The organism is Halomonas sp. B23F22_10, assembly GCF_043496975.1.
GTDB classification, from domain to species: Bacteria; Pseudomonadota; Gammaproteobacteria; order Pseudomonadales; family Halomonadaceae; genus Halomonas; species Halomonas smyrnensis.
In genome coordinates this window covers 1-56,525 of the sequence record NZ_JBIEKF010000005.1, presented here as the reverse complement: position 1 = coordinate 56,525, position 56,525 = coordinate 1, and the positions used below count along the sequence as shown (strand labels likewise).

The 56,525-nt window shown below is 68.6% G+C and carries 48 protein-coding genes and 2 tRNA genes; 30 read left to right on the top strand and 20 right to left on the bottom strand.

Features of this window, described 5'->3' with window-relative positions:
* The first annotated feature begins 62 nt into the window (after nt 1–62).
* From dnaK to ACGTNF_RS12455, 3 genes are all read left to right on the top strand, one after another.
* A complete protein-coding gene (dnaK, locus tag ACGTNF_RS12465) occupies nt 63–1,991 on the top strand; it encodes a molecular chaperone DnaK (protein ID WP_394601978.1) in 1,929 nt (642 codons plus the stop codon).
* A 93-nt stretch (nt 1,992–2,084) separates the two neighbouring features.
* Nucleotides 2,085–3,227 (top strand): molecular chaperone DnaJ, encoded by a 1,143-nt coding sequence (dnaJ, locus tag ACGTNF_RS12460; RefSeq protein ID WP_394601977.1) that lies wholly within the window; start codon nt 2,085–2,087, stop codon nt 3,225–3,227.
* A 186-nt stretch (nt 3,228–3,413) separates the two neighbouring features.
* Complete coding sequence (locus tag ACGTNF_RS12455; protein ID WP_152479905.1) at nt 3,414–4,307, top strand: DMT family transporter; 894 nt, start codon at nt 3,414–3,416, stop codon at nt 4,305–4,307.
* Here ACGTNF_RS12455 and ACGTNF_RS12450 read toward each other — a convergent pair.
* Genes ACGTNF_RS12450 through ACGTNF_RS12440 form a run of 3 tightly spaced genes read right to left on the bottom strand, consistent with a single transcriptional unit; the run spans nt 4,285 to nt 7,245 of the window.
* The gene (locus ACGTNF_RS12450; RefSeq protein ID WP_394601976.1) at nt 4,285–5,034 is read right to left on the bottom strand and encodes an ABC transporter ATP-binding protein; all 750 of its coding nucleotides are present in this window, start codon (nt 5,032–5,034) and stop codon (nt 4,285–4,287) included. The genes ACGTNF_RS12455 and ACGTNF_RS12450 overlap by 23 nt on opposite strands.
* Entirely contained in the window at nt 5,028–6,116 is a 1,089-nt protein-coding gene (locus ACGTNF_RS12445; RefSeq protein ID WP_394601975.1) for a FecCD family ABC transporter permease, read from the bottom strand. The genes ACGTNF_RS12450 and ACGTNF_RS12445 overlap by 7 nt, the downstream gene beginning before the upstream one ends.
* A 1-nt stretch (nt 6,117) precedes the next feature.
* The gene (locus ACGTNF_RS12440; RefSeq protein ID WP_394601974.1) at nt 6,118–7,245 is read right to left on the bottom strand and encodes an ABC transporter substrate-binding protein; all 1,128 of its coding nucleotides are present in this window, start codon (nt 7,243–7,245) and stop codon (nt 6,118–6,120) included.
* 272 nt (nt 7,246–7,517) lie between these two features.
* Here ACGTNF_RS12440 and ACGTNF_RS12435 point away from each other — a divergent pair, with 272 nt between their 5' ends.
* The 6 genes from ACGTNF_RS12435 (at nt 7,518) to greA (ending at nt 14,792) form a co-directional block, all read left to right on the top strand.
* Nucleotides 7,518–7,799 carry a DUF2218 domain-containing protein gene (locus tag ACGTNF_RS12435; protein ID WP_394601973.1) on the top strand — a complete coding sequence of 94 codons (282 nt, stop codon included), beginning with the start codon at nt 7,518–7,520 and terminating at the stop codon, nt 7,797–7,799.
* Between the two features lie 38 nt (nt 7,800–7,837).
* On the top strand, nt 7,838–8,731 hold the full coding sequence (locus tag ACGTNF_RS12430) for a DMT family transporter (RefSeq protein WP_394601972.1): 894 nt from the start codon (nt 7,838–7,840) through the stop codon (nt 8,729–8,731).
* 71 nt (nt 8,732–8,802) lie between these two features.
* Nucleotides 8,803–9,609 carry a 4-hydroxy-tetrahydrodipicolinate reductase gene (gene dapB / locus ACGTNF_RS12425; protein WP_394601971.1) on the top strand — a complete coding sequence of 269 codons (807 nt, stop codon included), beginning with the start codon at nt 8,803–8,805 and terminating at the stop codon, nt 9,607–9,609.
* A gap of 285 nt (nt 9,610–9,894) precedes the next feature.
* On the top strand, nt 9,895–11,040 hold the full coding sequence (carA, locus tag ACGTNF_RS12420) for a glutamine-hydrolyzing carbamoyl-phosphate synthase small subunit (RefSeq protein WP_394601970.1): 1,146 nt from the start codon (nt 9,895–9,897) through the stop codon (nt 11,038–11,040).
* A gap of 48 nt (nt 11,041–11,088) precedes the next feature.
* Complete coding sequence (gene carB, locus ACGTNF_RS12415) at nt 11,089–14,319, top strand: carbamoyl-phosphate synthase large subunit (RefSeq protein WP_394601969.1); 3,231 nt, start codon at nt 11,089–11,091, stop codon at nt 14,317–14,319.
* Nucleotides 14,316–14,792: a transcription elongation factor GreA gene (gene greA, locus ACGTNF_RS12410; RefSeq protein ID WP_016853986.1), complete on the top strand. Its 477-nt coding sequence runs from the start codon at nt 14,316–14,318 to the stop codon at nt 14,790–14,792. The genes carB and greA overlap by 4 nt, the downstream gene beginning before the upstream one ends.
* A 215-nt stretch (nt 14,793–15,007) precedes the next feature.
* Here the strand turns inward: greA and yhbY are convergent, their stop codons facing one another.
* Complete coding sequence (gene yhbY, locus ACGTNF_RS12405; protein ID WP_394601968.1) at nt 15,008–15,334, bottom strand: ribosome assembly RNA-binding protein YhbY; 327 nt, start codon at nt 15,332–15,334, stop codon at nt 15,008–15,010.
* Between the two features lie 177 nt (nt 15,335–15,511).
* On the opposite strand from yhbY, the gene rlmE reads away from it, so the two are divergent.
* The 16 genes from rlmE (at nt 15,512) to ACGTNF_RS12325 (ending at nt 32,588) form a co-directional block, all read left to right on the top strand.
* Complete coding sequence (gene rlmE, locus ACGTNF_RS12400; protein WP_394601967.1) at nt 15,512–16,171, top strand: 23S rRNA (uridine(2552)-2'-O)-methyltransferase RlmE; 660 nt, start codon at nt 15,512–15,514, stop codon at nt 16,169–16,171.
* A 186-nt stretch (nt 16,172–16,357) separates the two neighbouring features.
* Nucleotides 16,358–18,325 carry an ATP-dependent zinc metalloprotease FtsH gene (gene ftsH / locus ACGTNF_RS12395; protein WP_394601966.1) on the top strand — a complete coding sequence of 656 codons (1,968 nt, stop codon included), beginning with the start codon at nt 16,358–16,360 and terminating at the stop codon, nt 18,323–18,325.
* A 97-nt stretch (nt 18,326–18,422) separates the two neighbouring features.
* Nucleotides 18,423–19,286 carry a dihydropteroate synthase gene (gene folP / locus ACGTNF_RS12390; protein WP_444875013.1) on the top strand — a complete coding sequence of 288 codons (864 nt, stop codon included), beginning with the start codon at nt 18,423–18,425 and terminating at the stop codon, nt 19,284–19,286.
* Complete coding sequence (gene glmM / locus ACGTNF_RS12385) at nt 19,279–20,628, top strand: phosphoglucosamine mutase (protein WP_394601965.1); 1,350 nt, start codon at nt 19,279–19,281, stop codon at nt 20,626–20,628. The genes folP and glmM overlap by 8 nt, the downstream gene beginning before the upstream one ends.
* 63 nt (nt 20,629–20,691) lie before the next feature.
* Complete coding sequence (gene tpiA, locus ACGTNF_RS12380) at nt 20,692–21,441, top strand: triose-phosphate isomerase (protein WP_394601964.1); 750 nt, start codon at nt 20,692–20,694, stop codon at nt 21,439–21,441.
* Between the two features lie 5 nt (nt 21,442–21,446).
* Nucleotides 21,447–21,815 (top strand): preprotein translocase subunit SecG, encoded by a 369-nt coding sequence (gene secG / locus ACGTNF_RS12375; protein WP_026068303.1) that lies wholly within the window; start codon nt 21,447–21,449, stop codon nt 21,813–21,815.
* Between the two features lie 24 nt (nt 21,816–21,839).
* Nucleotides 21,840–21,926 (top strand) — tRNA-Leu (locus ACGTNF_RS12370).
* Between the two features lie 123 nt (nt 21,927–22,049).
* A tRNA-Met gene (locus ACGTNF_RS12365) sits at nt 22,050–22,126 on the top strand.
* A 222-nt stretch (nt 22,127–22,348) separates the two neighbouring features.
* Entirely contained in the window at nt 22,349–22,810 is a 462-nt protein-coding gene (gene rimP, locus ACGTNF_RS12360) for a ribosome maturation factor RimP (protein WP_394601963.1), read from the top strand.
* Nucleotides 22,811–22,850: 40 nt separating this feature from the next.
* Nucleotides 22,851–24,344 (top strand): transcription termination factor NusA, encoded by a 1,494-nt coding sequence (nusA, locus tag ACGTNF_RS12355; RefSeq protein WP_016853977.1) that lies wholly within the window; start codon nt 22,851–22,853, stop codon nt 24,342–24,344.
* A gap of 27 nt (nt 24,345–24,371) precedes the next feature.
* Nucleotides 24,372–26,888 (top strand): translation initiation factor IF-2, encoded by a 2,517-nt coding sequence (gene infB, locus ACGTNF_RS12350; RefSeq protein ID WP_394601962.1) that lies wholly within the window; start codon nt 24,372–24,374, stop codon nt 26,886–26,888.
* A 16-nt stretch (nt 26,889–26,904) separates the two neighbouring features.
* Nucleotides 26,905–27,324, top strand: a complete 420-nt coding sequence (gene rbfA, locus ACGTNF_RS12345) for a 30S ribosome-binding factor RbfA (RefSeq protein ID WP_394601961.1) — start codon at nt 26,905–26,907, stop codon at nt 27,322–27,324.
* Nucleotides 27,324–28,250 (top strand): tRNA pseudouridine(55) synthase TruB, encoded by a 927-nt coding sequence (gene truB, locus ACGTNF_RS12340; RefSeq protein ID WP_394601960.1) that lies wholly within the window; start codon nt 27,324–27,326, stop codon nt 28,248–28,250. The genes rbfA and truB overlap by 1 nt, the downstream gene beginning before the upstream one ends.
* 91 nt (nt 28,251–28,341) lie before the next feature.
* Nucleotides 28,342–28,611 carry a 30S ribosomal protein S15 gene (rpsO, locus tag ACGTNF_RS12335; RefSeq protein WP_016853973.1) on the top strand — a complete coding sequence of 90 codons (270 nt, stop codon included), beginning with the start codon at nt 28,342–28,344 and terminating at the stop codon, nt 28,609–28,611.
* 539 nt (nt 28,612–29,150) lie between these two features.
* The gene (pnp, locus tag ACGTNF_RS12330; RefSeq protein ID WP_394601959.1) at nt 29,151–31,286 is read left to right on the top strand and encodes a polyribonucleotide nucleotidyltransferase; all 2,136 of its coding nucleotides are present in this window, start codon (nt 29,151–29,153) and stop codon (nt 31,284–31,286) included.
* Nucleotides 31,287–31,379: 93 nt separating this feature from the next.
* Nucleotides 31,380–32,588, top strand: coding sequence for an MFS transporter (locus ACGTNF_RS12325; RefSeq protein WP_394601958.1), 1,209 nt, complete (start codon nt 31,380–31,382; stop codon nt 32,586–32,588).
* 84 nt (nt 32,589–32,672) lie between these two features.
* On the opposite strand, the gene ACGTNF_RS12320 is transcribed toward ACGTNF_RS12325, so the two are convergent.
* The 10 genes from ACGTNF_RS12320 to dksA all read right to left on the bottom strand — a co-directional run bounded on the left by ACGTNF_RS12320 (nt 32,673) and on the right by dksA (nt 44,535).
* On the bottom strand, nt 32,673–33,848 hold the full coding sequence (locus ACGTNF_RS12320) for an acetyl-CoA C-acetyltransferase (RefSeq protein ID WP_152479886.1): 1,176 nt from the start codon (nt 33,846–33,848) through the stop codon (nt 32,673–32,675).
* A gap of 223 nt (nt 33,849–34,071) precedes the next feature.
* Entirely contained in the window at nt 34,072–34,920 is an 849-nt protein-coding gene (panC, locus tag ACGTNF_RS12315) for a pantoate--beta-alanine ligase (protein WP_394601957.1), read from the bottom strand.
* Nucleotides 34,920–35,711 (bottom strand): 3-methyl-2-oxobutanoate hydroxymethyltransferase, encoded by a 792-nt coding sequence (gene panB / locus ACGTNF_RS12310; protein ID WP_394601956.1) that lies wholly within the window; start codon nt 35,709–35,711, stop codon nt 34,920–34,922. Before panB ends, panC begins: the two co-directional genes overlap by 1 nt.
* 107 nt (nt 35,712–35,818) lie before the next feature.
* On the bottom strand, nt 35,819–36,322 hold the full coding sequence (gene folK / locus ACGTNF_RS12305) for a 2-amino-4-hydroxy-6-hydroxymethyldihydropteridine diphosphokinase (protein WP_394601955.1): 504 nt from the start codon (nt 36,320–36,322) through the stop codon (nt 35,819–35,821).
* Nucleotides 36,319–37,719 (bottom strand): polynucleotide adenylyltransferase PcnB, encoded by a 1,401-nt coding sequence (gene pcnB, locus ACGTNF_RS12300; protein WP_394601954.1) that lies wholly within the window; start codon nt 37,717–37,719, stop codon nt 36,319–36,321. The genes folK and pcnB overlap by 4 nt, the downstream gene beginning before the upstream one ends.
* Before the next feature lie 869 nt (nt 37,720–38,588).
* Nucleotides 38,589–39,992: a sigma-54-dependent transcriptional regulator gene (locus ACGTNF_RS12295; protein ID WP_394601953.1), complete on the bottom strand. Its 1,404-nt coding sequence runs from the start codon at nt 39,990–39,992 to the stop codon at nt 38,589–38,591.
* Entirely contained in the window at nt 39,970–42,924 is a 2,955-nt protein-coding gene (locus tag ACGTNF_RS12290; RefSeq protein WP_394601952.1) for an ATP-binding protein, read from the bottom strand. Before ACGTNF_RS12290 ends, ACGTNF_RS12295 begins: the two co-directional genes overlap by 23 nt.
* Complete coding sequence (locus ACGTNF_RS12285; RefSeq protein ID WP_016853963.1) at nt 42,921–43,115, bottom strand: hypothetical protein; 195 nt, start codon at nt 43,113–43,115, stop codon at nt 42,921–42,923. Before ACGTNF_RS12285 ends, ACGTNF_RS12290 begins: the two co-directional genes overlap by 4 nt.
* Before the next feature lie 9 nt (nt 43,116–43,124).
* Nucleotides 43,125–44,021: a tRNA glutamyl-Q(34) synthetase GluQRS gene (gene gluQRS / locus ACGTNF_RS12280; protein WP_394601951.1), complete on the bottom strand. Its 897-nt coding sequence runs from the start codon at nt 44,019–44,021 to the stop codon at nt 43,125–43,127.
* A 76-nt stretch (nt 44,022–44,097) separates the two neighbouring features.
* Nucleotides 44,098–44,535: an RNA polymerase-binding protein DksA gene (dksA, locus tag ACGTNF_RS12275; RefSeq protein ID WP_026068301.1), complete on the bottom strand. Its 438-nt coding sequence runs from the start codon at nt 44,533–44,535 to the stop codon at nt 44,098–44,100.
* Nucleotides 44,536–44,755: 220 nt separating this feature from the next.
* Between dksA and ACGTNF_RS12270 the strand changes: the two genes are divergently transcribed.
* Both ACGTNF_RS12270 and sfsA read left to right on the top strand, forming a co-directional pair.
* On the top strand, nt 44,756–45,925 hold the full coding sequence (locus ACGTNF_RS12270; protein WP_394601950.1) for an aminotransferase class I/II-fold pyridoxal phosphate-dependent enzyme: 1,170 nt from the start codon (nt 44,756–44,758) through the stop codon (nt 45,923–45,925).
* Nucleotides 45,925–46,683 carry a DNA/RNA nuclease SfsA gene (sfsA, locus tag ACGTNF_RS12265; RefSeq protein ID WP_394601949.1) on the top strand — a complete coding sequence of 253 codons (759 nt, stop codon included), beginning with the start codon at nt 45,925–45,927 and terminating at the stop codon, nt 46,681–46,683. Before ACGTNF_RS12270 ends, sfsA begins: the two co-directional genes overlap by 1 nt.
* A gap of 35 nt (nt 46,684–46,718) precedes the next feature.
* Here the strand turns inward: sfsA and metW are convergent, their stop codons facing one another.
* From metW to ACGTNF_RS12240, 5 genes are all read right to left on the bottom strand, one after another.
* Nucleotides 46,719–47,312: a methionine biosynthesis protein MetW gene (gene metW / locus ACGTNF_RS12260; RefSeq protein ID WP_152480262.1), complete on the bottom strand. Its 594-nt coding sequence runs from the start codon at nt 47,310–47,312 to the stop codon at nt 46,719–46,721.
* Nucleotides 47,312–48,469, bottom strand: a complete 1,158-nt coding sequence (gene metX, locus ACGTNF_RS12255; protein WP_394601948.1) for a homoserine O-succinyltransferase MetX — start codon at nt 48,467–48,469, stop codon at nt 47,312–47,314. The genes metW and metX overlap by 1 nt, the downstream gene beginning before the upstream one ends.
* A 284-nt stretch (nt 48,470–48,753) precedes the next feature.
* Nucleotides 48,754–49,347 carry a YggT family protein gene (locus ACGTNF_RS12250; protein ID WP_394601947.1) on the bottom strand — a complete coding sequence of 198 codons (594 nt, stop codon included), beginning with the start codon at nt 49,345–49,347 and terminating at the stop codon, nt 48,754–48,756.
* Nucleotides 49,348–49,393: 46 nt separating this feature from the next.
* Nucleotides 49,394–50,218, bottom strand: a complete 825-nt coding sequence (proC, locus tag ACGTNF_RS12245) for a pyrroline-5-carboxylate reductase (RefSeq protein ID WP_152479877.1) — start codon at nt 50,216–50,218, stop codon at nt 49,394–49,396.
* Between the two features lie 65 nt (nt 50,219–50,283).
* Nucleotides 50,284–50,991, bottom strand: a complete 708-nt coding sequence (locus ACGTNF_RS12240) for a YggS family pyridoxal phosphate-dependent enzyme (protein ID WP_394601946.1) — start codon at nt 50,989–50,991, stop codon at nt 50,284–50,286.
* 54 nt (nt 50,992–51,045) lie between these two features.
* Between ACGTNF_RS12240 and ACGTNF_RS12235 the strand changes: the two genes are divergently transcribed.
* Both ACGTNF_RS12235 and ACGTNF_RS12230 read left to right on the top strand, forming a co-directional pair.
* Nucleotides 51,046–52,080: a type IV pilus twitching motility protein PilT gene (locus ACGTNF_RS12235; RefSeq protein WP_394601945.1), complete on the top strand. Its 1,035-nt coding sequence runs from the start codon at nt 51,046–51,048 to the stop codon at nt 52,078–52,080.
* A 26-nt stretch (nt 52,081–52,106) separates the two neighbouring features.
* Nucleotides 52,107–53,249: a PilT/PilU family type 4a pilus ATPase gene (locus ACGTNF_RS12230; RefSeq protein ID WP_394601944.1), complete on the top strand. Its 1,143-nt coding sequence runs from the start codon at nt 52,107–52,109 to the stop codon at nt 53,247–53,249.
* A gap of 179 nt (nt 53,250–53,428) precedes the next feature.
* Here ACGTNF_RS12230 and ACGTNF_RS12225 read toward each other — a convergent pair whose 3' ends face one another.
* Complete coding sequence (locus ACGTNF_RS12225; RefSeq protein ID WP_394601943.1) at nt 53,429–54,559, bottom strand: anhydro-N-acetylmuramic acid kinase; 1,131 nt, start codon at nt 54,557–54,559, stop codon at nt 53,429–53,431.
* A 110-nt stretch (nt 54,560–54,669) separates the two neighbouring features.
* Here ACGTNF_RS12225 and tyrS point away from each other — a divergent pair, with 110 nt between their 5' ends.
* Nucleotides 54,670–55,869: a tyrosine--tRNA ligase gene (tyrS, locus tag ACGTNF_RS12220; protein ID WP_394601942.1), complete on the top strand. Its 1,200-nt coding sequence runs from the start codon at nt 54,670–54,672 to the stop codon at nt 55,867–55,869.
* Nucleotides 55,870–56,525 lie beyond the last annotated feature (656 nt).

The following is a 56,525-nucleotide window of genomic DNA, read 5'->3' as shown; positions in this document are numbered from 1 at the left end:
CATCCCGCGGTGAACGCCGCGAACGAACGAATCACGTAACACCTAATTTTCGAGGATTTCCTATGGGACGCATCATCGGTATTGACCTGGGGACCACCAACTCTTGCGTGGCCGTGCTCGACGGCGACAGCCCCAAGGTGATCGAGAACGCCGAAGGCGCACGCACGACTCCGTCCATCATCGCCTATACCGACGACGGCGAGACGCTGGTGGGTCAGGCGGCCAAGCGCCAGGCAGTGACCAACCCCGAGAACACCCTGTTCGCCATCAAGCGTCTGATCGGCCGTCGCTTCGCCGACGACGTGGTCCAGAAGGACATCAAGATGGTGCCCTACACCATCGCCGAGGCCGACAACGGCGATGCCTGGGTCGAGGTCAAGGGCAACAAGCTGGCACCGCCCCAGGTCAGCGCCGAAGTGCTGAAGAAGATGAAGAAGACCGCCGAAGACTACCTCGGCGAGTCCGTGACCGAAGCGGTGATCACCGTGCCGGCCTACTTCAACGACAGCCAGCGCCAGGCCACCAAGGACGCCGGCCGCATCGCCGGTCTCGAGGTCAAGCGCATCATCAACGAGCCGACCGCGGCCGCGCTGGCCTACGGCATGGACAAGTCCCGCGGCGACAAGACCATCGCGGTCTATGACCTGGGTGGCGGCACCTTCGATATCTCCATCATCGAAGTGGCCGACGTCGACGGCGAGACCCAGTTCGAGGTGCTGGCCACCAACGGCGACACCTTCCTCGGCGGCGAGGACTTCGACCTGGCGCTGATCAACTACCTGGTCGACCAGTTCAAGGCCGACAGCGGCATCGACCTGTCCGGCGACAACCTGGCCATGCAGCGCCTCAAGGAAGCCGCCGAGAAGGCCAAGATCGAGCTGTCCAGCGCGCAGCAGACCGAGGTCAACCTGCCGTACATCACCGCCGACAACACCGGTCCCAAGCACCTCAACGTGAAGGTGACCCGGGCCAAGCTGGAGTCGCTGGTGGAAGAGCTGGTGACCCGCTCCCTGGCACCCTGCAAGACCGCACTGGCCGACGCCGGCCTGTCCGCCTCCGAGATCGACGACGTCATCCTGGTCGGCGGCCAGACCCGCATGCCGATGGTCCAGTCCAAGGTTGCCGAGTTCTTCGGCAAGGACGCCCGCAAGGACGTCAATCCGGACGAGGCCGTGGCCGTGGGCGCCGCGATCCAGGGCGGCGTGCTGGGCGGTGACGTCAAGGACGTGCTGCTGCTCGACGTCACCCCGCTGACGCTCGGCATCGAGACCCTCGGCGGCGTGATGACCCCGCTGATCGAGAAGAACACCACCATCCCGACCAAGAAGACCCAGACCTTCTCGACCGCGGATGACAACCAGACGGCCGTGACCATCCACGTGCTGCAGGGTGAGCGCAAGCAGTCCAGCGGCAACAAGTCGCTCGGTCGCTTCGACCTGGCCGACATTCCGCCGGCCCCGCGCGGCGTGCCGCAGATCGAGGTCGCCTTCGACCTGGACGCCAACGGCATCCTCAACGTGTCCGCCAAGGACAAGGCCACCGGCAAGGAACAGTCGATCGTCATCAAGGCCTCCAGCGGCCTGTCCGATGACGAGATCGATCAGATGGTCCAGGACGCCGAGGCCCACGCCGACGAGGACAAGAAGTTCGAGGAGCTGGTGCAGCTGCGCAACCAGGCCGACGGCATGGTCCACGCCGCCCGGAAGACCCTCGAGGAAGCCGGTGACAAGGCCACCGACGAGGAGAAGCAGGCCATCGAGAGCGCCGCCTCCGAGCTCGAGGAAGCGGTCAAGGGCGACGACCAGGAAGACATCCAGGCCAAGCTCGACAAGCTGACCGAGGCCTCCGGCAACCTGGCCCAGAAGATGTACGCCGAGCAGGGCGAGGCCGCCCAGGGCGCCGACGCCGCCGGCGAGGCCGGTGCCAAGCAGGAAGACGACGTGGTCGACGCCGAGTACGAGGAAGTCAACGACGACCAGAAGAAGCAGTAACCACGACGCCTGACATCGGGTGACGCCAGCGCGGGGGCCAGACTCCCGCGTTGGTGTTTCCGCAACAGCGTCGCGACGGAGGCGGACAGACTCATGTCCAAGCGTGATTACTACGAGGTACTGGGCGTCGAGCGTGGGGCCGATCAGAAAGAGATCAAGAAGGCCTATCGACGCCTGGCCCAGAAATACCATCCGGATCGCAATCCGGACGACGACACCTCGGCGGAGAAATTCCGCGAGGTGTCCGAGGCCTATGAGGTCCTGACCGACAGCGAGAAGCGCGCGGCCTACGACCAGTTCGGCCATGCCGGCGTCGACGGCCAGGCCGGCGGTGGCGGCGGCTTCGGCGGCGCGGGAGCCGGCGGCTTCAGCGACATCTTCGGCGATGTGTTCGGCGACATCTTCGGCGGGGGCGGCGCACGGCGTCATCCCAATGCCCCGCAGCGCGGCAGCGACCTGCGCTACAACCTCGAGCTCGACCTCGAGGACGCGGTGTCCGGCACCAGCGTCGACATCCGCGTGCCGCGTCACGTCGAGTGCGAGCGCTGCGATGGCGACGGCGCCGAGCCGGGCTCCACCAAGGAGACCTGCCCGACCTGCAGCGGCATGGGCCAGGTGCGCATGCAGCAGGGCTTCTTCGCCGTGCAGCAGACCTGCCCGACCTGTCATGGCAGCGGCCAGCACATCAAGGTGCCGTGCCACGGCTGCAACGGCGAGGGTCGCGTGCGCGAGACCCGCACCCTGTCGGTGAAGATCCCGGCGGGCGTGGACACCGGCGATCGCATACGCTTGAACGGCGAAGGCGAGGCCGGCGTCAACGGCGGGCCGGCCGGCGACCTCTACGTGCAGGTGGCCATCAAGGAGCACCCGATCTTCGAGCGTGACGGTCGCCACCTGCAGTGCGAGGTGCCGATCAACTTCGTCGACGCCTCGCTGGGCGGCGAGCTCGAGGTGCCGACCCTGGACGGCCGGGTCAAGCTCAAGATTCCGCCCGAGACTCAGACCGGCAAGCTGTTCCGGCTCAAGGGCAAGGGCGTCAAGCCGGTCCGCGGCGGCCCCGCCGGCGATCTGCTGTGCAAGGTGGTCGTCGAGACCCCGGTCAAGCTCAGCGAAGAGCAGAAGGACCTGCTGCGCCAGTTCCAGGACAGCCTGGAAGGCAGCAACAGCCACCACTCGCCGAAGAAGACCAGCTTCTTCGACGGCGTGAAGAAGTTCTTCGAGGACATGAAGCCGTAAGGCGACGACCTCGGTGGCACGCTCGAGGCCCCGCGCTCCTCAGGGAGGCGGGGCCTCGTCGTGTTCGGGCCGGCGCCATGGGCATCGGATATGGGAATTGTTCCCATCTCCGGTGTACCATGGCCGCCTCTCTCGGGCGCGAGGCTCGTCGTGCCCGCTCGACACGAATGACGCTCAAGGACCCTCATGGACAACGTCACGGATCGGCCGCTGGCCGGCATCGTGCTTCGACTGATGTCGGGCATTCTCTTCACGGGCATGATGGTGTGCGTCAAGGCGGTGAGCGACGCGGTACCGCTGGGCCAGACCGTGTTCTTCCGCTCGGCCTTCGCGCTGCTGCCGATCGTGATCTTCATGACCTGGCGACGGGAGTTCCCCGGGGCGCTGGTGACGCGCCGGCCGCTGGGTCACCTGGTGCGCTCGGGGCTGGGCGCGGCGGCGATGTTCGCCTCCTTCGCCGCGGTGGCGCGGCTGCCGGTGGCCGAGGCGACGCTGCTGGCGCAGCTGTCGCCGGTGGCCATGGCGGTGGGCGGCGTGCTGCTGCTGGGCGAGCGCTTCACCCTCCACCGGGCGGCGGCCTTCGCCCTAGTGCTGGCGGGGGTGGCGGCGCTGGTGGTGCCCGACCTGGGCGAGTCCCGCGGGCAGGTGATGGGCTACGGCCTGGGCGTGCTGGCCGCGCTGCTGACGGCGGGGGCGCTGGTGACGGTGCGGCGCATCTCGCGCACCGAGACGGCGGCGTCCATTGCCTTCTATTTCGTGCTGGTCACGGCGCTGGCGGGGCTCGCCACCCTGCCGCTGGGCTGGGTGGCGGTGTCGGGGCAGACGCTGGCGCTGCTGGTGCTGGCGGGGCTGTTCGGCGGGGCCGCGCATATCTGCATGACCCTGGCGCTGCGCTATGCCGAGGTCTCGCGCCTGGCGCCGTTCGAGTACGTGGCGCTGATCTGGCCGGTGCTGGCCGACCTGGCGATCTTCGGGCTGGCGCCGTCGAGCGGTTTCCTGGTGGCCCTGCCGCTGGTGCTGGGCGGGGCGGCCCTGGCGGCGCTGGAAGGGCGTCGGCTCAGACGGCCTCTTCGACAATGAGCTGAGGCCGGCCCCTCGAGCAGCGCTCGATGCGCGCGGCCACCCGGTAGACGCGGTGCAGCAGCTCGGGGGTCACCACCTCCTCGGTGGGGCCGCAGGCGATCAGCTCGCCGTGCCTGAGCACCAGCGCCTGGTCGGTGAAGCGCAGCGCATGGCCCAGGTCGTGCAGGGCGGCGATCACCAGCATGCCGCGCTCCTTCGCCAGCCGGCGCAGGATCGACAGCAGCTGGATCTGGCGATGCAGGTCCAGCGCCGAGGTCGGTTCGTCGAGCAGCAGCACCTCCGGATTCTGCACCAGCGCCTGGGCCGCGCTCACCATCTGCCGCTGGCCGCCGCTCAGATCGCCGATGTCGCGCTCGCCGAGCGCGGCGATGCCGAGCGCCTCCAGCGCGCGGTCGACCTCGGCCAGATCCTCGCTCTGCACGTTCAGGCGCCGCCCCTGCATGCGCGCCAGCAGCACCGACTCGTAGACCGTCAGCACCGCGTTGGCGCCGGTGTCCTGGGGCATGTAGGCCACCGGGCGCTCGCTGGTGGCGCCCTCGAGGCGCACCGTGCCACCGCCGTCGAGCAGCCCGAAGATGCGCCGGAAGAGGGTCGACTTGCCCGCGGCGTTGGGGCCGAGCACGGCCACCACCTGGCCCCCCGCGAGGGGCGGGGTGGTGATCTCGGAGAGGATGCGGCGGCGGCCGTAGTGGGCCGACAGCCCGTCGAGGGTGAGCGTTACCATGAGGCCTTCTTGTTGCTGAGAACGAGGAACAGGAAGAAGGGGATGCCGACCAGCGAGGTGATGATGCCGATCGGGATGACGGTGCCCGGGATCAGCACCTTCGACAGCACCGAGCCGATGGACAGGATCAGCGCGCCGCACAGCGCCGCGCCGGGCAGGAAGAAGCGCTGATCCTCGCCCAGCAGCAGGCGGGCGATGTGGGGGCCGACCAGGCCGATGAAGCCGATGGTGCCGACGAAGGCCACGGCGATGGCGGCCAGCAGCGAGACCAGCACCAGCACCTCGAGACGCAGCGCGCGGGGCCTCACGCCCAGGCTCTCGGCCTTGGCGTCGCCCAGGCGCATGGCGGTCAGCGCCCAGCCGTGGCGCGCCAGCAGCGGCATGACCACGGCCAGCACGCCCAGCGCGATCCACAGCTTGGGCCAGGTGGCCTTGGTCAGGCTGCCCATGGTCCAGAACACCACCGCGGAGACGGCCTGCTGGCTGGCGAAGAACTGGATCAGCGCCATCAGGGCGTTGAAGATGAACACCATGGCGATGCCCAGCAGCACGATGGTCTCGATGGTCACGCCGCGCCGCATGCTCAGGGCATGGATCGCGAAGGCGGTCAGCATGGCCATGACGAAGGCGTTGATCGGCACCATGTAGTCGACCGCCGCGGGCACGAGCACCACGCCGAAGGCCAGCGCCAGGGCGGCGCCGAAGCTGGCGCCCGCCGAGATGCCGAGCGTGAAGGGGCTGGCCAGCGGGTTGCTGAGGATGGTCTGCATCTGGGCGCCGGCCACGGACAGGCTGGCGCCGACCGTCAGCGCCATCAGCGCCACCGGCATGCGGATCTCCCACAGGATGACGCGGGCCTGCTGGCTCACGTCATCCGGGGTGAGCAGCGCGGCGATGACCTCGCCGAGGCCGAAGCGGGCCGGGCCCAGCGCCAGGTCGACGCACAGGCTCGCAAACAGCGCCAGCGACAGGGCGGCGAGGATCAGCTGGCGGCGGACCACCAGGGCGCGGTAGGCGTCGCGCCCCGCCCCGGCGGTGGAGTCGGCCCGCGGAGCGGTAGAGGCGTTCGTGCCGGCTGGCATATCAGTCATCCTTCAGCGAGACCCAGTAGCCCGGGGCGTAGTCCACCGGCAGGAAGCGCTCGTGCAGCGTCTGCAGCGTCGCCTCGGGGTCGAGGTCTGCGAACAGTTCGGGGTGGAGCCACTTGGCCAGCCGCTGCACGGCGACGAAGTAGTAGGGGCTGTTGTAGAACTGGTGCCAGATGGCGTGGAAGTCGTCGTTGTCCACGGCCGCGATGCCGGTCATGGCGGTGCGTTCGGTCAGGCCCTCGAGCTTGGCCCGGGCGGCCGCCATGTCGGCGCCGGGGCCCACGCCCACCCAGGCGCCGCCGGGCACGTAGGCGTCCCAGTTGCCGCCGGTCACCACCACCTGCTGCGGGTCGGCGGCGAGGATCTGTTCCGGGTTCAGGGTGCCGAAGGTGTTGGGGATGATGCCGTCGGCGATGTTGCTGCCGCCGGCGAGCTCGACGTACTCGCCGAAGTTGCCCGGGCCGAAGCTCATGCAGCATTCCTCGGAGTAGCCGCCGGCGCGGTCGATCAGCACTCGCGGGCGCTCGGGGTCGGCGGCGGCGATGGTCTCGGTGACCCGCGCCATCTGCGCCTCGGAGAAGTCGATGAAGGCCTCGGCGGCGGCTTCCTCGCCGAGCAGCTCGCCCATCAGTCGCATGGAGGGCGTGGTGTGCGCGAGCGGGTCCTCGCGGAAGTCCACGTAGACGATCGGGATGCCCAGCTCGGCCAGCTTGTCGTCGTAGGCGGCGTCTTCGGTGGCGGCCTTGGCCTCGAGGTTCATCAGCACCACGTCCGGGGTGAGCGCGGCGGCCTGCTCGACGTCGAAGGTGCCGTCCTTGAAGCCGCCGAAGGTCGGGATGTCCTTCAGTGCCGGGAACCTCGCCGCGTAGCGGGCGTAGTTGTCCGGATCGGCCTGGGAGAAGTCCTCGCGCCAGCCCACCACGTGCTCGAACGGGTTCTCCGGTTGCAGTGCGCCCAGCAGGTAGATCTGGCGCCCCTCGCCGAGGATCACGCGATCCACGGGCGCATCGATGGTGACCTCGCGGCCGGCGACGTCGGTCACGGTGATCTCCTCGGCCAGGGCGGCCGTGGAGCCGAGGGCGAGGGCCGTGCCGGCGACGGCTTTCAACAGTGGGCTGGGCATGGGCGGTGTCGGGCTCGTGGTCATGGGGGTGAGGGCGAGGATGCTTCTCCGTCTCGCCGGCGTTTGCGACTCATTCCTGTTCGTGGGCGGCCAGTATGCCCGCATCCCCGGGCGCCGTCGAGGCAGGCGGAACGCGGCGTTCCGCCATGCGGGCGCCGGTCGGCGGGGGAGTCCCGCCTGGCCGAACGCGAGGTTGCCGATGCGGGGCTGGCGCCGGCGGGGGAGCTCGTCATAGGCTGGGGGTTCACCTTCCTGGAACGCGGAGAGCAGAGATGCCGATTTCACGTGCCGAGATCGTCACCGAGTCCGGTGACAAGCTGATCAACCGGCTGTGCAAGCACTGGGCCCACAAGCTGGAAGTGGAGCATGACGAGCACCAGGGCCGGGTGACCTTCGACGTGGGCAGCTGCCTGATGACCAGCGAGCCGGGCCGGCTGCACGTGGCCGTCGAGGCGCTGGACGAGGAGGGGCTGGATCGGCTCGAGGGCGTGGTGGCCAGCCATCTCGAGCGCATGGCCGGCAAGGAACCACTGGAGATCGTCTGGGTAAACTGAGCATCGCCGCCTCGCCGGCGCGGGGCGCCCATCTCGGCATGCTGGCCTGGGCGCTGCTGGTGGGGCTGTCCTTCCCGCTCGTGAAGCAGCTCGGCGAGCTGCCGCCGCTCTCGCTCACCGCGTTGCGCTTCGTCATCGCCTGCCTGGGGCTCTGGGCGCTGGTGCGCCGTGCTCCGCAGGCCTGGCCCGAGCGGCGCGCCTGGCCGTGGTTCGCCGCCATGGGGGCCTGCCTGGCGGGCTTCTTCGGCGCCATGTTCTGGGCCGCCCACCACGCCACGGCGCTCTCCATGTCGACGCTGCACGTCAGCGTGCCGCTGCTGGCCTACGGCATGGGGCTGGCGGCCGGCGTGGAGCGCCTGGCCTGGCGGCTGCCGGCGATCCTCGCGCTCGGCGCGCTCGGCGCCCTGGGGCTGGCCGCGGCGGAGGCCTGGCAGCGCGGCGGGGCGTGGCGCTTCGGCGTCGGCGAGGCGGTGTTCTTCCTCGGCTGCCTGTGCTCGGCGCTCTATCCGGTGCTGTCGCGCCGCGGGCTGGTGTCCGGGCGGCTGCCCGACTCGGCGGCGGTGCGCACCTTCTGGAGCCTGGCGCTGGGGGGCGTGCTGGTCGGGGCGCTGGGGGTCGCGCTGGAGCCGGTGGCCAGGCTCGCGACCATGAGCGGGCGCGATGCCCTGCTGATCGTCTATCTGGGGCTCGGCTCCAGCGCCCTGACCTTCTGGCTGATGCAGCGCGCCACGGCGGTGCTCGGTCCGGCCAGCATCACCGCCTACGGCTATCTGGTGCCCTTCGTCTCCATGCTGTGGCTGTTCGTCGAGACGCCGTCGCGCCTCGGTTGGGCGTGGCTGCCGGGCGGCGTCCTGGTGGTGCTGGCCATCGGGTTGCTGCTGATCCGGGGGGATGACGGCGACGCGTCCGGGGAGGGCGCACGGCGCGGCTGACGGCGCGGCGGCCCCGTGGCCTCTGATATACTCCGGCCATCTTTCGATCCGCCAACGTCAGGAGTCTCCGCATGACCCGTATCGCCATCGTCGGTGTCGCCGGCCGCATGGGCCGCACCCTGGTCAACGCCGTGCAGCAGGATGCCGAAGCCACCCTGGCCGGCGGCATCGTCGAGCCGGGCAGCTCGCTCGTCGGCGCCGATCTCGGCGAGCTGTCCGGCCAGGGCAAGCTGGGGGTCGCCGCGGTCGATTCGCTGGCGCGTATCGTCGACGACTTCGACGTGCTGATCGACTTCACCGCGCCGCAGGTGACGCTGTCGAACCTGGCCTTCTGCGCCGAGCACGGCAAGCGCATCGTGATCGGCACCACCGGCCTGTCCGACGACGAACTGGCCGAACTGGACGGCTACCGCGATCGGGTGCCGATGGTCTTCGCCCCCAACATGAGCGTCGGCGTGAACCTGACCCTCAAGCTGCTCGAGACCGCCGCCAGGGCGCTGGGCGACGAGGGCTACGACATCGAGGTGATCGAGTCCCACCACCGCCACAAGGTCGACGCGCCCTCCGGCACCGCGCTGAAGATGGGCGAGGTGATGGCCGACGCCCTGGCGCGACCGCTCAAGGAATACGGGGTGTTCGAGCGCGTCGGCCAGTGCGGGCCGCGCACCGTCAAGGAGATCGGCTTCGCCACCGTGCGTGCCGGCGACATCGTCGGCGAGCACACCGTGATGTTCGCCACCGAGGGCGAGCGCATCGAGATTACCCACAAGGCCAGTAGCCGCATGACCTTCGCCAAGGGCGCGGTGCGTGCGTCGCGCTGGGTGTCTGAGCGTCCGGCCGGCCGCTATGACATGCAGGACGTCATCGGCCTGAATTGAGCCATCGGTGTGCCGAGGGGGTAGTCGAACGAGCCTGGATGCTTTAAAATCCTCCAAATTTTGGCCGGGCGACGGCCCCTAGCCGCGCAAGCGCTTGTTGCGTCGGCCCAGCATTCCGAGCGAATGACAACAAGCGGGATGAAACCGGTCTTCCATGTCGGGTTTCGTCCCGCTTTTTTACGGGCCTAAGGGCGGTGGGGCGTTTTACCCGTCGGGTGCCTGCCGAGCCTATCCTTGACGAGCTGTCTCTTGAAGCTGTCTGTGAACCTATGGGAGGACGTTGCATTGAACAAACCCGCGATACTGGCCTTGGAAGATGGCAGTGTGTTTCATGGCACCGCCATCGGCGCCGATGGGCAAACCAGCGGTGAGGTGGTGTTCAATACGGCCATGACCGGCTATCAGGAAATTCTCACCGATCCCTCCTATACCCGTCAGATCGTCACCCTGACCTATCCCCATATCGGCAACACCGGGATCAACCCCGAAGACGTCGAATCCGGTGCCATCGCCGCCGCCGGCCTGGTGATCCGCGACCTGCCGCTGCTGGCCAGCAACTTCCGCTCCGAACAGTCGCTCTCCGACTACCTGGCCGGCCAGAACGTGCTGGGCATCGCCGATATCGACACTCGTCGCCTGACCCGCATCCTGCGCGACAAGGGCGCCCAGAACGGCGCCATCCTGGCCGGCGCCGACGCCGAGGGCGAGGACGCCGAGGCGCGCGCCCTGGCCGCAGCTAACGCCTTCCCGGGCCTCAAGGGCATGGACCTGGCCAAGGTGGTGTCCTGCCAGTCCGCCTACGAGTGGAGCGAGGGCGAGTGGGCCCTGGGCGCCGGCTACGCCGATGCCGCCGAGGGTGAGCGTCCCTTCCACGTGGTCGCTTACGACTACGGCGTGAAGCGCAACATCCTGCGCATGCTGGCCTCCCGCGGCTGCCGACTGACCGTGGTGCCGGCCCAGACCCCGGCCAGCGAGGTCATGGCGCTGAACCCGGACGGCGTGTTCCTCTCCAACGGCCCGGGCGACCCCGAGCCCTGCGAGTACGCCATCGCCGCCATCCGCGAGCTGCTCGAGACCGAGCTGCCGATCTTCGGCATCTGCCTCGGCCACCAGCTGCTGGCGCTGGCCAGCGGCGCGAAGTCCGAGAAGATGAAGTTCGGCCACCACGGTGCCAACCATCCGGTGCAGGACCTCGACACCGGCCACGTGATGATCACCAGCCAGAACCACGGCTTCGCCGCGGACGAGGCGTCCCTGCCCGAGACCCTGCGCGCGACCCATCGCTCGCTGTTTGACGGCACCCTGCAGGGCATCGAGCGCACCGACCGTCCGGCCTTCAGCTTCCAGGGCCACCCGGAGGCGAGCCCGGGGCCGCGCGATGTCGCGCCGCTGTTCGATCGCTTTATCGAGATGATGAAGGCCAAGCGCTAACCGTCCGATCGTCGCCCCTCGTCCGTCACCTTTTTTGCGGGAAGCACCATGCCAAAACGTACCGACATCCAGAGCATCCTGATCATCGGCGCCGGCCCCATCGTCATCGGCCAGGCCTGCGAGTTCGACTATTCCGGCGCCCAGGCCTGCAAGGCCCTGCGCGAAGAGGGTTACCGGGTCATCCTGGTCAACTCCAACCCGGCCACCATCATGACCGACCCGGTGATGGCCGACGCCACCTACATCGAGCCGATCACCTGGCAGGCGGTGGAGAAGATCATCGAGGCCGAGAAGCCCGATGCCGTGCTGCCGACCATGGGCGGCCAGACCGCGCTCAACTGCGCCCTCGACCTGGACAAGCACGGCGTGCTCGAGAAGCACGGCGTGGAGATGATCGGCGCCAACGCCGATGCCATCAACATGGCCGAGGATCGCGACCTGTTCGACCAGGCCATGAAGCGCATCGGCCTGGAGTGCCCCAAGGCCAAGGTCGCCCACACCATGGGCGAGGCCTGGAGCATCCAGGGCGAGCTCGGCTTCCCGGTCATCATCCGCCCGTCCTACACCATGGGCGGCTCCGGCGGCGGCGTGGCCTACAACAAGGAAGAGTTCGAGGAGATCTGCACCCGCGGCTTCGAGCTCTCCAACAACCACGAGCTCTTGATCGACGAGTCGCTGCTGGGGTGGAAGGAATACGAGATGGAGGTCGTTCGCGACAAGAACGACAATTGCATCATCGTCTGCGCGATCGAGAACTTCGATCCCATGGGCGTGCACACCGGTGACTCCATCACCGTGGCCCCGGCCCAGACGCTGACCGACAAGGAATACCAGAACATGCGCGACGCCTCCCTGGCGGTGTTGCGCGAGATCGGCGTCGAGACCGGCGGCTCCAACGTCCAGTTCGGCGTGGACCCGAAGACCGGCCGCGTGGTGGTCATCGAGATGAACCCGCGGGTGTCGCGCTCCTCGGCGCTGGCCTCCAAGGCCACCGGCTTCCCGATCGCCAAGATCGCCGCCAAGCTGGCCGTCGGCTACACCCTGGACGAGCTTTCGAACGACATCACCGGCGGCCGCACCCCGGCGTCCTTCGAGCCGTCCATCGACTACGTCGTGACCAAGATTCCGCGCTTCACCTTCGAGAAGTTCCCCCAGGCCAACGACCGCCTGACCACCCAGATGAAGTCGGTGGGCGAGGTGATGGCGATCGGCCGCACCTTCCAGGAGTCGCTGCAGAAGGCGCTGCGCGGCCTGGAGACCGGCAACGACGGCCTCGATCCCAAGATCACCCGCTTCACTGGCGAGGCGATGGCGCAGATCAAGGGCGAGCTGCAGGCCGCCGGCGCCGACCGCATCTTCTACGTCGCCGATGCCATGCGCAGCGGCATGAGCGTCGAGGACGTGTTCGCGCTGACCAACATCGACCGCTGGTTCCTGGTCCAGCTCGAGGACCTGATCCTCACCGAGCAGGCACTCGCCAAGCGTTCGCTCTCCGAGCTCAGCGCCCGCGAGCTGTTCGGCCTCAAGCGCAAGGGCTTCTCCGACGCCCGCCTGGCGGCGCTGCTCGGCGTGGCCGAGAAGGAGTTCCGCAAGACGCGCCAGAGGGCCGGCATCCGCCCGGTCTACAAGCGGGTCGACACCTGTGCGGCCGAGTTCGCCTCCGACACCGCCTACATGTACTCCACCTACGAGGAGGAGTGCGAGGCCGAGGTCAGCGACAAGCAGAAAATCATGGTGCTCGGCGGCGGTCCGAACCGCATCGGCCAGGGCATCGAGTTCGACTACTGCTGCGTCCACGCCGCGCTCGCCATGCGCGACGACGGCTACGAGACCATCATGGTCAACTGCAACCCGGAGACCGTCTCCACCGACTACGACACCTCCGACCGCCTCTACTTCGAGCCGGTGACCCTGGAGGACGTGCTGGAGATCGCCGACAAGGAGCAGCCGGCCGGCGTGATCGTGCAGTTCGGCGGTCAGACCCCGCTCAAGCTGGCCCGCGAGCTCGAGGCCGCCGGCGTGCCGATCATCGGCACCACCCCGGACGCCATCGACCGCGCCGAGGACCGCGAGCGCTTCCAGACCATGATCGACAAGCTGGGCCTCAAGCAGCCGCCCAACGCCACCGCGCGCAGCTTCGACGAGGCCTTCGCCAAGGCCGAGGCGATCGGCTATCCGCTGGTAGTGCGCCCCAGCTACGTGCTCGGCGGCCGGGCCATGGAGATCGTCTACGACGCCTCCGAGCTCGAGAACTACATGACCCACGCGGTCAAGGTCTCCAACGACTCGCCGGTGCTGCTGGACCACTTCCTCAACGCCGCCATCGAGGTCGACATCGATGCCGTCTCCGACGGCCGGCAGGTGGTGATCGGCGGCATCATGCAGCACATCGAGCAGGCCGGCGTGCACTCCGGCGACTCCGCCTGTGCGCTGCCGCCCTACTCGCTGCCGGCCGACGTGCAGGACGAGATGCGCGACCAGGTCAAGCGCATGGCGGTGGAACTCGGCGTCAACGGCCTGATGAACGTGCAGCTGGCCTGGCAGGACGGCGAGATCTACGTCATCGAGGTCAACCCGCGCGCCTCGCGCACCGTGCCCTTCGTCTCCAAGTGCATCGGCACCTCGCTGGCCCAGGTGGCCGCGCGCTGCATGGCCGGCATCAGCCTGGCCGACCAGGGCTTCGTGGCCGAGATCGTGCCGACGACCTACAGCGTCAAGGAGGCGGTCTTCCCGTTCAACAAGTTCCCGGGCGTCGACCCGATCCTGTCGCCGGAGATGAAGTCCACCGGCGAGGTGATGGGGTCCGGCGAGACCTTCGCCGAGGCCTTCTACAAGGCCCAGCTGGGGGCCGGCGAGGCGATTCCGTCGCTGTCCGGCGAGCGCAAGGCGTTCCTGTCCGTGCGCGAGCCCGACAAGGCCGGTGTTATCGAGGTGGCCCGTTCTCTGTTAACATTGGGCTTCACCCTTTGTGCGACCCGTGGCACGGCGGCGGCCCTTCAGGCGGCCGATCTGCCCGTGGAGATCGTGAACAAGGTCTACGAGGGTCGTCCGCACATCGTCGATCTGCTCAAGAACGACGAGATCGCCTATATCGTCAATACCACCGAGGGCCGTCAGGCCATCAATGATTCCTCGGTGATCCGTCGCACCGCACTCGCCCGCAAGGTTCCCTATGCCACCACCCTGGCAGGGGCCAAGGCCGTTTGTCTGGCGCTCGAGTACGGCAATGCCATCACCGTGCGGCGGCTACAGGAACAGCATGCAGGAGTCAGTCAATGAACAAGGTCCCGATGACCGTCGTCGGTGAGCAGCGTCTTCGCGACGAGCTCGAACACCTCAAGAGCGAGGCCCGTCCTAACGTGATCGCGGCCATCGCCGAGGCGCGCGAGCACGGCGACCTCAAGGAGAACGCCGAGTACCATGCGGCCCGCGAACAGCAGGGCTTCATCGAGGGGCGTATCCAGGAGATCGAGGGCAAGCTCTCCAATGCACAGGTCATCGACGTCACCCAGCTGCCCCAGACCGGCAAGGTGATCTTCGGTGTGACCGTGGGGCTGATGAACCTGGATACCGACGAGGAGGTGGCCTACCGCATCGTCGGTGAGGACGAGGCCGACATCAAGGCCGGTCAGATCTCCGTGACGTCGCCCATCGCCCGCGCCCTGATCGGCAAGGAAGAGGGCGAGGTGGTGCTGGTGCGTACCCCCGGCGGCGACGTCGAGTACGAGATTTCCAGCGTCGAGCACCTCTAAGCGCCAAGCGCCTCGCTGCAGGCGCCAAGCCGCCCGGAGACGGGCGGCTGGTGTGGAGGCGGCAAATCGGCATAAAAAAAGAAGCCCCGCTGACTCTTGTCGGCGGGGCTTCTCGTTGGGCGGCCGTTAGCTATTCTTGGCCGCTTGGCCGCTTGGCCGCTTGGCCGCTTGGCCGCTTGGCCGCTTGGCCGCTTGGCCGCTTGGCCGCTTGGCCGTCAGCGCCGGCCGTGATGCTCCTCGAAGCGCTTGATGTTGGAGAGCTTCGGGTTGACCTTGGGGTTGTGGCGATAGAAGAGGGCGACCTTGCCGATCTTCTGCACCAGCTCGGCGCCGCTCTCGGCGACCAGGGCCTCCAGCACGGCGGCGCGGTCCTCGCGCTCGGCCAGCGCCAGCTTGACCTTGACCAGTTCGTGATCGGTCAGCGCACGGTCGAGTTCGGCGAGCACGCCCTCGGTGAGGCCGTTCTCGGAGACCATGACGACGGGGTCGAGATGGTGGCCGATGCTGCGAAATGCTTTCTTTTGTGCCTGTGACAAGCTCATGGTATCTTGCTTCTTCCCGGTTGGCGCGCAGCGCACATGGTACGGTGAATCGCCTCGCGGCGAAAGCGCGGCCGGCTCTCACCGCCTCCTCGACCGGCCCGCAAGGTCAGCTTCCCCATCCCCGGTTTCCGGAATCCGCTCGACCCCCTGTCATCCAGATTTCTCACAGGTGATGCCGTGGCATCTTCCCATGACGCCCGGGCCAAGGGCTCCAAGCGCGGCGCCAGCAAGAGCAGCGCCGGCTGGCTGAAGGAACACTTCGACGACCGCTACGTCCAGCAGAGCTGGCAGGACGGCTATCGCTCGCGGGCCAGCTACAAGCTGCTGGCGCTGGACGAGAAGGACAAGCTGCTGCGCCCCGGCATGACGATCATCGACCTGGGGGCCGCCCCCGGCGGCTGGAGCCAGATCGCCGCCGAGAAGGTTGGCGACCATGGCGTCGTCATCGCCTCCGACATCCTCGAGATGGACGCCCTGGCCGGCGTCGACTTCGTGCAGGGCGATTTCACCGAGGAGGCCGTGCTCGACGAGATCCTCGACCGCCTCGGCGATCGCCCCGTGGACCTTGTGATGTCGGACATGGCCCCCAATATGAGTGGGATGGCCGCCATCGATCAGCCCCAGGCCATGTACCTGGTGGAGCTGGCCCTGGACCTGGCGCGTCAGACCCTGTCGCCCGGCGGCACCTTCCTGGCCAAGGTCTTCCAGGGCGAAGGCTTCGATGCCTATCTGAAGGAGCTGCGCGGCAGCTTCAAGCGGGTGGTGACCCGCAAGCCGGAGGCGTCCCGGGCGCGCTCCCGCGAGGTCTATCTGCTGGCGGAGGGGTTCCGCGGCTGAGCCGCGCCGCCGGGCGGGTGGCCGATAGTTTCAGGCTAATGCCGCCATGGCCGGACATCATCGCGTGTCTGTGTCACAGTGAGGGCAGGCGCCGTGCCTGGCCTGCTGGCCGAACGGGCGTGGTAGGGTAGTGTCGAAGGGCCAGGCGTATACGGCCGACAGATTCTTGCAATTGAGGGTAGTCCCTTGAACGACATGGCGAAGAACCTGATTCTGTGGTTGGTCATCGCGGCGGTGCTGCTGACGGTGTTCAACAACTTCAGCGTCGAGAATACACCCCAGACGATGAACTATTCCCAGTTCGTCGAAGAGGTGCAGAACGAGCAGGTCCAGAGCGTGACCATCGATGGCTACACCATCAATGGCGAGCGCAGCGACGGCTCCCAGTTCCAGACCATCCGGCCGGCGGCGGAAGACCCGAAGCTGATGGATGACCTGCTGGCCCACGATGTCACCGTGATCGGTCAGAAGCCCGAGCAGCAGAGCCTGTGGACGCGGCTCTTGATCGCCAGCTTCCCGATCCTGCTGATCCTCGCCATCTTCATGTTCTTCATGCGCCAGATGCAGGGCGGCGGTGGCGGCAAGGGCGGCCCCATGAGCTTCGGCAAGTCCAAGGCCAAGCTGCTCTCCCAGGACCAGATCAAGACCACCTTCGCCGACGTGGCCGGCTGCGACGAGGCCAAGGAAGAGGTCGAGGAGCTGGTCGACTTCCTGCGTGATCCGACCAAGTTCCAGCGCCTGGGCGGCACCATCCCCCGCGGCGTGCTGATGGTCGGCCCGCCCGGTACCGGCAAGACGCTGCTGGCCAAGTCGATCGCCGGCGAGGCCAAGGTGCCGTTCTTCTCGATCTCCGGCTCCGACTTCGTCGAGATGTTCGTCGGCGTGGGCGCCTCGCGCGTGCGCGACATGTTCGAGCAGGCCAAGAAGCAGGCGCCCTGCATCATCTTCATCGACGAGATCGATGCCGTGGGCCGTTCGCGCGGCGCCGGCATGGGCGGCGGCAACGACGAGCGCGAGCAGACCCTGAACCAGCTGCTGGTCGAGATGGACGGCTTCGAGGCCAATGAGGGCATCATCGTCATCGCCGCCACCAACCGTCCCGACGTGCTCGACCCGGCGCTGCTGCGCCCGGGCCGCTTCGACCGTCAGGTCACCGTGCCGTTGCCCGACATCCGCGGCCGCGAGCACATCCTCAACGTGCACCTGCGCAAGGTGCCGCTGGGCGACGACGTCAAGCCGTCGCTGATCGCCCGCGGCACGCCGGGCTTCTCCGGCGCCGACCTGGCCAACCTGGTCAACGAGGCGGCGCTGTTCTCCGCCCGCCGCAACAAGCGCCTGGTGGGCATGGAGGAGCTGGAGCTGGCCAAGGACAAGATCATGATGGGCGCCGAGCGCCGCTCCATGGTCATGACCGAGAAGGACAAGCTCAACACCGCCTATCACGAGTCGGGGCACGCCATCATCGGCCTGGTGATGCCGGAGCACGACCCGGTCTACAAGGTCACCATCATTCCGCGCGGCCGTGCGCTGGGCGTGACCATGTTCCTCCCCGAGGAGGATCGCTACAGCCTGTCGCGTCAGCAGATCATCAGCCAGATCTGCTCGCTGTACGGCGGCCGCCTGGCCGAGGAGATGACGCTGGGCCCGAACGGCGTGACCACCGGCGCCTCCAACGACATCAAACGCGCCACCGAGCTGGCCCACAACCTGGTGGCCAAGTGGGGCCTGTCCGAGGAGATGGGGCCGATCATGTACGACGAGGACGAGTCCCACCAGTTCCTCGGCGGTCCGGGCCAGGGCGGCGGCAAGCTCAAGTCCGGCGAGACGGTCACCAAGCTCGACAAGGAAGTGCGCCGGATCATCGACGAGTGCTACGCCCAGGCCAAGCAGATCCTCGAGGACAACCGCGACAAGCTGGACGCCATGGCCGAGGCGCTGGTGCAGTACGAGACCATCGACGCCGACCAGCTCAAGGACATCATGGACGGACGCACCCCGCGTCCGCCCAAGGGCTGGGACGACGACGGCCCCGGCCCCGGTGCGCCGATCGGCGAGGCGCCTCAGGAGGAGCCCAAGGCCGAGGACGACAGCGACGAGGAGGAATCCTCCGGTCGCCGTCCCTCCGACCCGCTGGGCGGCCCGGCCGGCAACTGAACCTCCGCGAGCTAGATGAATACCGGGCGCCCTGCGGGGCGCCCTTGCCGTGGCAGGGGACGCCATTCCCCGATTCCAGAACACGCTCAGGACAACGATGCACAACAGCGCTCCCACCTCTCTTCAGTGTGGCCGGCACCGGCTCGATCTCTCCTTCCCCCGCGTGATGGGGGTCCTCAACGTTACGCCCGACTCCTTCTCCGACGGCGGCCGGCACAATGCTCTCGACGACGCCCTGCGGCGCGCCGAACAGATGCTGGCCGAGGGCGCGGCGATCATCGACGTCGGCGGCGAGTCCACGCGGCCCGGCGCCGAGGCGGTGCCGGTGCAGCAGGAGCTCGACCGGGTGGTGCCGGTGGTCGAGGCGCTGGTGCGCGAGTTCGATGCCCTGGTCTCGGTGGACACCAGCGCCCCCGAGGTGATGGCCGCCTCGGCCGAGGCCGGTGCCGGCCTGCTCAACGACGTGCGCAACCTTCGCCGAGAGGGCGCCCTGCGCGCCGCCGCCGCCAGCGGCCTGCCGGTGTGCGTGATGCACATGCTCGGCGAGCCCGGCGACATGCAGAACGCGCCCCGCTATGACGCGCCGGTGGAGCAGGCGGTGGCCGACTTCCTCGCACAGCGGGTGGCGGACTGCGAGGCCGCGGGCCTGCGCCGCGAGCGGTTGATCCTCGATCCCGGCTTCGGCTTCGCCAAGAGCGTCGAGCACAACCTGCGCCTGCTCCATCGCCTGGAGCGCCTGGAGGCGCTCGGCCTGCCGCTGCTGGTGGGCATGTCGCGCAAGAGCATGATCGGCAAGGTGCTGGACCGGCCGGTGGAGGAGCGCCTGCCCGGCGGGCTGGCGCTGTCGGCGATGGCCGTCGAGCGCGGCGCGCGTATCCTGCGCGTTCACGATGTGGGGCCGCACGTGGATGCGGTGAACATGACCTGGGCCGTGCTCAAGGAGGGCTGCCACCATGACTAGACGCTATTTCGGCACCGACGGCATCCGCGGCACGGTGGGCGAGCCGCCCATCACCGCCGACTTCATGCTCAAGCTTGGCTGGGCCACCGGCCGGGTGCTGGCCGAGAAGGGCGGGCGCCCGCGGGTGGTGATCGGCAAGGACACCCGCATCTCCGGCTACATGTTCGAGTCGGCCCTCGAGGCCGGGCTGTCCGCCGCCGGCGTCGACGTGATCCTGCTCGGCCCGATGCCGACGCCGGGCATCGCCTATCTGACCCGGGCCTTCCGTGCCAGCGCCGGCATCGTCATCTCGGCCTCGCACAATCCCTTCGCCGACAACGGCATCAAGTTCTTCTCCGCCGCCGGCACCAAGCTCGGCGATGCCGTCGAGGAGCGCATCGAGGCCATGCTCGAGGAGCCGCTGACCACGGTGGCGCCGGATGCCCTGGGCAAGGTGCGCCGCGCCGACGACGCCGCCGGCCGCTACATCGAGTTCTGCAAGTCGACCATCCCCGACCGCGTCGACCTGCATGGCCTGAAGATGGTGATCGACTGCGCCCACGGCGCCACCTACCACATCGCGCCCAGCGTGTTCCGCGAGCTGGACGCCAGGGTGGAGGTGATCGGCGCCGAGCCCGATGGCCTCAACATCAACCACGAGGTCGGCTCCACCCATCCCGCCGCGCTGCGGGCCGCGGTGATCCGCAGTGGCGCCGACCTGGGCGTGGCCTTCGACGGCGACGGCGACCGCGTGCTGATGGTCGACGCCGACGGCCGCGAGATCGACGGCGACGACATCCTCTACCTGATCGCCCGCGACCGCCATGGCCGCGGCGAGCTGGGCGGCGGCGTGGTCGGCACCCTGATGAGCAACTTCGGCCTGGCCGCCGCGCTCGAGGCGATGGGCGTGCCCTTCGAGCGGGCCAGGGTCGGCGACCGCTACGTCATGGAGCGGCTGGACGCCAACGACTGGCAGCTCGGCGGCGAGTCCTCCGGCCATATCGTCTGCGGCCACGTCCAGACCACCGGCGACGGCATCGTCTCCGCCCTGCAGGTGCTGGCGATCATGGTGCGCGAGGGCAAGCCGCTCGGGCAGCTGCTCGCCGGCCTGGAGAAGGCGCCCCAGGCGCTGGTCAACGTGCGCCTGACGCCGGGCACCGACGCCCGGGCGCTGATGGACGAGGCCTCGCTCAAGTCCGCGGTGGCCGCCGTCGAGGCCGAGCTCGGCGACCAGGGGCGGGTGCTGCTGCGCCCCTCCGGCACCGAGCCACTGATCCGGGTCATGGTCGAGGGGCGTCCGCACCTGGACGTGGACGGCCTGGCCCGGCGCCTGGCGGCCGACGTCGAGGGGCTGCTGTCCTAGGTCGGTTGTCTTGACAGGGCCGCTCCTATACCATTTCGCTCCACCTTGAAAGAGGGAAGCTGCATGCCTACGCCGCTGATCGCCGGCAACTGGAAGATGAACGGGTCCCGTGCCCTGGTCGATGACTTCGGCCGGGCCTTTCACGATGCCGACCTGCCGGACGGGGTGGCCGTGGCACTGATGGTGCCCTTTCCCTATCTGGCAGCGGCCGGCCGGGCCTTCGAGGCCACACCGCTGGCCCTCGGTGCCCAGACGCTGAGCGACCGGCCCTCCGGCGCCTTCACCGGCGAGGTCAGCGGCGAGATGCTGCGCGACTGCGGTGCCCGGATGGTGCTGGTGGGCCACTCCGAGCGGCGGACGCTGTTCGGCGAGGACGATGATGCCGTGCTGGCCCGGGTGCGGGCGGCGCTGGGCGTCGGCCTCGTGCCGGTGCTGTGCCTGGGCGAGACCCTCGAGGAGCGCGATGCCGGGCGTTCCGAGGCGGTGGTGCTCGGCCAGCTCGAGGCGGTGTTCGATGCCCTCGACGCGGACGAGCGCGCCAGGCTGGTGCTCGCCTACGAGCCGGTGTGGGCCATCGGCACCGGCCGCACCGCGACCCCGGAGCAGGCCCAGGCGGTTCATGGTGCCATTCGTGCGCGGCTCGCGCGTTACGATGCCGGCCTCGCCGCCGCCACCCAGGTGCTCTACGGCGGCAGCATGAAGGCCGCCAATGCCGTCGAGCTGCTCGCCCAGCCGGACATCGACGGCGGTCTCATCGGCGGCGCTTCCCTGAACGTCGACGAATTCCTAGCCATTTGCCAGTCAGCAGGTTGATAACCATGCAAGTTGCCATTCTCATGATCCACGTGGCGATCGCCATCGCCCTGGTCGTCCTGATCCTGCTGCAGCAGGGCAAGGGCGCCGATGCCGGCGCCTCCTTCGGCGGCGGCGCCTCTCAGACCGTGTTCGGCTCCAGCGGCAGCGGCAGCTTCCTGTCGCGCGCCACCGGCCTGCTGGCCGCGGCCTTCTTCGCCACCTCCCTGGCCCTGGCGTATTTCGCCTCCCAGGCCGGCCAGGCACCGCAGGAAACGGGCATTCCCGATGCCGAGCTGATCGAACAGCAGCAAAATGCCGTACCGTCCCTTGACGAAGGGTCCTCGGACATGGATAATGCTGCGCCAGTGCTGGAGAGCAGCGACGGCAACTGAGTCGCGTATCCGGCCTCCCCTGATGCCGAAGTGGTGGAATTGGTAGACACGCTATCTTGAGGGGGTAGTGACCTTACGGTCGTGCGGGTTCAAGTCCCGCCTTCGGCACCATTCCTGAAGCCGGTCTGACGATCTCATCGTCGTGCATCGGATCTTCATCGCAGGATTGGCGAAACGGTGAGATGCAGCTTGACGCAAGCGCCGAGTCAGCATAGAATCACCGACCTAGATTGATGCGGGGTGGAGCAGTCTGGTAGCTCGTCGGGCTCATAACCCGAAGGTCATCGGTTCAAATCCGGTCCCCGCTACCATCTTCCTGTCGGGCATGCAGGACCTTTATGGGGCATGCCAGGCGCCGAGAAGTGGTATACAGGTTTCTTGAAAAGCCCCTTCCTGTGAAGGGGCTTTTTGTTAGCGGCCAGCTCGCCGGCAAGCATCGGCGGCGCTGTTCCGGGCAACGCCAATCAGCCACCTGACTTTCCTGTTCACTCCCGGCCAGGTGCCTGATGCAACGGCTGTAGGAGCTTTCTTCCGTGGCAACCAAGGATGCTGCGCTGCACGCGCTGATCGAACCGGTGGTCTCGGCCATGGGGTTCGAGCTGTGGGGCATCGAATACCTGTCCCAGGGCAAACACTCTCGTCTGGTGGTCTACATCGATCACGCCGATGGCGTGAACGTGGACGACTGCGCCGATGTCAGCCGCCAGGTCAGTGCGGTGTTCGACGTCGAGGATCCCATCAACGGTGAATACCGGCTCGAGGTGTCCTCTCCGGGGATGGATCGTCCCCTGTTCACCCTCGAGCAGTTCGCGCGCTATGCCGGCCACAAGGTGACCGTGAAGCTGCGCGTGCCGTTCGATGGTCGGCGCAAGTTCCAGGGTCTGCTGGCCGGCGTCGAGAACGACGAGGTGCTGTTGCGGCTCGACGACGAGGAATACTGCTTTCCCATCGAGAGCATCGATCAGGCGCGGGTCGTGCCGCAGTTCGAAGACTGAGGTCGGTGCACAAGGACGGGTTTTCTGGCGAGGCTAAGGCATGAGTAAAGAGATTCTGGCGGTCGTCGACGCGATCTCCAACGAAAAGGGTGTCCCCCGCGAGGTGATCTTCGAAGCCGTCGAGGCGGCGCTGGCCAGCGCGTCACGCAAGCGCTTCGAGGACGAGGAAGCCAGCGTACGGGTTCACATCGACCGCGTCAGCGGTGACTACGAGACGTTTCGCCGCTGGGAGGTCGTCGAGGACGATGACTTCGACGGTCCGGACGCCCAGATCAAGCTGACCTACGCCGAGCGCCGCGATCCGCCGCTGGGCCTGGGTGACGTGGTCGAGGAACAGATCGAGAACGCCGCCTTCGGTCGCATCGCGGCCCAGACCGCCAAGCAGGTCATCGTGCAGAAGGTGCGCGAGGCCGAGCGGGCCGAGGTGGTGCGCCTCTATGCCGACCGCGAGGGCGAGCTGGTCGCCGGCATCGTCAAGAAGACGACACGCGATGGCCTGATCATCGACCTCGGCGAGAACGCCGAGGCCTTCCTGCCGCGCAGCGAGATGATCCCGGGCGAGCGCTACCGCATGAACGAGCGCGTCCGTGCGCTGCTGACCAAGGTCGATCCGGAGGCCCGCGGCGCCCAGCTGATCCTGTCCCGCACCTGCCCCGAGCTGATCATCGAACTGTTCAGCATCGAGGTGCCGGAAATCGCCGAGCAGCTCATCGAGATCAAGGGCGCGGCCCGCGATCCGGGCTCGCGGGCCAAGATCGCGGTCAAGACCAACGACCGCCGCATCGATCCGGTCGGCGCCTGCGTGGGCATGCGCGGTTCCCGGGTCCAGGCGGTGTCCACCGAGCTCCAGAACGAGCGCGTGGACATCGTGCTGTGGGACGACAACCCCGCCCAGCTGGTGATCAACGCCATGGCGCCGGCGGATGTCGCCTCGATTCTCGTCGACGAGGATTCCCACGCCATGGACGTGGCGGTCGCCGAGGACAACCTGGCCCAGGCCATCGGCCGTAGCGGCCAGAACGTGCGCCTGGCCTCCGAGCTCACCGGCTGGCGTCTCAACGTCATGACCGAAGCCGACGCCGAGGCCAAGCGCGACCAGGAGGTCGATAGCCTGGTCGAGCATTTCATCCAGCACCTGGACATCGACGACGACGTGGCACGCCTGCTCGTCGAGGAAGGCTTCACCTCCCTGGAGGAGGTCGCCTATGTCCCGGCGGAGGAAATGCTGGAGATCGAAGAGTTCGACGAGGATCTCGTCGAGGAGCTGCGCGCTCGCGCCAAGGACGAGCTGCTGAACCTGGCCATCGCCTCCGAAGAGGAGCTCGATGGTGCCGAACCGGCCGACGACCTGCTTGAAATGGACGGCATGGAGCGTCACCTGGCCTATATCCTGGCCAGCCGGGGCATCAAGACCATGGAGGACCTCGCCGAACAGTCCGTCGACGATTTGACGGATATCGAGGAACTGGACGAGGAGCGCGCCGCGGCACTGATCATGACTGCCCGTGCGCCTTGGTTCGAGAGCGAACAGTAAACGGGTCACGGGCTGAGGAGGGTCGTAATGTCAGAAATGACCGTTAAGGATTTTGCAGCGAAGGTGGGGCGTGAAGTGCCCCGCCTGCTGGAACAGATGAAGGAAGCCGGGCTCGAGCACAAGTCCGAAGGCGACGCCGTGTCCGAAGAGGACAAGCGCAAGCTGCTGGACTACCTCACCAAGAGTCACGGCGGGAGCGCCGAGCAGGCCGCGCCCAAGAACCGTATTACCCTGACCCGCAAGACGCGCAGTCGCATCAAGAGCGGCGACCGCGGCAAGAGCATCGAGGTGCAGGTCCGCAAGAAGCGCACCTACGTCAAGCGCGAGGAAGAGAAGCCCGCCGAGGAGCCGAAGACCCAGGACCACGGTCCGCGTCAGCTGGTCGGTGACATGGCGCAGGCCGAGGCCAAGCGCCAGGCCGAGGAAGCCGAACGTGCCGCCGAGCAGGCCGCGCGTGACGCCGAGGAAAAGGCTCAGGCCGAGAAGGCCAAGGCCGAGGCCGATGCGGCCGCCAAGGCCGAGCCGCAGATTCCGGTGCCCGAGCTGGAGACGCCGGCGCAGACCGAGCAGCCTCCGGCACCGCCGAAGGAAGGTCGCACTGACCGCCGTGCCGCTCCGGCCGGCAAGAAGGCCGGCAAGAAGGGGCGTCACGAGCGTGAAGACGACCGTGGCGATCGCGAGGAGCGTCGTCGCGGCGGCAAGAAGGCCAAGCGTGCCGAGCGTCGCGGCGGCCGCCGCGGTGGCAGCCAGGGCGGCGGCAAGCACGGCTTCCAGAAGCCGACGCAGCCGATCGTCCGTGAGGTCTCCATCCCCGAGTCGATCAGTGTCGCCGACCTGGCCGACAAGATGTCCATCAAGGCGAACGAGGTCATCAAGACCATGTTCACCATGGGCGCGGCGGTGACCATCAACCAGACCATCGATCAGGACACCGCGGCCATCGTGGTCGAGGAAATGGGCCACAAGCCCAAGCTGGTCAAGGATGATGCGCTGGAGACCGAGGTCCTCGAGAACATCTCCTATGAAGGCGACGAGATCTCTCGCTCGCCGGTCGTGACCGTCATGGGTCACGTCGACCACGGCAAGACCTCGCTGCTCGACTACATCCGTCGTGCCAAGGTCGCCACCGGCGAGGCCGGCGGCATCACCCAGCACATCGGCGCCTACCACGTCGAGGACGATCACGGCGGCGTGACCTTCCTCGATACCCCGGGCCACGCGGCGTTCACCGCCATGCGTGCGCGCGGTGCCAAGGCCACCGACGTGGTGGTGCTGGTGGTGGCCGCCGATGACGGCGTCATGCCCCAGACCATCGAGGCCATCGAGCACTCGAAGGCCGCCGGCGTGCCGATGGTCGTCGCGGTCAACAAGATCGACAAGCAGGGCGCCGATCCGGATCGGGTCAAGAACGAGCTGTCCCAGCACGGCGTGATCTCCGAGGCGTGGGGTGGCGACACCCAGTTCGTGCACGTCTCCGCCAAGTCCGGCGACGGCATCGAGGGCCTGCTCGAGTCGATCCAGCTGGTCTCCGAAGTGCTCGAGCTCAAGGCCGTCCCCGAGGCGCCCGGCAAGGGCGTGGTGGTCGAGTCCCGCCTGGACAAGGGCCGCGGCCCGGTGGCCACCGTGCTGGTCCAGAACGGCACCCTGAAGAAGGGCGACATCGTGCTCGCCGGCCTGCACTACGGCCGCGTGCGTGCGCTGATCAACGAGCTCGGCCAGCAGGTCGACGAAGCCGGTCCGGCCATGCCGGTCGAGATCCAGGGCCTCGACGGCACCCCGGAAGCGGGTGACGACTTCATGGTCCTCGACGACGAGAAGAAGGCCCGCGAGGTCGCCAACTTCCGTCAGGGCAAGTACCGCGAGGTGCGCCTGGCTCGCCAGCAGAAGGCCAAGCTGGAGAACATGTTCTCCCAGATGGGCCAGGAAGAGGTCGCCAAGGTCAACATCGTCCTCAAGGCCGACGTCCAGGGCTCCCTGGAGGCCATCAAGGGCGCGCTCGAGGAGCTGTCGACCGACGAAGTCCAGGTCGCCGTGGTGTCCTCCGGCGTGGGCGGTATCACCGGTACCGACGCCAACCTGGCGCTCGCCAGTGACGCCATCGTGGTCGGCTTCAACGTGCGTGCCGACGCCGCCGCTCGCGAGATCATCGAGCGCGAGGGTCTCGACCTGCGCTACTACAGCGTCATCTACCAGCTGATCGACGAGGTCAAGCAGGCGATGAGCGGCATGCTCGCGCCGGAGTGGAAGGAAGAGATCGTCGGCGTGGCCGAGGTTCGCGACGTCTTCAAGGCACCGAAGATCGGCGCCGTCGCCGGCTGCATGGTGGTCGAGGGTACCGTCTATCGCCACAAGAAGATCCGCGTGCTGCGCGAGAACGTGGTGATCTACGAGGGTGAACTCGAATCCCTGCGCCGCTACAAGGACGACGTCAACGAGGTTCGCAGCGGTATCGAATGCGGTATCGGCGTGAAGAACTACAACGACGTCCAGGTCGGCGACAAGATCGAGGTCTTCGATCAGGTCAAGGTCGAGCGGACGCTCTGACCGCGAGGAGCCGATCATGCGCGAGTTCAAGCGTACCGACCGGGTAGCCGACCAGCTCCAGAAGGAGCTGGCGGTACTCATCCAGCGCGAGATCAAGGATCCGCGCCTGGGCATGGTCACCGTCAGCGGGGTCACGGTCAGCCGTGACCTCGGCTATGCCGACGTCTACGTGACGCTGCTCGGCGAGCAGGATGCCGAGCGCATCAAGGAAAACCTCGGCGTGCTCAAGCGTGCCGCCGGTTTCCTGCGCGGGCAGATCGCCCGTCGCATCAAGCTGCGTCACGTGCCGGAGCTGCGCTTCCACTTCGACGAGAGCGTGGTGCGCGGTCAGCAGCTGTCTTCGCTGATCGACGAGGCGGTGGCGAGCGATCGCGACCGTCACGACGATGAGGCCGAGGATGACGGCGGTGAGCGCGGCGAGGGAGAGCGCGACTGATGGCGCGTCGCCGTCGCGGACTGCCGGTGAACGGCGTGCTGCTGCTGGACAAGCCCCAGGGCGCGTCCAGCAACCACGCGCTGCAGCGGACCCGGCGCCTGTTCCAGGCGCAGAAGGCCGGTCACACCGGCACCCTCGATCCGATGGCCACCGGGCTGTTGCCGGTGTGCTTCGGCGAGGCGACCAAGTTCTCGGCCTTCCTGCTCGACGCCGACAAGACGTATCGCACCCGGGTCGAGCTCGGCACGATCACCGACTCCGGCGACGCCGAGGGTGAGGTGGTCGAGCGCCGCGAGGTGCCCCCCCTCGAGGAGGCCGACCTGCGTGGCGTGCTCGAGCGTTTCACCGGTGAGATCGACCAGGTGCCGCCGATGTATTCGGCGCTCAAGCACCAGGGGCGCAAGCTCTACGAGCTGGCCCGCGAGGGCAAGAGCGTGGAGCGTGCAGTGCGTCGCGTGACGGTGTATGATGCGCGCCTTCTTTCGTTCGAGGGCACGGCCTTCGAGCTCGAGGTGCGGGTCAGCAAGGGCACCTACATCCGAACCCTGGCCGAGGACATCGGTGAGGCGCTCGGCTGCGGTGCCCATATCAGCGTCCTGCGACGGCTGGCCACCGGCCCCTTCGGCGCCGACGGCATGCTGACGCCGGAGGCCCTCGAGGCGCTGCCGGACCAGGCCGCCCGCGAAGGCGTGCTGCTGCCGGTGGACGTGCTGGTGGCCGACCTGCCCGGGCTGGCCCTGGACGAGACGGCGGCCAGCCGCCTGCTGCATGGCCAGAGCGCCAGGTGTGACACCGGCGAACTGCCGGTCGACGACCTGGCCAGACTCTATCGCGACGAGACCTTTCTGGGGCTCGGCGTGGTGAGAGCGGCGGGGGAGATCGCCCCGCGCCGCCTGCTGAGCACCGCCGAGGCGGACTCGGCATGAACCGACCCTTCGGGGCCGGCGTGGAGACTGCAAATATGCGTGGTCTCCGACATTCACATCATTCAGGCATATTGCTGAACTGGAGAGACAGATGGCACTGACAGCCGAGCAGAAGGCCGAGATCGTCAACGAATACGGCCGTGGCGACAACGACACCGGTTCCCCCGAGGTGCAGGTGGCCCTGCTGACCGCCAACATCGACGGCCTGCAGGATCACTTCAAGACCAACAAGCAGGATCACCACTCCCGTCGTGGCCTGATCCGCATGGTCAACCAGCGCCGCAAGCTGCTGGACTACCTGAAGCGCAAGGACTTCGAGCGCTATCAGTCCCTGATTCAGCGCCTCGGCCTGCGTCGCTAAGGAAAAGGGTAATTCGCTACTGCGCTCGATAGCCTGGCCGTCGGCGGTGCTCGGAATCCTCATGTAGCAGGCTACATTCCGGTTCCTGCGCTCCGGCGGCGACCAGTCTCTCGTCGCTCGAGACGCGAATTCCTCCTTTTCTGACGCAGATGTGAAACGGGCAGCCCTCCGGGGCTGCCCGTTTCGCGTTTATGGGGCAGGCATGCCGCTTTCATCGAGGCGCCGGGGGCAGGTCTCAGCGAGGGTTTTTGCCATGGGTGAGGCGACCCTCGCCGAACGGGCTGGCCATGGATGGCCAGCACCGGTCCTGCAAGCGAAGCAGGATGCGAGAGCGCCGCAGGGCAAAAGTAGCGCCCAGGGATGGGGTCACAGCGCCTCGCGGAGGCCTGTCCCCGGGTCAGCCTCGGATACGCCTGACTTAGCACAAGCCGTCGATGGGGAAATCTCACCCCCTGGTGGCCGCGCCGGGCGACACCCCCTAAAATGGTCGCCGAGTCGAAACGACCCGAACATGAATCGAAAAGCTGAAGGAAGTCGCCGTGAACCCGGTCAAGAAAACGTTTGAGTACGGTCGCAGCACCGTCACCCTGGAAACCGGGCGCATCGCCCGCCAGGCCTCCGGTGCCGTGATGGTCACCATGGACGACACCGTGGTGCTGTGCACCGTGGTGGCGAAGAAGGACGTCAATCCCGCCCAGCCGTTCTTCCCGCTGTCCGTCCACTACCAGGAGAAGACCTACTCTGTCGGCAAGATTCCCGGCGGCTTCTTCAAGCGCGAGGGGCGCCCCACCGAGAAGGAAACCCTCACCTCGCGGCTGATCGATCGCCCGATCCGCCCGCTGTTCCCGAAGGGCTTCATGAACGAGGTCCAGGTCATCTGCACGGTGCTCTCCGCCGACCGTAACCAGGACCCGGACATCGCCGCCATGATCGGCACCTCCGCGGCCCTGGCCGTCTCCGGCGTGCCCTTCAACGGCCCGATCGGCGCCGCCCGCGTCGGCTTCACCGAGGACAAGGGCTACTTCCTCAACCCCAGCGTCGAGGAGCTCGCCGGCTCCGAGCTGAACATGGTCGTCGCCGGCACCGAGAAGGCCGTGCTGATGGTCGAGTCCGAGGCCAGCGAGTTGCTCGAGGACGAGATGCTGGGCGCCGTGCTCTACGGCCATCAGGAGATGCAGGTCGCCGTCTCCGCCATCAACGAGCTGGCCGCCGAGGCCGGCAAGCCGCGCTGGGACTGGCAGCCGGCCGCCGAGAACACCGCCCTCAAGGACGCCGTGGCGCTGGGCTTCGAGGCCAAGGTCGGCGAGGCCTATCGCATCACCGACAAGATGGCCCGCCAGGACGCCCTGTCCGCGCTGAAGGACGAGGCCGTGGCCCAGCTGGCCGGTGAGCAGGAAGGCCAGTTCGCCGCCGACGAGGTCAAGGGCGCCTTCGCCGGCCTCGAGAAGCGCGTCGTGCGCTCCCGCGTCATCAAGGGCGAGCCGCGCATCGATGGCCGCGACCACAAGACCGTGCGTCCGCTGGACATCGAGGTCGGCGGCCTGCCCAAGACCCACGGCTCCGCCGTCTTCACCCGCGGCGAGACCCAGGCCGTGGTCGTGGCCACCCTCGGCACCCTGCGCGACGCCCAGCTGATCGAGTCGCTGGAAGGCGAGCGCAAGGACCGCTTCCTGCTGCACTACAACTTCCCTCCCTACAGTGTGGGCGAGGCCGGTTTCATGGGCGGTCCCAAGCGTCGCGAGATCGGCCACGGCCGTCTGGCCCGCCGCGGCGTCCAGGCCATGCTGCCGAACGAGGACGACTTCCCCTACACCATCCGCGTGGTGTCCGAGATCACCGAGTCCAACGGCTCCAGCTCCATGGCCTCCGTGTGCGGCTCCTCGCTGGCCCTGATGGACGCCGGCGTGCCGATGAAGGCCCCGGTGGCCGGCATCGCCATGGGCCTGGTCAAGGACGATGACGGCTACGCCGTGCTGACCGACATCCTCGGCGACGAAGACCACCTCGGCGACATGGACTTCAAGGTGGCCGGTTCCGCCGAGGGCGTCACCGCCCTGCAGATGGACATCAAGATCGAGGGCATCAACGAGGAGATCATGGAGCAGGCGCTCCAGCAGGCCAACGAGGCCCGCCTGAGCATCCTCGAGCAGATGAACACCGTGATCGCCAAGAGCCGCGAGGAGGTCTCCGACAACGCGCCCTCCATGGCCACCATCAAGATCGACCCGGAGAAGATCCGCGACGTCATCGGCAAGGGCGGCGCCACCATCCGCAAGATCTGCGACGACACCGGCGCCTCCATCGACCTGGACGACGACGGCACCGTGCGCATCTACGCCGAGGAGAAGTCGGCGGCCAAGGCGGCCATCGACACCGTGCTGGCGATCACCGCCGAGCCGGAAATCGGCAAGCTGTATCGCGGCAAGGTGGTGCGCATCGCCGACTTCGGCGCCTTCGTCAACATCATGCCCGGCACCGACGGCCTGGTGCACATCTCCCAGATCGTGCCCGAGCGCGTCAACGACGTGCGTGACTTCCTCAACGAGGGAGACGAGGCCGTGGTCAAGGTGCTCGACATCGACAACCGCAACCGGGTGAAGCTGACCATCAAGGAGATCACCCCGGAAGAGAAGGCCGCCTTCGAGGCCGAGGAAGCCGAGACCGACGAGCTCTAAGCGAGCGGTCATGAGCCGAACGCCCCCGTGGCTCACGCCGCGGGGGCGTTCTCGTTTCGGGGCACCGGCCCCGCCATCGATCAGGGACGACCCATGACGCGCCACGATTCCGCCCCGTCATCCCCCGCCCCCAGGACCGTCACCCAGAGCCGCGACTGGCTGGGGGTGGGCGCGGTGATGATCGGCATCTTCCTGCTGGTCACCGCCGAGCAGCTGCCCATCGGGCTGCTGTCCCAGGTGGCCGACTCGCTGTCCGTGACCTCCGGCACCGCCGGGCTCTTGATCACCGTGCCCGGGGTGGTGGCGGCCTTCGCCGCGCCGCTGCTGCCGGTGGCGGTGGGGCGGCTCGACCGGCGCTGGCTGTTGACCGGGCTGATGACGCTGATGACCCTGGCCAGCCTGCTGGGCGCCGTGGCCGACAGTTTTACGACGCTACTGGCCACACGGGTGCTGGTGGGCGTGTGCATCGGCGGCTTCTGGGCCATCGCCGGCGGCCTGGCCTCGCGGCTGGTGGCCCTGGAGCAGGTGCCGCGGGCCATGTCGCTGATCTTCAGCGGCGTGGCCGGCGCCTCGGTGCTGGGCGTGCCGGCGGGGACCTGGCTCGGCGAGCACACCGACTGGCGCATCGCCTTCGGCTCGCTGGCCGGGCTGAGCCTGCTGGTCACCCTTGCCCTGTGGCGGCTGCTGCCGCGCCTGCCGGCGCAGCAGCCGGTGCGGCTGTCCAACCTGGCCGGCCAGTTCGCCAGCCGCGGCGTGCGGGTCGGCGTGGCCGCCACCGCGCTGATCGTGATGGGCCACTTCGCCGCCTACACCTTTGTCAGCCCGATCCTGCAGGACATCGCCGGCATTCCGCTGGCGAGCGTCAGCGCCCTGCTGCTGTGCTATGGCGGGGCCGGGCTGCTGGGCAACTTCCTCGCCGGCACCGCCGCCGGGCGCCGGCCCTACGCCACGGTGCTGGTGATTCCGCTGCTGCTGGCGGTCGCGACGCTGGCCTTCCCCTGGCTGGGGCGCGAGCCGGCGGCCGCGATCGGGCTGTTGATGCTGTGGGGCGCGGTGTTCGGCAGCATCTCGGTGAGCCTGCAGACCTGGATCCTCAAGAGTGCCCTGAACACCGAGGCCGCCACCGCCCTGATGGCCTTCGTGTTCAACCTGTCGATCGGCATCGGCGCCATGGCCGGCGGCCGGGTGGTGGACGCCATCGGCCTGAGCGGCGTGCTGCTCGGCGCCGGCGGGCTGTTTGTGCTGGCCGCGGCGCTGGTGGCGCGCACGCCCTCCCGGGTGGTCGGGCCGCCCCGGGGCTGAGGCCTAGAGACGCGCAGCAGAACGCAAAAGCCCCCGCTCATCGAGCGGGGGCTTTCTTTCGTGGTGATGCGTCGTGGCGGTCGCTTAACGTTCGATCGCCAGCGCCACCCCCTGTCCGCCGCCGATACACAGCGTCGCCAGGCCCTTCTTGGCATCGCGGGCGATCATCTCGTGCACCAGGGTCACCAGGATGCGGCAGCCGGAGGCGCCGATCGGGTGGCCCAGCGCGATGGCGCCGCCGTTGACGTTGATCATCGAGGTGTCCCAACCGAGCTCCTTGTTCACCGCCAGCGCCTGGGCGGCGAAGGCCTCGTTGGCCTCGACCAGGTCCAGATCGTCGAGGCTCCAGCCGGCCTTCTCGAGGCAGCGGCGGGTGGCCGGAGCGGGACCGATGCCCATGATCGCCGGGTCGACGCCGGCGTTGGAGTAAGCCTTGATGCGGGCCAGCGGTTCGAGGCCCAGGGCCTTGGCCTTCTCGGCGGAGCACAGCATCACCACGGCGGCGCCGTCGTTGATGGAGGAGGCGTTGCCGGCGGTCACGCTGCCGTCCTTCTTGAACGCCGGGCGCATGCCGCCGAGCTTCTCGGCGCTGACCTCGCGCGGGTTCTCGTCGGTGTCGAAGACCAGCGGGTCGCCCTTGCGCTGGGGAATCTCCACCGGGACGATCTGGCCCTTGAACTTGCCTTCCTTGATCGCGGCGGAGGCCTTCTGCTGGGAGCCGGCGGCGAACTCGTCCATCGCCTCGCGGCTGATGTCGTACTTCTCGGCCAGGTTCTCGGCGGTGATGCCCATGTGGAAGTCGTTGAAGGCATCCCACAGGCCGTCGTGGACCATCGAGTCGATGGCCTTCCAGTCGCCCATGCGCTGGCCGTTGCGTGAATTGGGTAGCACGTGCGGGGAGAGCGACATGTTCTCCTGGCCGCCGGCCAGGATCAGCTCGGCGTCGCCGCAGCGAATCGCCTGGGTGGCCAGATGCAGGGCCTTGAGGCCCGAGCCGCAGACCTTGTTGATGGTCATGGCCGGCACCGCGTCGGGTAGTCCGCCCTTGATGGCGGCCTGGCGGGCGGGGTTCTGGCCGGTGCCGGCGGTCAGCACCTGGCCGAGCAGCACTTCATCGACCTGGTCCGGGGCCACGCCGGTGCCGGCGAGGATGTCCTTGATCACATGGGCACCGAGGTCGCTGGCGGGAATGCCGGCGAGGGAACCGCCGAAGGCACCGACGGCGGTACGACGGGCGGCTACGATCACCACTTCTTGCATGAGGCTTACTCCTGAAGATTCGCGGACGAGCGTCCGCTCAGCATAGGGGACTTTTGTGCGCTGCGGCAATCCCCGCTGAGGGCGGTTCGGCTAGAACTTCAGTATAGGCAAACCTAAGGGGGAGGGTCGGAGCGGGCGCCCCGGCCGGGATCATCAGGCCGACTGGACCGGAATGGCGGTGGTGAGCAGGGAAGGGACACGCCTTCGCGGCGTGGCCGGGCCCTCAGCGGGGGAGTGTCAGCGACAGGTTGTCGATCAGTCGCGTCGAGCCCAGGCGCGCCGCGGTGAGCAGCACGGCCTCGCGCGTGGTGTCGTCGACCGGGCCCAGGTCGGCGGCACGCAGTTCCAGATAGTCGGGCGCGAAGCCCGCCTCGCGCAGCCGTTCGAGGCCGCGGGTCAGGCTGGCGTCGATCGCTTCGCCGGCCTCCAGCGCCTCGCGCAGGGCACACAGGGTGCGATACAGCTCGGGCGCCGCGGCACGCTGCGCCGCGTCCAGATAACCGTTGCGCGAGGACAGCGCCAGGCCGTCCTCGGCGCGCTCGATCGGCACGCCGACGATCTCGAGCGGCAGGTGCAGGTCGGCCACCAGGCGGCGGATCACCGCCAGCTGCTGGTAGTCCTTCTCGCCGAAGCAGGCGAGATCCGGCTGCACCAGGTTGAACAGCATGGTGACCACGGTCGCCACGCCGTCGAAGTGGCCGGGGCGGTCGCCGCCGCACAGCCCCTCGGAGACCCCGGGCACGCTGACCCGGGTCTGGGCGTCCAGGCCGCGCGGATAGACCGTGGCCACGTCGGGGGCGAACAGCAGGTCGCAGCCGGCGGCCTCGAGGTGGGCCTGGTCGTCGGCCAGGGTGCGCGGATAGGCGTCGAGGTCCTCGTTCGGCCCGAACTGCATCGGATTGACGAAGATGGTCGCCACCACCACGTCGGCGCGGCGCCGGGCCTCGGCGACCAGCGCCAGATGGCCGGCGTGCAGGTTGCCCATGGTCGGCACCAGGCCGATGGTGCGGCCGGCCCGGCGATGCGCGGCCAGCGTCTCGCGCAGCGTGGCGACGTCGTTCCGGGTCTGCATCAGAATCCGTGCTCCTCGGCGGGGAAGCGCCGGGCCTTGACGTCCTCGTGGTAGCGGCGGAAGGCGTCCTGGATATCGTCGGCCTCGGCCAGGAAGTTCTTCACGAAGCGCGGCTGGCGCCCGGCGGTGACGCCGAGCACGTCGTGCATCACCAGGATCTGGCCGTCGGTGTCGGCGCCGGCGCCGATGCCGATCACCGGCACGTCCAGGGCCTCGGTCACGGCGCGGCCGAGGCTCGTCGGCACGCACTCGAGCAGGATCACCGAGGCGCCGGCCTCGGCCAGGGTGCGGGCATCCTCGAGGATGCGCTCGGCCTGGTCGGCGTCGCGTCCCTGGACCTTGTAGCCGCCCAGCTGGTGGACGGTCTGCGGGGTCAGGCCCAGATGGGCGCACACCGGTACGCCGCGGCGGCTCAGTTCGCGGATGCCGTCGGCCATCCAGGCCTCGCCTTCCACCTTGACCATCTCGGCGCCGGCGCGCATCAGCGCCCCGGCGTCCTCGAGCAGGCGTTCGGTGGTGGCGTTGCTCATGAAGGGCAGGTCGACCATCAGCAGGCTCGCGCCCTTGCCGCGGGCCACGCAACGGGTGTGGTAGCAGACGTCGTCCAGGGTCACCGGCAGGGTGCTGGTGTGGCCCTGCAGGACCATGCCCAGGGAATCGCCGACCAGCAGCACCTCGATGCCGGCCTCGCCGGCGGCATGGGCGAAGGTGGCGTCATAGGCGGTCAGGCAGCTGAAGGTCTCACCGGCGCGCTTGAAGGCCTGCAGCGTGCTCAGGGTGACGGTTTTCATGGCGTGCTCTCGTGTCGTTATCCGGCGCTCGGCGAAGGCCGCGCTCTTGTGTAACCGCGCATTGTTACCCGATCCGGGGAGAGTGTCGATAGGTAACAAGTGGGGTGTCATCCGGGCGTGTCGGGTAACACTCGGCGCAGGCCGTCCTCGCCCAGGGCGGCGGCCAGGCCGGCCACGTCACGGCCGTTCGGCAGGCGCAGCTCGGGGGCGAGCTCGGCCATCGGCACCAGCACGAAGGCGCGATGGGCCATCTCCGCGTGCGGGAGCGTCAGCCGCGGCGTCGCCATCTCGCGATCGTCGAACAGCAGCAGGTCGAGGTCCAGGGTGCGCGGCCCCCAGCGGCGGCCACGGACACGGCCGTGGCGCTGCTCGAGCGCCTGCAGCTGGTCGAGCAGCGCCAGCGGCGACAGCCGGGTCGAGAGCTCGGCCACGGCGTTGACGAAGTCGGGCTGGTCGGCCGGGCCCAGCGGGCGGCTGGCGTAGCGCGACGAGGCGCGGCGCCGGCGGGTCAGCGGCAGGGCATCGAGCTCGGCCAGGGCGCGCTCGACGTGACCGTGGGGGTCGTCGAGGTTGCTGCCGAGCCCGATCCAGGCGCGATGCGGCAGGCTCATGACTCGCCGTTGGACGGCTTGCGACGACGACGGCGGCGCCGGCGCTTGTTGCGCGGCGCGGGGGTGCCGGCCGGGTCGGCGTCGACCTTGCCCAGCAGGCGGCGCTGCTCGTGCTCGTCGGCGTCCTGGAAGGCGGTCCACCAGTCGCCGAGGCCGGGCTCCATCTCGCCGGCGGCCTCGCGCACCAGCAGGAAGTCGTAGGCGGCGCGGAAGCGCGGATGCTCGCGGGTCTGGAACACGCGCTTGCCGCGGCGCAGCGGCAGTCGCTGCTGCAGGTCCCAGATGTCGCGCATCGGCAGGCTGAAGCGCTTGGGAATGGACACGTGCTGCAGCTGGCGCGAGATGACCTGCTGGGAGGCGGCCTGCTGCGCCGGGATGGGCGGCATGCCGTCGGCCTCGAGGGCCTGCTGGCGCAGCTGCACCGGGCCCCACAGCAGGGCGGCGAACAGGAAGGCCGGCGTCACCGGTCGCTCGTCGCGGACGCGGCGGTCGGTGCTGGTCAGGGCGCGCTCGATCACCGCCTCGGCCCAGGGCAGCTCTTCCATGGCCTCGTCGGCCTCGGGGAACAGCATGGCGAACAGGCCGAAGTCGCGCAGCAGATGGAAGGTCTCGACGCCGTGGCCGCTCATGAACAGCTTGAGCACTTCATCGAACAGCCGCGCCGGCGGCACCTGGAGCATCAGCTCGGCGAGCTCGGCGATCGGCGCCTCGGTGGCCGGATCGATGTCGAAGTCGAGCTTGGCGGCGAAGCGCACCGCGCGCAGCATGCGCACCGGGTCCTCGCGGTAGCGGGTCGCCGGGTCGCCGATCAGCCGCAGGGTGCGGTCCTCGATGTCCTGGACGCCGCCGGCGAAGTCGTGGATCGAGAAGTCGGCGATGTTGTAGTAGAGGGCGTTGATCGTGAAGTCGCGCCGGATGGCGTCCTCCTCGATGTTGCCCCAGACGTTGTCGCGCAGCAGCATGCCGTCGTCCGACTGCTGGGCGATATGGTCGCCGTGGTCGTCGCTGGGCTTGCCGCGGAAGGTGGTGACCTCGATCACCTCACGGCCGAAGCGCACGTGCACGATGCGGAAGCGGCGCCCGATGATGCGCGAGTTGCGGAACAGCTCGCGGACCTGCTCCGGGGTGGCGTCGGTGGCCACGTCGAAGTCCTTGGGCATGCGGCCGAGCAGGGAGTCGCGGATGCAGCCCCCCACCAGGAAGGCCTCATGGCCGGCGTTGTGTAGCCGGTACAGCACCTTGAGGGCGGCGTCACTGAAGTGCTGGCGGGAGACCGGGTGCTCTTCGCGGGGAATGATGCGCAGCTCGGGGAGGGCGGCCGACGGCTCCTGAGGGCCGAACAGCGACCGGAGGTGCTCGCCCGGGCTCTGCAGAAAGCGGGTAAATCCTTTGATCATGCGGCGTTGTCGACTCGCGGGGTGCAAAAGAGGGTATGAAAGGCGTTGAGTGTAGCGAACACCCGACACCTTGCAAAGCGTGGGCCGACCGACCCGTCCCCGGAAAATGGAAAGGGGAGGCTCGTGAGCCTCCCCTGAAAGCAGGATGCAGCATCCCTGCTGCTGATTTTTCTTCGTGATGGCGCATCGCCTTGAATACGCACCACAGTCACCAAGGAGCTCAGGCAAGCAATGTTGTTGTCTTTGTGGACGTTCCTGAAAGTGACCGCCTCGTATTCAAAACAATAATCCAACCACGACGGCAGATGATTGCCTCCCCCCGACGTCTTGTTGTTGTTGACGGGGGTGCACCTCTGACGGCCCTTGTTGTTGGTGGTGGCCGGGTCGGGTGCGTCGCGTCCTGATTCCGGACTTCGAGCGTCTTGTTGTTGTTGCCTCGAAGGACTCGCGCCGGCTGCCGCTGTTGTGCTTGTTGTCGGCAATGGCGCTCGTGTGTCTTCGGCCCGTGGTCTTGTTGTTGTGGGGTCGGGCCCGTCACCGCTCGCTGGCCTTGTGGTTGTTGGTGGCCGCGGGTGGCATCCGGCATTGTTTTTCTTGCCCTATACGTAGCAGGCGGTATGCCACTATTTAAAAAATACTTTAAAAACATGTGCTTGTTATTTCTAATGGCGAGCGTTCCCGATGTGAGCCCGGAAAGTGTTACCCAGGCTGCCCGCTTATGGGGCAAATGCTGTGTGGGAAGGTAACAAATGGTGCGCGCACGCCATCGAATACCGTAAAAACGACGCCCGCGGCCGAGGCCGCGGGCGTTAGTGCTTTGGTCGTAGAGAGGGTCGTCGCCCGTCGCCCGTCGCCCGTCGCCCGTCGCCTCAGCCGGTGCCGCGGCGAGGGCCCTTCTTGCGCGGGATGCCGAGGCGCTGGCGGCGCTCCCACAGGCACTTGCGGCTGATGCCGAGCTTCTGGGCCAGCTCGGTCTCGCTCATCTGGTCCTGGTGTTCGAGCACGAAGTGCTGGAAATAGTCTTCCAGGGACAGATCCTCTTCCTCCTCGTCCGCTCGATCGCCGCCGCCGGAGGCGGGCGGCTCGTCGTCGGGAACGGGCGGCGCCGGCGCGGCCGCACCGCCATGGGGCGCGGGGCCGAGCCCCAGATCGTCGGGATGGATCAGGTGGCCCTCGGCGAGGATCACGCCGCGCTCCAGGGCGTTCTCCAGCTCGCGCACGTTGCCGGGCCAGGGGCAGTCGCGGATCATCCGCCGGGCGGCCCGCGACAGCTTGAGGCCCTCGCGCTCGTGACGGCGGCAGGCCTTCTTCAGCAGCGCGTCGGCGATCTCCAGGATGTCGTCCTCGCGGTCGCGCAGCGGAGGCAGGTCGATCTGCATCACGTTGAGTCGGTAGTAGAGATCGAGGCGAAAGCCGCCGGTGCGCGACAGCGCATGCAGGTCGCGGTGGGTGGCGGCGATCAAGCGCACGTCGACGTGGCGGGTCTCGACCGAGCCGATCTTGCGGATTTCGCCCTCCTGCAGCACCCGCAGCAGCCGGGCCTGGGCGTCCAGCGGCAGCTCGCCGATCTCGTCGAGGAACAGGGTGCCGCCGTCGGCGGCCTCGACCAGGCCGGTGCGGGCGGCGCTGGCGCCGGTGAAGGCGCCCTTCTCGTGGCCGAACAGCTCGGACTCGATCAGCGTCTCCGGGATGGCCGCGCAGTTCACGCACACCAGCGGGGCGGCGGCGCGTTTGCTCTGCCGGTGCAGGGCGCGGGCCACCAGCTCCTTGCCGGTGCCGGACTCGCCCTGGATCAGCACCGTGACGTCGGCCGGCGCGGTCTTGCGGATGCGGGTGTAGACCGTCTGCATGGCCGGGCAGTTGCCGATCATCGGCTGGCGCTCGCCGCCGGGGGCGGTGATGTCGGGCGGCTCGCCCTGCTGCAGGGCGCGCTGGTGGAGTACCCGGGACACGGTCTCGAGCAGCTCGTCGTGGTCGAAGGGCTTGGCCACGTAGTCCACCGCGCCGAGCTTCAGCGCCTCCACTGCCGAGCGCATGCTGGCGTAGCTGGTCATGATCAGCACCGGTACCGGGGCGACGCGGGTGATCAGCGCGGTGCCGGGATCGCCGGGCAGACGCAGGTCACTGATCACCAGGTCGAAGCCCTGGGGATCGAGGGCCAGGGCCTCGTCCACCGAGCCGGCCTCGCTGACCCGGTGCTCGTGGCGCTCCAGCAGGCGCCTCAGGGCGCTGCGGATGATGGCTTCGTCTTCAACGATCAGGATCCGGCTCATCGGTGCTCTCAGCATCCTCTCGGTGGAGGGGCAGCCACAGCAGGATACGGGTGCCATGGGCCTGCCCGGCGGGCGGGGACTCGATGTCGATCTGGCCGCCGTGCTCGGCGACGATGCTGTAGACCAGCGGCAGGCCGAGCCCTGTGCCCTCGCCGGCGGGCTTGGTGGTGGTGAAGGGCTCGAACAGGTGGTCACGCACCCGCTCGTCGATGCCGTGGCCCTCGTCGGTGACCGTGACCCTGAGCCGCTCGCCCTCCGGCTCGGCGGCGACGCCCACCCGGCCGCCTGGCTCGCTGGCGTCGCGGGCGTTGCCGAGCAGATTGATCATCACCTGCTGCAGGCGCTGGGCATCGCCGGTCACCCGCGGTGTCGGCGGGCAGCGGTTCTCGAACCGGATATCCTCCCCCGAGCGGGCGAGGTGGATCAAGTTCAGGGCCTCGTCGGTGACCTCGGCCATCGACACCGGCTGAAACGCGGCGCCGGTGACGTGACGCCCGCCGTGGGCGAAGCCGACCAGCGAGCCGACGATGCGCGAGACGCGGTCGGTGAGCTGTTGGATCTGGTCGGCGGTCTCCCGCAGCTCGGGGTCGTCGGTGTCGTAGCGCAGGTTCTGGGCCAGCGAGGAGATGCCGGTGATGGGATTGCCGATCTCGTGGGCCACGCCGGCGGCGAGCTGGCCGATGGAGGCCAGGCGTGCGGCGTGCACCAGCTCGTCCTCGAGCCACTTCATCTCGCTGTGATCCTCCACCAGGATGACGTTGCCGCCGTGGGTGGCGCGCTCGTCCTGCCGCTCGGCCTTGTGCAGGCTCAGGAAGCGCGGGCCGTTCGCCAGCGTCACCGGCTGCTTGTAGAGCTGGCTGGCCGGCTCGGCGAGGATGCGGCCCAGCAGCTCGTTCCAGGGCGGCGGCAGGGTGTCGCGGTGGGCGCCGATCACCGTCTCGCCGGGGATGCCGGAGAGCTCGGCCAGGGCGTCGTTCCACATCAGCAGCTCGCCGTCCTCGCCGAAGGCGCACAGCCCCACCGGCAGCCGGCTCAGGGTGCGGCGGTGGTAGCGGCGCAGGCCGTCGATCTCCCGGGCCAGGCCGTTGAGGCGCGGACGATAGTCTTCCAGGCGGTTCTCGACGAAGTGGATGTCCTCGGTGGCGCCGGGGCCATCCTGGCGATAGGGCAGGAAGCGGTCGACGATGTCCTGGGCCACCGAGGGCCCCATCAGCCCGGAGAGGTTGGCCTGGATGCGATCGCGCAGCCGGCGCAGGGCATAGGGACGGCCGTCGAGGGGCGACATCTGCAGCGCCGCCAGGGCGCGTTCCACTTCGCGTTCGGCGACCTCCTGGCCCAGCGCCCGGGCCAGGTGGCGCTTGATCTCCAGGCCGTTGGCGGCCACCAGCGGCAGGCGCATGGGGCGCACCACGGCGTCCACCGAGCAGGCCTCGGCGGCCGCCCGCTCGCCGGCCGAGGTGCGGGTGGCCAGCGAGACCAGGATGAAGCTCAGCACGTTGGCGGCCAGCGAGACCAGCGTGACGAGATACCAGTCGGGCTCGTCGGCCAGTGCCTCCAGGCCCGGGGGAATCGGCGGCAGCCAGGGGGCGCCGCCGAGCAGCGACGGCCACAGCCCGGCCAGCCAGATCGCCACCCCCACCGTGAGGCCGGTGACCATGCCCTTGCGGTTGGCGCCGGGCCAGTAGAGCAGCGCCAGCATGCCGGGCAGGCACTGGGCCATGCCGACGAACGAGGCCATCGCCAGGGTCGAGAGATCGTGATGCACGCCCACGGTGCGATAGAACAGCCAGCCGCCGCCGATCACCGCGGCGATCAGCCCGCGGCGCAGCCAGCGCAGCCAGCGGTAGAGGTCGGGCTGGGCGATGGGCGGATGGGCCACCAGCACCAGGTGGTTGAGGATCATCCCCGACAGCGCCAGGGAGATGATGATCATGGTGCCGCTGGCCGCGGCCAGGCCGGCGAGGAAGGCCAGGGCGCCGACCCACCACGAGGACGACAGGCCGAAGGCCAGGTAGGCGCTGCCGGTGAGCGAGGCGTCGACGCCGAGGCGCTGGGCGGCCCACAGGATCAGCGGTACCGGCAGCGCCATCAGCAGCAGGAACAGCGGCATCACCCAGCCGGCGCGCAGCAGGGTGCGGCGCCCCAGCGGCTCGGCGAAGGTGATGTGGAACATGTGCGGCATCAGGAAGGCCGCGGCGAAGAACAGCATCAGCAGGGTGCGCCACTGGGCCGGGGCCAGCGGATGGGTCTCGGCCTGGGCGAGGTGCCCGGGGCCGTCGAGCCAGGCCTGCAGGTCGCCGGGGCCGTCGAAGATGCCGAACAGCGCGAAGGCCCCCAATGCCAGCATGGCCCCGAGCTTGACCACCGACTCCAGGGCGATCACCGCCAGCAAGCCGTCCTGGCGTGTGTTGAGATGCGTGTGCCGGGCGCCGAAAAAGATCGCGAACAGCGCGATCAGGGCGCTGAAGCCCAGCGCTAGCCACTCCCGGGCGCCGCTGCCTGACAGCAGCCGGATGGCGTTGCCCATGGTCTGCACCTGCAGCGCCAATAGCGGCAGCACCGCCAGCAGGCTGACCAGGGTGACCAGGGTGCCCACCCAGCGCGAGCGGAAGCGGAAGGCGAACAGGTCGGCCAGCGAGGCCAGCTGGTAGGTGTGGGCCATGCGCTGGATCGGCACCAGCAGCATCGGCGCCAGCAGGAAGGCGCCGGCCGCCCCCAGGTAATAGGCCAGATAGCCGAAGCCGCTGCGGTCGGCCTGCTCGAGGGTACCGTGGATGGCCCAGGCGCTGGCATAGACGCCCAGCGCCAGGGTGTGGGTCGCCGGATGGCGCACCAGGCGCGTCGGCAGCCAGCCGCGATCCACCGCCAGGGCGCACAGGGCGAGCAGCAGCAGGTAGCCGATGCCCAGCCCCAGCAGGTCGGCGAGGCTCATTCGAGCTCCTCCTGGCGCTGTTCATCGAGCCGGCGCTTGCGCTCCAGCCACACGGTCAGGGCGATCAGCCCGGCCCAGATCAGGAAGGGGCGATACCAGGCGGCGCCGGGGCTGCCCCAGCCGCTCATCAGCAGCGGCGAGAACAGGTAGCCGGCGAAGACCAGGAACAGCACGATGCGATAGACGTACACGGCGTCTCCTCAGCCGGCGATGGCGCCCGTCAGGCGCCGCTCGGGGTCGGCGCGCAGCCGCTCCGGCGCCCAGTGCGCGACGGCGTGCTCGAGCTGTTCGGCCACCGGTGCCTCGGCCAGCCCGGCCGGCGGGGCCTGGTCGAGCAGGGTCAGGGCGCGGTGGAGCAGCGGCCGCGCCTCGGGCTCGGTCTCCGGCAGCGCCGGGGCCAGGTTCTGCTTGGACAGTTTCTGGCCGTCGTCGCCCATTACCAGCGGCAGGTGCAGGTAGCGCGGCTCGGGCAGGCCCAGGGCCTGCTGCAGCTGGCGCTGCCAAGGCGTGTTGTCGAGCAGGTCGGCGCCGCGCACCACCTCGTTGATGCCCTGCTCGGCGTCGTCGACCACCACCGCCAGCTGATAGGCCCAGAGGCCGTCCTTGCGCTTGAGCACCACGTCGCCGAGCTCGGCCGGGTCGAAGACCTGCGGGCCGAACAGCCGGTCCTCCCAGCGCACCGGGCGCAGGCCGAGGTCGCTGCGCAGCCGCCAGGCCAGGGGCTTGTCCGGCTCGCGGACGCCGTCGCGGCACCAGCCGGGATAGACGGGATGGTCGCGCCACTGCTTGCGCGAGCAGCTGCAGGGATAGGCCAGGCCCTTCGCCTCGAGGCGTTCCAGGGCGGCGGCATAGGCGTCGTGGCGAGGGCCCTGCCAGGCGACCGGGCCGTCCCAGTGCAGGCCGAAGGCCTCGAGTTGGCGCAGGATGGCATCAGCGGCGCCGACCGGGCAGCGCGGCGGATCGACGTCCTCGATGCGCAGGCCCCAGTGGCCCCGCGCGTGACGCGCGTCCAGGTAGCTGGCCAGGGCGGCGACCAGCGAGCCGAAGTGCAGCGGACCCGAGGGGGTCGGGGCGAAGCGGCCACGATAGGCACTCATGGGCGGCTCCGGAGCGGGAAAGACGGGGCGGACGGGCGCCGGCGGCGCCCGTCGCGGAAGCGGTGACGGCCGGGCATCAGCCGCCCAGCTGCTTCTCCTTGAGCTCGGCGAGGGTCTTGCAGTCGACGCACAGGGTCGCGGTGGGACGCGCCTCGAGGCGGCGGATGCCGATCTCGACGCCGCAGGCGTCGCAGAAGCCGTAGTCGTCCTCGTCGATCTTCTCGATGGTCTCGTTGATCTTCTTGAGCAGCTTGCGCTCGCGGTCGCGGGTACGGAGCTCGAGGCTGAACCCTTCCTCCTGGGTCGCACGATCCGCGGGGTCGGCGTAGTTGTTCGCCTCCTCCTGAAGATGGCGCACCGTGCGATCCACTTCCTCCATGAGCTCCTGTTTCCAGCCCAGCAGGATCTGTCGGAAGTGCTCGAGCTGCTTGTCGTTCATATACTCTTCACCCGGTGCCGGCTCGTACGGGGTGAATTTCTTGGGCGCTTCCATTTTCTTTTCTGCTACTGGCATGGGACTGCCTCGTGTCTTGTGTGACTGCTGATCAATACCCGATACGCTGCTCAAGGTATCTCACGCCAAAGGGATGCTTGTTTAGCGAAAAAACGCGATCTTTGCAATCCCCCTCCCGGTGCTTGACTGCGCCAGCACAACAAAAGTCGTAACATGCAGGCTTTGACCATGGCAGATCGGAGAGAGACCTGCCATGGCATGCCGTGCAAAGGAGATGCCCATGTCCTGGAGTTCGCGACTCGACGCCGTCGCTCCCTTCCGCGTGATGCGCCTGCTGGAGGCGGCCCAGGCCCGCGAGGCCGCCGGCCACGACGTCATCCATCTGGAGGTGGGCGAGCCGGACTTCCCCACCCCCGAGCCGGTGCAGGCCGCCGGCCAGCGAGCCCTGGCCGAGGGGCATACCCGCTACACGCCGGCCGCGGGCCTGCCGGCGCTGCGCGAGGCGATCGCCGGGCACTACGCGCGCTACTTCGACGCCGAGGTCGATCCGGCGCGGATCATCGTCACCCCCGGCGCCTCCGGCGCGTTGCTGCTGGCCAGCCAGCTGCTGGTCGAGGGCGGCGACCGGGTGCTGATGGCCGATCCCACCTATCCCTGCAATCGCCACTTCATGGCGTTGGCCGGCGCCGAGGTCGATACGGTCCCGGTGGGACCGGCCAGCGGCTGGCAGCTCGACGCCGCGACCGTCGCCCGCCACTGGCGCGACGACACCCGGCTGGCGATGCTGGCCACGCCGTCGAATCCCACCGGGCACATGCTCGATGCCGCGGGGCTCGCGGCGGTGGCCGACAGCGTCGCCGCACGCGGCGGTCATCTGCTGGTCGACGAGATCTATCAGGGGCTGTGCTACGACCTCGCGCCGCTCTCCGCCGCCTCCGTGGCGCCGGCGGCCTTCGTGGTCAACAGCTTCTCCAAGTACTTCGGCATGACCGGCTGGCGCCTGGGCTGGCTGGTGGCGCCGGAGGCGGCGGTCGAGCCGCTGACCCGGCTGGCGCAGAACGTCTTCCTGTCGGCGCCGACGCCGGCCCAGCACGCCGCGCTGGCGGCCTTCGAGCCCGAATGCCGCGAGCTCCTCGAGGCGCGTCGCCGGGAGCTGGCGCTGCGTCGCGATGCCCTGCTGGCAGGGCTCGAGCGGCTGGGGCTGGCGCCGGACCGGCCGCCCCAGGGGGCCTTCTACCTGTGGCTCGACGTGTCCCGCTACACCCGCGACAGCGAGGCCTTCTGCCGGCGCCTGCTCGAGGAGGAGAACGTGGCCATCACCCCGGGCACCGACTTCGCCCTCGAGGGCGGCGAAAGCCACGTGCGCATCGCCTTCACCACCGGCGTCGAGCGGCTGGAGGAGGCCGTGACGCGGCTGGGACGGTTCCTGAGTCGCCAGGAGGGCGCCTGATGGACTATGCCGCGCCGCTGGTGCCGGGCGTGCTGCTGCGCCGCTACAAGCGCTTCCTGGCCGACGTGCGCCTGGACGACGGCCGCGAGGTCGTCGCCCACTGCCCCAACACCGGCTCGATGCGTGCGGTCAACGTGCCGGGCTGCCGGGTATGGCTGTCGCCGAGCGACGACCCCAGGCGCAAGCTGGCCTGGACCTGGGAGCTGATCGAGCTGCCCCGGCCGGAGGGCGGCGTCGACCTGGCCTCGGTGCATACCGGCCGGGCCAACCGCATCGTCGAGGAGGCGCTGGTGGCGGGCACGGTCGAGGCGCTGGCCGGGGCCGGTACGCTGAAGCGCGAGGCCAGGGTGGAAGGCGCGGGTCGCCGTCGCGCACGACTCGACTTCCGGCTGGACGGCGAGGCGGGCGCGACCACCTTTGTCGAGGTCAAGCAGGTGACCCTGCGCGAGGACGACGGCCACGGCTACTTTCCCGATGCGGTCAGCGAGCGCGGGCGCCGGCACCTCGAGACCCTGGCCACGCTCGCCGCCGAGGGCCACCGTGCCGTGCTGCTGTTCTGCGTGGCCCACGAGGGCATTCGTTCGGTGGCGCCGGCCGGCCACCTGGACCCGGCCTATGCCGAGGCGCTGCGCCGGGTGGCCGGCGAGGGCGTGGAGGTGATGGCGCGGACCTGCCGCTTCAGGCGGGAAGCGGGGCGGCCGGTGGCCGTGAGCCTGGGCGAGGCGCTGCCGGTCGAGCTCGAGCGCCGCTATCGCTGACGGGCCAGGACACGGCGGGGCGGCGCCCCGCCCGCTCAGCGCCGGGTGACGCGGAAGATCGCGATCTCGCCGAACAGGTTGGGCCAGCGCCGTGAGGCCCAGTTGCCGCCACGGCTGCCGACGCCCACCGCCCGGTCGACGATCATCAGGCCCTTGTCGCGGCACAGCTGCTCGAAATCGTTGAAGGTTGAGAGGTGGATGTTGGGGGTGTCGTACCAGGCGTGGGGCAGCGACTTGGACACCGGCATGTAGCCGCGCAGGCCGAGATAGGCCCGGTGGCGCCAGTAGGCGAAGTTGGGGAAGGTGATGATGCACTCGCCGGCCACCCGCAGCATCTCGTCGAGCATGCGGTCCGGGCGGCGCAGCGCCTGGAGGGCCTGGGTCATCACCACCAGGTCGCAGGCGTCGTCCTCGAAGTTGGAGAGCCCCGCATCGAGGTTCTGCTCGATGACGTTGACGCCCTTGGCCAGACAGGCGGTGATGCCGTCGGGGTCGATCTCCAGGCCGTAGCCGGTGACCTTCTTGTGCTCGGCCAGGGCCGCCAGCAGGGTGCCGTCGCCGCAGCCCAGGTCGAGCACTCGGGCACCCTCTGGTACCCAGTCGTGAATCCGTTGCAGGTCGGCGCGCATCATGAGCGGTCCTCCAGTCCCTGGTCGCGGGCCACGCGTTCCATGAAGGCGGCGAACACCGCCTGGTAGCGGGGCTCGGGCAGCAGGAAGGCGTCGTGGCCGTGGGGCGAGTCGATGTTGGCGTAGCTGACCGCCTTGCCGGCGCGCACCAGGGCGTTGGCCAGCTCTTTCGAGCGCGCCGGCGGGAAGCGCCAGTCGCTGGTGAAGCTGACCACCAGGAAGGGACAGTCGGCCGGTGCCAGCGCCGCGGCCAGGTCGCCGCCGTGGGCCGACGCCGGGTCGAAGTAGTCCAGCGCCTTGGTCATCAGCAGGTAAGTGTTGGCGTCGAACGAGGTCGAGAAGGCGTCGCCCTGGTAGCGCAGGTAGGACTCCACCTGGAACTCGACGTCGTAGCCGAAGTTGAAGTCGTCGCTGCGCAGGTCGCGGCCGAACTTGGTGCCCATGGCGTCTTCGGACAGGTAGGTGATGTGACCCACCATGCGGGCGAGCTTGAGTCCGCGGCGGGGCAGGGCGTCTTGCTCGGCGTAGTGGCCGTCGAAGAACTCGGGGTCGGAGCGGATCGCCTGGCGGGCGACCTCGTTGAAGGCGATGTTCTGCGCCGACAGCTTGGGCGTGGCGGCGATCACCGCGGCATGGGCGACGCGCTCCGGATAGGTCAGCGTCCACTGCAGCGCCTGCATGCCGCCGAGGCTGCCGCCGACCACCGCGGCGAAGCGCGCGATGCCGAGCCGGTCGGCCAGGCGCGCCTGGCTGTGCACCCAGTCGACCACCGTCATCATCGGGAAGTCGGGGCCCCAGGCGGTGCCGGTCTCGGCGTTGTCGCTGGTCGGCCCGGTGCTGCCGTGGCAGCCGCCCAGGTTGTTCACCGAGACCACGAAGAAACGATCGGTATCGATCGACTTGCCGGGGCCGATATGGGCGTTCCACCAGCCGGGCTTGCGGTCGTCTTGCGCATGGTAGCCGGCGGCATGGTGATGCCCGGACAGGGCGTGGCAGATCAGCACGGCGTTGGTGCCCTCGGCGTTGAGGGTGCCGTAGGTCTCGTAGACCAGATCGTAGGCCGGCAGCGTGCGGCCGCAGGCCAGGTCCAGGGGGTCGTCGAAGTGCGCCGTCTGCGGCGTCACCAGGCCGACCGAATCGCGGGGCAGCTCGGTCATCTGTCAGCGTGTCCAGTCGTTTTCGTTGGTGGTCGAGGCGTGCCGGGAGGCTTGGCTCGATCAGCGCCGGGGATGAGCCGGCGCGAGGGGTTTTTGGCCATGGCTGAGGCGACTCTCGCCGAACGGGCTGGCCATGGATGGTCAGCACAGGCTCTGCCAACGGAGCAGGACGCGAGAGCGCCGCAGGGCCAAGGTAGCGCCCATGGATGGGTTCATGGCGCCCTCGCGACGGCTGGTCGCCGGAAACGCTCATCGCGATTCCCGGATCGTCGGCGACGTGTCTGCTAGAGCCCCACCAGCACGCCGACGACGCCGGCGGCGCGGGTCAGCGAGCCCACCACGACGCCGTCGATCAGGTTGATGGCGATGAACACCACGATCGGCGAGAGATCGATCATGCCCAGCGGCGGGATCACTCGGCGCACCGGCGCCATGATCGGTTCCACCAGCTGCATGACCAGGATCGCCGCCGGATGGCTGGCGCGGGGCGACACCCAGCTGAGGATGATCATCACGATCAGGGCGAAGAAATAGATCTTGAGGATGGCGTTGGCCAGCGCCGCCACGCCGCCGATGGCCAGGTTGGTGATCGGCGCCATGCCGTAGCCGGCCAGCTGCAGGATGGCGACGATGGCAATCAGCTTGACCACGAAGCCGGCCGCCAGGGTGGCTAGGTCGAAGCGGCCCATCACCGGCCCCAGGAAACTCTGGAAGGGGCGCACCACCGGCTGGGTGATCTTCACCACCGACTGGCTGAGCGGGTTGTAGTAATCGGCCCGGGATGCCTGCAGCAGGAAGCGCAGCATCAGCAGGAACAGATAGATATTGACGAGGGTGTTGACCAGCAGCAGGCCGGCGTTTCCCAGTTGACTGCCCATCGGGGCTCCTCCATGTCTTGTGCGATCGGGCGCCGTGGCGCGGCCGTCAGTGCTTGCCGAGTTCCTCGGCCATCTCGCGGGCGCGGGCGGCGCAGGCGTCCATGGCGTCGGCGACGATGCGGCGCATGCCGGCATCCTCGAAGTGCGAGATGGCGCGTTCGGTGGTGCCGCCGGGCGACATCACGTTGCGCTTGAGCTCGCCCGGGGGCTGGTCGCTGTCCATGGCCATGCGCGCCGCACCGAAGGCGGTCTGCATGGCCAGGCGGCGGGCGGTGTCGGCGGGCAGGCCTAGCCTGGCGCCGGCCTCTTCCATGGCCTCGAACATCAGGAAGAAGTAGGCCGGGGCGCTGCCGGAGACCGCGGTCACGGCTTCCAGCAGGCCTTCCTCCTCGACCCACTCGACCAGGCCCACGGCCTCGAGCAGTTCGGTCGCCAGCTCGCGCTGGGCCTCGCTGACCCGCGGATTGGCGTAGAGCCCGGCGGCGCCGGCGCCGACCAGCGAGGGGGTGTTGGGCATGCAGCGCACCACGGCGAGCTCGCCGCCGAGCCAGGCCTCGAGGGTCTCGGCGGACAGGCCGGCCGCCACCGAGAGGATCAGCGGCTTGCGCCCCTGAACGGCGTCGCGCATGCCGGCACAGACGTCCTGCATGATCTGCGGCTTGACCGCCAGCACCACCACATCGGCCTCGGCCACGGCGGCGGCATTGTCGGTGGCGGTGTGAATGCCGTACTTCTCGCGCATCGGGGCGAGCCTGTCGTCGCTGGGCGAGGTGGCGGTGATGGCGTCGCGGGAATAGCCGCTGTCGATCATGCCGCCGATGATGGCGCCGGCCATGTTGCCGGCGCCGATGAAGGTGACTTGGCTTGCCATGCGTTCAGTCCTGTGTGGGTCGGCGAATAGGCCGCCGGCGGCATGGCCGGCGGCGCCGTGAGTGATCAAGCGGAGGTGTCCCGTGCGCCGAAGATGGCGGTGCCGAGTCGCACCTGGGTGGCGCCCTCGGCCACGGCGGCCTCCAGGTCGCCGCTCATGCCCATCGAGAGGGTATCGAGCCGTGCCGCGGGGAAGCGCTCGCGCAGGTCCTCCAGCGCCTCGCGCAGTCGCGCGAAGGGCAGACGCTGGGCGGCGGGGTCGTCGGCCGGGGCCGGTATCGCCATCAGCCCGCGCAGCGCGAGATGCGGCATGGCCAGCACGGCCTCGGCCAGCGCCGGTAGCTCGGCCGGCGACACGCCCGACTTCGAGGGCTCGTCGCTGATGTTGACCTGCAGGCAGACGTTCAGCGGCGGCAGCGTCTCCGGCCGCTGGGCGTCGAGGCGGCGGGCGATCTTCTCGCGCTCCAGGCTGTGCACCCAGGCGAAGTGCTCGGCGACGTCGCGGGTCTTGTTCGATTGCAGCGGGCCGATGAAGTGCCAGACGATATCGTCCAGCTCCGCGAGCTCGGCCTGTTTCTCCAGCGCTTCCTGCAGGTAGTTCTCGCCGAAATCGCGCTGGCCCAGGGCGTGCGCTTCGCGGATCATGGCGGCGGGCTTGGTCTTGCTCACGGCCAGCAGCGTCGCGCCGTCGGGCGCGCGGCCGGCATCGGCCAGTGCCGCCTCGAGGCGGTGGCGTGCGTTGGCCAGGGCATCACAAAGTGCCAGGTCCGTCATGTCGCGAGGTCTACCATACTAAGAACACCTTAATCCCGGGAGCAGGGGAACCGCATGGATATTACCGAACTGCTGGCATTCTCGGCAAAACAGAAGGCCTCGGATCTTCACCTTTCGGCCGGCCTGCCGCCGATGATCCGGGTCGATGGCGATATCCGCCGGCTCAACGTGCCGGCGATGGAGGATCGCGAGGTCCGCAAGCTGATCTACGACATCCTCACCGATCGTCAGCGGCGCGATTTCGAGGAGTCTCTGGAGACCGACTTCTCCTTCGAGGTGCCGGGAGTCTCGCGCTTCCGTGTCAACGCCTTCCATCAGGCGCGCGGCGCCGGGGCGGTGTTCCGCACCATTCCCTCCGAGGTGCTGACCATGGAGGACCTGGGGCTGGGCGAGACGTTCCGCCGCCTGGCGATGCTGCCGCGCGGCCTGGTGCTGGTGACCGGCCCCACCGGTTCGGGCAAGAGCACCACGCTGGCGGCGATGATCGATCACATCAACGACAACCGCTTCGAGCATATCCTCACCATCGAGGATCCGGTGGAGTTCGTGCATCGCAGCAAGCGCTGCCTGATCAACCAGCGCGAGGTGCATCGCGACACCCGGGGCTTCGCGCCGGCGCTGCGCAGTGCCCTGCGCGAGGACCCGGACGTGATCCTGGTCGGCGAGATGCGCGACCTGGAGACCATCCGGCTGGCGCTGACCGCGGCCGAGACCGGGCACCTGGTGTTCGGCACCCTGCACACCACCTCGGCGGCCAAGACCGTCGACCGGATCATCGACGTCTTTCCCGGCGACGAGAAGGCCATGGTGCGCTCGATGCTCTCCGAGTCGCTGCAGGCGGTGATCTCCCAGACCCTGCTCAAGCGCCAGGGCGGCGGCCGGGTGGCGGCCCACGAGATCCTGATCGCCACCTCGGCGGTGCGTAACCTGATTCGCGAGGACAAGGTGGCGCAGATCTATTCGTCGCTGCAGACCGGCGGCAACCTGGGCATGCAGACCCTGGACTCGGCGCTGTCGCGGCTGGTGGCGGACAACGTGGTGGCCCGGGACGAGGCCCAGGCCAAGGCGCGGGCCGTACTGGCCGGCTGACGGTGTGACAGCGAAGGAGAGCGACGATGACCGCGAAAGAATGGCTGTATCAGCTGCTCGACATCATGATCGAGCAGGAGGCCTCGGACCTGCTGATCTCGGTGGGTGCGCCGCCGACACTGAAGATGGCCGGCAAGCTGATGCCCATGGGCGAGGAGGGGCTGTCGATGGCGCAGGTCGGCGAGCTGGTGGCGGCGGCGATGCCGGAGAATCACCGGGCGCGCTTCGACGATGAACACGAGGCCAACTTCGCCCTCAGCCTGTCGGGGCGGGGGCGCTTCCGCGTCAGCGCCTTCCGCCAGCGCAACCAGCCGGCCATGGTGCTGCGCCGGATCGCCTTCGAGATCCCGCACCTGGAGGAGCTGTCGCTGCCGACGGTGCTGGGCGAGCTGGCCAACATCAAGCGCGGGCTGGTGTTCGTGGTCGGCGGCACCGGCACCGGCAAGTCGACGACCCTGGCGTCGATGATCCAGCGGCGTAACGAGACCCTCGGCGGCCATATCATCAGCATCGAGGATCCGATCGAGTACGTTCACCCGCACAACAAGGCGATCATCAACCAGCGCGAGGTGGGCATCGATACCGAGTCGTTCGAGGTGGCGCTGAAGAACACCCTGCGCCAGGCGCCGGACGTGATCCTGATCGGCGAGATCCGCACCCGGGAGACCATGGAGCATGCCCTGGCCTTCGCCGAGACCGGCCACCTGTGCCTGGCGACCCTGCACGCCAACAACGCCAACCAGGCGCTGGACCGGATCATCCACTTCTTCCCCCACGAGCGGCACGATCAGGTGTGGCTCGACCTGTCGCTCAACCTGCAGGCCATCGTCGCCCAGCAGCTGTTGCCGACGCTGGACGGGGGCCGCTGCCCGGCCATCGAGATCCTGCTGAAGTCGCCGCTGATCGCCGACCTGGTCCGCAAGGGCGAGGTGTCCGAGATCAAGAACGTCATGGCCCGCTCCCGTGACCTGGGCATGCAGACCTTCGACCAGGCGCTCTATGACCTCTACAGGAAGGGGCAGGTCAGCGAGGAGGTGGTACTGGTGCACGCCGACTCGGCCAACGACCTGCGCATGATGATCAAGTACGGCGACGAGCGCGGCGTGGGGCTGGCGCAGGCCAGGGAGGCGGCCAGCCATCTTTCGCTGCGCGGCGAGGACGACTATTAGGGCCTGTTCGAAAAGTGACTGCGCTCGGCTATACGGCGTTAAAAATCGGCTCAAGGTCCTCATTTACGGCTCGTAAACTCCGGCCTTTCGCCGATTTTTGCCTGGTCTAGCCTTCGCTCGTCGACTTTTCAGGTATTGCCAGTATCGGTCGTCGTCGGTGTCGGTGCGGGATGTATGAGTCAGGGCGCGAAGAGCCCGCCCAGCACTCGCGGGCCGGCGGCGCCGGTGACCGAAGGCAGGTTGCCGGGCTGGCCCTCGAGGCGGCACCAGGCCAGCCAGGCGAAGGCCGCGGCCTCGAGCCAGTCGGGCGACCAGCCGAAGGCCTCGGTGGTGTCCAGCCGTGTGTCGGGCATGCGTCGCGCCAGGCGGGCCAGCAGATCCGGGTTGTGAGCGCCGCCGCCGCAGGGAATCAGGCATGCGGCGGGCGGCGCGTCGTAGGCGTCGCGGGCCATCTCCACGGCCAGCGCCACGCTGGCCGCGGTCAGCTCGGCGAGGGTGGCCTGCACGTCCTCGGGCCGCTCGTGACCATGGAGGTGTGTTTCCAGCCAGTCGAGATGGAAGACCTCGCGCCCGGTGCTGCGCGGCGGCGGGCGATGGAAGAAGGGCTCGGCGAGCAGTCGCTCGAGCAGGGCCTCGTCGACCCGGCCCGAGGCCGCCCAGGCGCCGTCGGCATCGTAGGCGCCGCCGCGGTGGCGCGCGTGCCAGGCGTCCAGCAGGGCGTTGGCCGGGCCGCTGTCGAAGCCCAGCGGGGCGCGGTCGTCTTCTCCGGGTGGCAGCAGCGTGAGGTTGGCGAAGCCGCCCAGGTTCAGCACCAGGCGCCACTGGCCGGGGGCGCGGAACAGCGCCTGATGGAAGGCGGGGGCCAGGGGGGCAGCCTGGCCGCCAGCGGCGAGATCGCGGCGGCGGAAGTCGGCGACCACCGGGCAGCCGGTGAGCTCGGCCAGCAGGCTGGGGTTGTCGAGCTGCAGGGTATAGGCCGGCCCCGTGGCGTGGCCCCAGGGCGCATGCTCGATGGTCTGGCCGTGGCTGCCGACGGCGGCGATGTCGGCGGGAGCGAGCCCGGCATCCGCCAGCAGCCCGGCCACCGACCGGGCCTGGGCCTCGCAGAAGCCCTGCTCGGCCGCGGCCAGGTCGGCGAAGCTGGCGCCGTCGGCGTGGCAAAGCGTCCACAGGCGATCGCGCAGCCCCGGCGGCATCGGCTCGCCGCGGGTGGCGATCAGGCGCGGCGGATGCGTCGCCGAGCAGTCGACCAGGGCGGCGTCGATGCCGTCGAGGCTGGTGCCGGACATCAGGCCGATGAAGTAGGGCATAGGGCTCTCTCTGGGGCTCAACCGTCGATGGCTGGCATGGTAACATCCCCGCCCATTGCCAATGTCCCGCGTCGCCCGAACGGGCCGCCCTGCCGAGTGGAGAGGAGAGCATGACCGATGTCGCCGACGCGCTAGCGTTGCTCAAGCGTGGTACCCACGAGATCCTGCTGGAAGACGAGCTGGAGAAGAAGCTGGCCTCCGGTCGTCCGCTGCGCATCAAGGCAGGCTTCGATCCGACCGCGCCGGACCTTCATCTGGGGCACAGCGTGCTGCTGACCAAGATGCGTCAGTTCCAGGACCTCGGCCATACGGTCATCTTCCTGATCGGGGACTTCACCGGCCGCATCGGTGATCCCACCGGCAAGAACGTCACCCGCAAGCCGCTTACCGAGGAAGAGGTCAAGGTCAACGCCGAGACCTACAAGGCCCAGGTGTTCAAGATCCTCGACCCCGAGAAGACCGAGGTGCGCTTCAACGCCGAGTGGTTCTCCGCCATGAGCGCCGCCGACATGATTTCGTTGGCGGGGCAGAGCACCGTGGCGCGCATGCTCGAGCGCGATGACTTCGAGAAGCGCTACAAGTCCGGCCAGTCGATCTCCATTCACGAGTTTCTGTACCCGCTGGTGCAGGGCTACGACTCCGTGGCCCTGGAGGCCGACGTCGAGCTGGGTGGCACCGACCAGAAGTTCAACCTGCTGATGGGCCGCGAGCTGCAGAAGCACTACGGTCAGTCCTCCCAGGTCGTCATCACCATGCCGCTGCTCGAGGGCCTGGACGGCGTGCAGAAGATGTCCAAGTCGCTGGGCAACTATGTCGGTGTCGACGATACGCCGGGCACCATGTTCAACAAGCTGGTGTCGATGCCCGACAGCCTGATGTGGCGCTACTTCGAACTGCTCTCGCTGAAGAGCAACGAGGAGATCGAGGCGCTCAAGCGCGACGTCGAGGGCGGCGCCAACCCGCGCGACGTGAAGATGGAACTGGCCCGCGAGCTGATCGCCCGCTACCACGGCGAGGAAGCCGCCGCCAGCGCCCACCGCAGCGCCGGCAACCAGCTGGCCGACGGCGAGCTGCCGGAAGACCTGCCGGAAGTGGAGGTCGACTTCGAGGGCAGCGACCAGGCGCCCATCGCCGCGCTGCTCAACCGCGCCGGGCTGACCAAGAACAGTGCCCAGGCCAAGGACATGCTCAAGAACGGTCGGGTCAAGGTCGATGGCGAGGTCGTGGAGCCGAGCGCCATGCTGGACACCGGCAAGAGCTACGTGATCCAGGCCGGCAAGAAACGCTACGCGCGAGTCATCGTCGCCTGATGCGCTGACGAGTGGCGAGACCGACGCCCGCCTCGTGCGGGCGTTGTTGTCTCCGGGCGCCGGGCCTGAACTATCCACAGGTGGTCGAGCATGCGAGTGGGTGTGGATAGCCTTCTGCGGGTGGATGTCATCCATTGTTCATCCCGCCGTCACGATTCTGGCAAATAGTCCTTGCGTCGCCTCGGGAGAATCCGTACAGTACGCATCCGCTGCCGGCGACGGGCAACGTTGCAGGCGGTGATGAGTGGCAGAAGCGCTTGTTTTTCTTGAGGTTTTTTGGCGGTTGTCGGAAGCGCTCGATTGACAAGGTCAGCGGAATCGGTAGAATGCCCGCCACTCGCTACGGTAGCCCGCTGAGGGCTCGATCGGATGTGCTTCAGTCGCTGAAGCCGCACGCTCGGTCATCCGCTTCGCTCTCTCGAGAGCTTGAAGATCACCGGTTGACACGACGCGCCGATCACGTAGAATACGCCTTCCTTGCGAGGCACTGGCCAAGCGGCCGGGAACGCAAGATGCTCTTCTCCAACACGAGTCGAGCTGCTCTTTAACAATCGATCAGATAATTCATGTGGGCGCTTGTCGGGATGTCGGTGACCAGTCACTAGATATCAAGACAAGCGACTCGTCAAAGAGACGTTTGAATCTTGAACCAGGTT

Excerpts from the sequence above, each read along its gene's own strand:
- dnaK (WP_394601978.1), top strand. The coding sequence starts at position 63 with ATGGGACGCATCATCGGTATTGACCTGGGGACCACCAACTCTTGCGTG.
- dnaJ (WP_394601977.1), top strand. The coding sequence starts at position 2,085 with ATGTCCAAGCGTGATTACTACGAGGTACTGGGCGTCGAGCGTGGGGCC.
- ACGTNF_RS12455 (WP_152479905.1), top strand. The coding sequence starts at position 3,414 with ATGGACAACGTCACGGATCGGCCGCTGGCCGGCATCGTGCTTCGACTG.
- ACGTNF_RS12450 (WP_394601976.1), bottom strand. The coding sequence starts at position 5,034 with ATGGTAACGCTCACCCTCGACGGGCTGTCGGCCCACTACGGCCGCCGC.
- ACGTNF_RS12445 (WP_394601975.1), bottom strand. The coding sequence starts at position 6,116 with ATGCCAGCCGGCACGAACGCCTCTACCGCTCCGCGGGCCGACTCCACC.
- ACGTNF_RS12440 (WP_394601974.1), bottom strand. The coding sequence starts at position 7,245 with ATGCCCAGCCCACTGTTGAAAGCCGTCGCCGGCACGGCCCTCGCCCTC.
- ACGTNF_RS12435 (WP_394601973.1), top strand. The coding sequence starts at position 7,518 with ATGCCGATTTCACGTGCCGAGATCGTCACCGAGTCCGGTGACAAGCTG.
- ACGTNF_RS12430 (WP_394601972.1), top strand. The coding sequence starts at position 7,838 with ATGCTGGCCTGGGCGCTGCTGGTGGGGCTGTCCTTCCCGCTCGTGAAG.
- dapB (WP_394601971.1), top strand. The coding sequence starts at position 8,803 with ATGACCCGTATCGCCATCGTCGGTGTCGCCGGCCGCATGGGCCGCACC.
- carB (WP_394601969.1), top strand. The coding sequence starts at position 11,089 with ATGCCAAAACGTACCGACATCCAGAGCATCCTGATCATCGGCGCCGGC.
- greA (WP_016853986.1), top strand. The coding sequence starts at position 14,316 with ATGAACAAGGTCCCGATGACCGTCGTCGGTGAGCAGCGTCTTCGCGAC.
- yhbY (WP_394601968.1), bottom strand. The coding sequence starts at position 15,334 with ATGAGCTTGTCACAGGCACAAAAGAAAGCATTTCGCAGCATCGGCCAC.
- folP (WP_444875013.1), top strand. The coding sequence starts at position 18,423 with ATGCACAACAGCGCTCCCACCTCTCTTCAGTGTGGCCGGCACCGGCTC.
- glmM (WP_394601965.1), top strand. The coding sequence starts at position 19,279 with ATGACTAGACGCTATTTCGGCACCGACGGCATCCGCGGCACGGTGGGC.
- tpiA (WP_394601964.1), top strand. The coding sequence starts at position 20,692 with ATGCCTACGCCGCTGATCGCCGGCAACTGGAAGATGAACGGGTCCCGT.
- secG (WP_026068303.1), top strand. The coding sequence starts at position 21,447 with ATGCAAGTTGCCATTCTCATGATCCACGTGGCGATCGCCATCGCCCTG.
- nusA (WP_016853977.1), top strand. The coding sequence starts at position 22,851 with ATGAGTAAAGAGATTCTGGCGGTCGTCGACGCGATCTCCAACGAAAAG.
- infB (WP_394601962.1), top strand. The coding sequence starts at position 24,372 with ATGTCAGAAATGACCGTTAAGGATTTTGCAGCGAAGGTGGGGCGTGAA.
- rbfA (WP_394601961.1), top strand. The coding sequence starts at position 26,905 with ATGCGCGAGTTCAAGCGTACCGACCGGGTAGCCGACCAGCTCCAGAAG.
- truB (WP_394601960.1), top strand. The coding sequence starts at position 27,324 with ATGGCGCGTCGCCGTCGCGGACTGCCGGTGAACGGCGTGCTGCTGCTG.
- rpsO (WP_016853973.1), top strand. The coding sequence starts at position 28,342 with ATGGCACTGACAGCCGAGCAGAAGGCCGAGATCGTCAACGAATACGGC.
- ACGTNF_RS12325 (WP_394601958.1), top strand. The coding sequence starts at position 31,380 with ATGACGCGCCACGATTCCGCCCCGTCATCCCCCGCCCCCAGGACCGTC.
- ACGTNF_RS12320 (WP_152479886.1), bottom strand. The coding sequence starts at position 33,848 with ATGCAAGAAGTGGTGATCGTAGCCGCCCGTCGTACCGCCGTCGGTGCC.
- panC (WP_394601957.1), bottom strand. The coding sequence starts at position 34,920 with ATGCAGACCCGGAACGACGTCGCCACGCTGCGCGAGACGCTGGCCGCG.
- panB (WP_394601956.1), bottom strand. The coding sequence starts at position 35,711 with ATGAAAACCGTCACCCTGAGCACGCTGCAGGCCTTCAAGCGCGCCGGT.
- folK (WP_394601955.1), bottom strand. The coding sequence starts at position 36,322 with ATGAGCCTGCCGCATCGCGCCTGGATCGGGCTCGGCAGCAACCTCGAC.
- pcnB (WP_394601954.1), bottom strand. The coding sequence starts at position 37,719 with ATGATCAAAGGATTTACCCGCTTTCTGCAGAGCCCGGGCGAGCACCTC.
- ACGTNF_RS12295 (WP_394601953.1), bottom strand. The coding sequence starts at position 39,992 with ATGAGCCGGATCCTGATCGTTGAAGACGAAGCCATCATCCGCAGCGCC.
- ACGTNF_RS12290 (WP_394601952.1), bottom strand. The coding sequence starts at position 42,924 with ATGAGCCTCGCCGACCTGCTGGGGCTGGGCATCGGCTACCTGCTGCTG.
- gluQRS (WP_394601951.1), bottom strand. The coding sequence starts at position 44,021 with ATGAGTGCCTATCGTGGCCGCTTCGCCCCGACCCCCTCGGGTCCGCTG.
- dksA (WP_026068301.1), bottom strand. The coding sequence starts at position 44,535 with ATGCCAGTAGCAGAAAAGAAAATGGAAGCGCCCAAGAAATTCACCCCG.
- ACGTNF_RS12270 (WP_394601950.1), top strand. The coding sequence starts at position 44,756 with ATGTCCTGGAGTTCGCGACTCGACGCCGTCGCTCCCTTCCGCGTGATG.
- sfsA (WP_394601949.1), top strand. The coding sequence starts at position 45,925 with ATGGACTATGCCGCGCCGCTGGTGCCGGGCGTGCTGCTGCGCCGCTAC.
- metW (WP_152480262.1), bottom strand. The coding sequence starts at position 47,312 with ATGCGCGCCGACCTGCAACGGATTCACGACTGGGTACCAGAGGGTGCC.
- metX (WP_394601948.1), bottom strand. The coding sequence starts at position 48,469 with ATGACCGAGCTGCCCCGCGATTCGGTCGGCCTGGTGACGCCGCAGACG.
- ACGTNF_RS12250 (WP_394601947.1), bottom strand. The coding sequence starts at position 49,347 with ATGGGCAGTCAACTGGGAAACGCCGGCCTGCTGCTGGTCAACACCCTC.
- proC (WP_152479877.1), bottom strand. The coding sequence starts at position 50,218 with ATGGCAAGCCAAGTCACCTTCATCGGCGCCGGCAACATGGCCGGCGCC.
- ACGTNF_RS12240 (WP_394601946.1), bottom strand. The coding sequence starts at position 50,991 with ATGACGGACCTGGCACTTTGTGATGCCCTGGCCAACGCACGCCACCGC.
- ACGTNF_RS12235 (WP_394601945.1), top strand. The coding sequence starts at position 51,046 with ATGGATATTACCGAACTGCTGGCATTCTCGGCAAAACAGAAGGCCTCG.
- ACGTNF_RS12230 (WP_394601944.1), top strand. The coding sequence starts at position 52,107 with ATGACCGCGAAAGAATGGCTGTATCAGCTGCTCGACATCATGATCGAG.
- ACGTNF_RS12225 (WP_394601943.1), bottom strand. The coding sequence starts at position 54,559 with ATGCCCTACTTCATCGGCCTGATGTCCGGCACCAGCCTCGACGGCATC.
- tyrS (WP_394601942.1), top strand. The coding sequence starts at position 54,670 with ATGACCGATGTCGCCGACGCGCTAGCGTTGCTCAAGCGTGGTACCCAC.